General features: G+C 63.1%; 44 protein-coding genes (1 of these 44 running past the window's edge). 32 read left to right on the forward strand and 12 right to left on the reverse strand.

Going from position 1 to position 57,671, the window contains the following annotated elements; all coding sequences use genetic code 11:
• Nucleotides 1-268: 268 nt before the first annotated feature.
• Entirely contained in the window at nt 269-1,510 is a 1,242-nt protein-coding gene (serA, locus tag AC1VXC_RS05440) for a phosphoglycerate dehydrogenase (protein ID WP_481539842.1), read from the reverse strand.
• A gap of 203 nt (nt 1,511-1,713) precedes the next feature.
• On the opposite strand from serA, the gene AC1VXC_RS05445 reads away from it, so the two are divergent.
• Nucleotides 1,714-3,102: an FAD-binding oxidoreductase gene (locus AC1VXC_RS05445; protein WP_313492747.1), complete on the forward strand. Its 1,389-nt coding sequence runs from the start codon at nt 1,714-1,716 to the stop codon at nt 3,100-3,102.
• A gap of 39 nt (nt 3,103-3,141) precedes the next feature.
• On the opposite strand, the gene AC1VXC_RS05450 is transcribed toward AC1VXC_RS05445, so the two are convergent.
• A complete protein-coding gene (locus AC1VXC_RS05450; protein ID WP_313171848.1) occupies nt 3,142-4,209 on the reverse strand; it encodes an ATP-binding protein in 1,068 nt (355 codons plus the stop codon).
• Complete coding sequence (locus tag AC1VXC_RS05455; protein WP_481539839.1) at nt 4,209-4,955, reverse strand: response regulator; 747 nt, start codon at nt 4,953-4,955, stop codon at nt 4,209-4,211. Before AC1VXC_RS05455 ends, AC1VXC_RS05450 begins: the two co-directional genes overlap by 1 nt.
• A gap of 176 nt (nt 4,956-5,131) precedes the next feature.
• On the opposite strand from AC1VXC_RS05455, the gene AC1VXC_RS05460 reads away from it, so the two are divergent.
• The 5 genes from AC1VXC_RS05460 to AC1VXC_RS05480 all read left to right on the forward strand — a co-directional run bounded on the left by AC1VXC_RS05460 (nt 5,132) and on the right by AC1VXC_RS05480 (nt 12,782).
• Entirely contained in the window at nt 5,132-6,229 is a 1,098-nt protein-coding gene (locus AC1VXC_RS05460; RefSeq protein WP_481539840.1) for an efflux RND transporter periplasmic adaptor subunit, read from the forward strand.
• 9 nt (nt 6,230-6,238) lie between these two features.
• Nucleotides 6,239-9,379 (forward strand): multidrug efflux RND transporter permease subunit, encoded by a 3,141-nt coding sequence (locus tag AC1VXC_RS05465; protein WP_481539841.1) that lies wholly within the window; start codon nt 6,239-6,241, stop codon nt 9,377-9,379.
• Between the two features lie 81 nt (nt 9,380-9,460).
• The gene (locus AC1VXC_RS05470; RefSeq protein WP_313171856.1) at nt 9,461-9,760 is read left to right on the forward strand and encodes a DUF2388 domain-containing protein; all 300 of its coding nucleotides are present in this window, start codon (nt 9,461-9,463) and stop codon (nt 9,758-9,760) included.
• The gene (locus tag AC1VXC_RS05475) at nt 9,760-11,640 is read left to right on the forward strand and encodes a DUF7844 domain-containing protein (RefSeq protein WP_481539072.1); all 1,881 of its coding nucleotides are present in this window, start codon (nt 9,760-9,762) and stop codon (nt 11,638-11,640) included. The genes AC1VXC_RS05470 and AC1VXC_RS05475 overlap by 1 nt, the downstream gene beginning before the upstream one ends.
• Nucleotides 11,637-12,782, forward strand: a complete 1,146-nt coding sequence (locus tag AC1VXC_RS05480) for a two-component system sensor histidine kinase NtrB (protein ID WP_313171860.1) — start codon at nt 11,637-11,639, stop codon at nt 12,780-12,782. The genes AC1VXC_RS05475 and AC1VXC_RS05480 overlap by 4 nt, the downstream gene beginning before the upstream one ends.
• Nucleotides 12,783-12,933: 151 nt before the next feature.
• Here the strand turns inward: AC1VXC_RS05480 and yeiP are convergent, their stop codons facing one another.
• From yeiP to AC1VXC_RS05505, 5 genes are all read right to left on the reverse strand, one after another.
• Nucleotides 12,934-13,500: an elongation factor P-like protein YeiP gene (yeiP, locus tag AC1VXC_RS05485; protein ID WP_282270790.1), complete on the reverse strand. Its 567-nt coding sequence runs from the start codon at nt 13,498-13,500 to the stop codon at nt 12,934-12,936.
• A gap of 118 nt (nt 13,501-13,618) precedes the next feature.
• On the reverse strand, nt 13,619-14,389 hold the full coding sequence (locus AC1VXC_RS05490) for an SDR family NAD(P)-dependent oxidoreductase (protein ID WP_481526829.1): 771 nt from the start codon (nt 14,387-14,389) through the stop codon (nt 13,619-13,621).
• A 264-nt stretch (nt 14,390-14,653) separates the two neighbouring features.
• Nucleotides 14,654-17,239 carry a sensor domain-containing protein gene (locus tag AC1VXC_RS05495; RefSeq protein ID WP_313492756.1) on the reverse strand — a complete coding sequence of 862 codons (2,586 nt, stop codon included), beginning with the start codon at nt 17,237-17,239 and terminating at the stop codon, nt 14,654-14,656.
• Entirely contained in the window at nt 17,236-18,129 is an 894-nt protein-coding gene (locus AC1VXC_RS05500) for a hydroxymethylglutaryl-CoA lyase (RefSeq protein ID WP_481539073.1), read from the reverse strand. The genes AC1VXC_RS05495 and AC1VXC_RS05500 overlap by 4 nt, the downstream gene beginning before the upstream one ends.
• 48 nt (nt 18,130-18,177) lie before the next feature.
• Nucleotides 18,178-18,966 carry an enoyl-CoA hydratase-related protein gene (locus tag AC1VXC_RS05505; RefSeq protein ID WP_481539074.1) on the reverse strand — a complete coding sequence of 263 codons (789 nt, stop codon included), beginning with the start codon at nt 18,964-18,966 and terminating at the stop codon, nt 18,178-18,180.
• Between the two features lie 126 nt (nt 18,967-19,092).
• Here AC1VXC_RS05505 and AC1VXC_RS05510 point away from each other — a divergent pair, with 126 nt between their 5' ends.
• The 18 genes from AC1VXC_RS05510 to AC1VXC_RS05595 all read left to right on the forward strand — a co-directional run bounded on the left by AC1VXC_RS05510 (nt 19,093) and on the right by AC1VXC_RS05595 (nt 42,785).
• Nucleotides 19,093-19,341 (forward strand): FeoA family protein, encoded by a 249-nt coding sequence (locus AC1VXC_RS05510; RefSeq protein WP_313171925.1) that lies wholly within the window; start codon nt 19,093-19,095, stop codon nt 19,339-19,341.
• On the forward strand, nt 19,338-21,194 hold the full coding sequence (feoB, locus tag AC1VXC_RS05515; protein WP_481539075.1) for a ferrous iron transport protein B: 1,857 nt from the start codon (nt 19,338-19,340) through the stop codon (nt 21,192-21,194). Before AC1VXC_RS05510 ends, feoB begins: the two co-directional genes overlap by 4 nt.
• Entirely contained in the window at nt 21,194-21,448 is a 255-nt protein-coding gene (locus AC1VXC_RS05520) for a DUF6587 family protein (RefSeq protein ID WP_313171873.1), read from the forward strand. Before feoB ends, AC1VXC_RS05520 begins: the two co-directional genes overlap by 1 nt.
• 345 nt (nt 21,449-21,793) lie before the next feature.
• Nucleotides 21,794-22,300: a hypothetical protein gene (locus AC1VXC_RS05525; RefSeq protein WP_481539076.1), complete on the forward strand. Its 507-nt coding sequence runs from the start codon at nt 21,794-21,796 to the stop codon at nt 22,298-22,300.
• 51 nt (nt 22,301-22,351) lie between these two features.
• Nucleotides 22,352-23,083, forward strand: a complete 732-nt coding sequence (gene dapB / locus AC1VXC_RS05530) for a 4-hydroxy-tetrahydrodipicolinate reductase (RefSeq protein WP_313171877.1) — start codon at nt 22,352-22,354, stop codon at nt 23,081-23,083.
• Nucleotides 23,084-23,320: 237 nt separating this feature from the next.
• A complete protein-coding gene (gene carA / locus AC1VXC_RS05535; protein WP_313171879.1) occupies nt 23,321-24,451 on the forward strand; it encodes a glutamine-hydrolyzing carbamoyl-phosphate synthase small subunit in 1,131 nt (376 codons plus the stop codon).
• On the forward strand, nt 24,448-25,008 hold the full coding sequence (locus AC1VXC_RS05540) for a DUF2059 domain-containing protein (protein WP_481526822.1): 561 nt from the start codon (nt 24,448-24,450) through the stop codon (nt 25,006-25,008). Before carA ends, AC1VXC_RS05540 begins: the two co-directional genes overlap by 4 nt.
• A 54-nt stretch (nt 25,009-25,062) precedes the next feature.
• Nucleotides 25,063-28,305 (forward strand): carbamoyl-phosphate synthase large subunit, encoded by a 3,243-nt coding sequence (carB, locus tag AC1VXC_RS05545; RefSeq protein WP_481539077.1) that lies wholly within the window; start codon nt 25,063-25,065, stop codon nt 28,303-28,305.
• Between the two features lie 8 nt (nt 28,306-28,313).
• Nucleotides 28,314-28,778: a transcription elongation factor GreA gene (greA, locus tag AC1VXC_RS05550; protein ID WP_481526841.1), complete on the forward strand. Its 465-nt coding sequence runs from the start codon at nt 28,314-28,316 to the stop codon at nt 28,776-28,778.
• A gap of 2 nt (nt 28,779-28,780) precedes the next feature.
• Nucleotides 28,781-29,704, forward strand: coding sequence for a phosphoglycerate mutase (locus AC1VXC_RS05555; RefSeq protein ID WP_313171885.1), 924 nt, complete (start codon nt 28,781-28,783; stop codon nt 29,702-29,704).
• Nucleotides 29,697-31,424 carry a single-stranded-DNA-specific exonuclease RecJ gene (gene recJ / locus AC1VXC_RS05560; protein WP_481539078.1) on the forward strand — a complete coding sequence of 576 codons (1,728 nt, stop codon included), beginning with the start codon at nt 29,697-29,699 and terminating at the stop codon, nt 31,422-31,424. Before AC1VXC_RS05555 ends, recJ begins: the two co-directional genes overlap by 8 nt.
• Before the next feature lie 454 nt (nt 31,425-31,878).
• Nucleotides 31,879-34,125, forward strand: a complete 2,247-nt coding sequence (locus AC1VXC_RS05565; RefSeq protein WP_481539079.1) for a type VI secretion system Vgr family protein — start codon at nt 31,879-31,881, stop codon at nt 34,123-34,125.
• Between the two features lie 18 nt (nt 34,126-34,143).
• Complete coding sequence (locus AC1VXC_RS05570) at nt 34,144-35,763, forward strand: hypothetical protein (RefSeq protein WP_481539080.1); 1,620 nt, start codon at nt 34,144-34,146, stop codon at nt 35,761-35,763.
• Nucleotides 35,760-35,891, forward strand: coding sequence for a hypothetical protein (locus AC1VXC_RS05575; RefSeq protein WP_275452865.1), 132 nt, complete (start codon nt 35,760-35,762; stop codon nt 35,889-35,891). The genes AC1VXC_RS05570 and AC1VXC_RS05575 overlap by 4 nt, the downstream gene beginning before the upstream one ends.
• Before the next feature lie 18 nt (nt 35,892-35,909).
• Nucleotides 35,910-40,403 carry an RHS repeat-associated core domain-containing protein gene (locus tag AC1VXC_RS05580; RefSeq protein ID WP_482995014.1) on the forward strand — a complete coding sequence of 1,498 codons (4,494 nt, stop codon included), beginning with the start codon at nt 35,910-35,912 and terminating at the stop codon, nt 40,401-40,403.
• A gap of 38 nt (nt 40,404-40,441) precedes the next feature.
• On the forward strand, nt 40,442-40,786 hold the full coding sequence (locus AC1VXC_RS05585) for a hypothetical protein (RefSeq protein ID WP_313171892.1): 345 nt from the start codon (nt 40,442-40,444) through the stop codon (nt 40,784-40,786).
• 94 nt (nt 40,787-40,880) lie between these two features.
• Entirely contained in the window at nt 40,881-41,546 is a 666-nt protein-coding gene (locus AC1VXC_RS05590; RefSeq protein ID WP_481539083.1) for a hypothetical protein, read from the forward strand.
• 130 nt (nt 41,547-41,676) lie between these two features.
• Nucleotides 41,677-42,785 (forward strand): IS3 family transposase gene (locus AC1VXC_RS05595; protein ID WP_482995015.1). Its coding sequence is split into 2 segments (ribosomal slippage): nt 41,677-41,938 and nt 41,938-42,785, totalling 1,110 coding nucleotides; the frame shifts between segments, so codons are not numbered across the junction.
• Nucleotides 42,786-42,963: 178 nt separating this feature from the next.
• Here AC1VXC_RS05595 and AC1VXC_RS05600 read toward each other — a convergent pair.
• Together AC1VXC_RS05600 and AC1VXC_RS05605 are read right to left on the reverse strand one after the other, a co-directional pair.
• The gene (locus tag AC1VXC_RS05600) at nt 42,964-44,118 is read right to left on the reverse strand and encodes an NADH-dependent flavin oxidoreductase (protein ID WP_481539171.1); all 1,155 of its coding nucleotides are present in this window, start codon (nt 44,116-44,118) and stop codon (nt 42,964-42,966) included.
• A 140-nt stretch (nt 44,119-44,258) separates the two neighbouring features.
• Nucleotides 44,259-45,209, reverse strand: a complete 951-nt coding sequence (locus tag AC1VXC_RS05605) for a LysR family transcriptional regulator (protein WP_481539170.1) — start codon at nt 45,207-45,209, stop codon at nt 44,259-44,261.
• A gap of 118 nt (nt 45,210-45,327) precedes the next feature.
• Between AC1VXC_RS05605 and AC1VXC_RS05610 the strand changes: the two genes are divergently transcribed.
• The 3 genes from AC1VXC_RS05610 to AC1VXC_RS05620 all read left to right on the forward strand — a co-directional run bounded on the left by AC1VXC_RS05610 (nt 45,328) and on the right by AC1VXC_RS05620 (nt 48,203).
• On the forward strand, nt 45,328-46,284 hold the full coding sequence (locus AC1VXC_RS05610) for an alpha/beta hydrolase (RefSeq protein ID WP_481539169.1): 957 nt from the start codon (nt 45,328-45,330) through the stop codon (nt 46,282-46,284).
• A gap of 553 nt (nt 46,285-46,837) precedes the next feature.
• The gene (locus AC1VXC_RS05615; RefSeq protein ID WP_313173896.1) at nt 46,838-47,473 is read left to right on the forward strand and encodes an SDR family oxidoreductase; all 636 of its coding nucleotides are present in this window, start codon (nt 46,838-46,840) and stop codon (nt 47,471-47,473) included.
• A gap of 526 nt (nt 47,474-47,999) precedes the next feature.
• Complete coding sequence (locus AC1VXC_RS05620) at nt 48,000-48,203, forward strand: hypothetical protein (RefSeq protein WP_481539168.1); 204 nt, start codon at nt 48,000-48,002, stop codon at nt 48,201-48,203.
• 110 nt (nt 48,204-48,313) lie between these two features.
• Here AC1VXC_RS05620 and AC1VXC_RS05625 read toward each other — a convergent pair whose 3' ends face one another.
• Nucleotides 48,314-52,024: an indolepyruvate ferredoxin oxidoreductase family protein gene (locus AC1VXC_RS05625; protein ID WP_481539167.1), complete on the reverse strand. Its 3,711-nt coding sequence runs from the start codon at nt 52,022-52,024 to the stop codon at nt 48,314-48,316.
• 169 nt (nt 52,025-52,193) lie between these two features.
• Here AC1VXC_RS05625 and AC1VXC_RS05630 point away from each other — a divergent pair, with 169 nt between their 5' ends.
• From AC1VXC_RS05630 to AC1VXC_RS05650, 5 genes are all read left to right on the forward strand, one after another.
• On the forward strand, nt 52,194-52,832 hold the full coding sequence (locus AC1VXC_RS05630; RefSeq protein ID WP_313173899.1) for a tetratricopeptide repeat protein: 639 nt from the start codon (nt 52,194-52,196) through the stop codon (nt 52,830-52,832).
• Between the two features lie 105 nt (nt 52,833-52,937).
• Nucleotides 52,938-53,852 carry an AEC family transporter gene (locus AC1VXC_RS05635; protein ID WP_481539166.1) on the forward strand — a complete coding sequence of 305 codons (915 nt, stop codon included), beginning with the start codon at nt 52,938-52,940 and terminating at the stop codon, nt 53,850-53,852.
• Between the two features lie 18 nt (nt 53,853-53,870).
• Nucleotides 53,871-54,986: a hypothetical protein gene (locus tag AC1VXC_RS05640; RefSeq protein ID WP_481539165.1), complete on the forward strand. Its 1,116-nt coding sequence runs from the start codon at nt 53,871-53,873 to the stop codon at nt 54,984-54,986.
• Nucleotides 54,987-55,355: 369 nt separating this feature from the next.
• Nucleotides 55,356-56,333: a hypothetical protein gene (locus tag AC1VXC_RS05645; RefSeq protein ID WP_482995016.1), complete on the forward strand. Its 978-nt coding sequence runs from the start codon at nt 55,356-55,358 to the stop codon at nt 56,331-56,333.
• Between the two features lie 209 nt (nt 56,334-56,542).
• The gene (locus tag AC1VXC_RS05650) at nt 56,543-57,040 is read left to right on the forward strand and encodes a hypothetical protein (RefSeq protein ID WP_481539163.1); all 498 of its coding nucleotides are present in this window, start codon (nt 56,543-56,545) and stop codon (nt 57,038-57,040) included.
• A gap of 369 nt (nt 57,041-57,409) precedes the next feature.
• On the opposite strand, the gene AC1VXC_RS05655 is transcribed toward AC1VXC_RS05650, so the two are convergent.
• On the reverse strand, nt 57,410-57,671 hold the 3' portion of the coding sequence (locus AC1VXC_RS05655) for an AAA family ATPase (protein WP_313173904.1). The gene runs 1,220 nt beyond the window's last position; the window shows 262 of its 1,482 coding nt (coding positions 1,221-1,482); its start codon lies off the right edge, out of view — the gene reads right to left on this strand; the stop codon is at nt 57,410-57,412.

A 57,671-nucleotide genomic window follows, 5' to 3' on the forward strand; every position in this document is an offset into this window, starting at 1 on the left:
GATAGAACGGGCATGTGGGCGCCGCGTCAGCCGCGAAGCAGGCAGCGACCGATCGCCGGCAATTCTCCCACCACCGGGCACTCCATCAGCTTCGCGGGTGACGCCGCTCCCACAATATCCCTGACGGGACCGGTATAGCCCCTGCCGAGCTTGGCTCGGCACTACAGCCCCCTCCCATTCGCGTAGCGAAGGGGAGGGTTGGGGAGGGGTTGGTTTTGACGTTGCCAGGAGAGCCCTTGCCGAGCATGGCTCGGCGCTACCGGGGGCGTCAGTACAGGATGCGGGTGCGCAGGGTGCCTTGGATCGCTGCCAGCTCCTCGCGGATGACCGCGGCCTGTTCCTCGGTGGCGCTGATGTCGATCACCACGTAGCCGACCTTGGGGTCGGTGCGCAGGAACTGGCCGTCGATGTTCAGGTTGTGGCGCGAGAAGATCTCGTTGATCTTGGACAGCACGCCTGGCACGTTGCGGTGGATGTGCAGCAGGCGCAGGCTCTGTTCGTGTTCGGGCAGGGTCACTTCCGGGAAGTTGACCGCCGACAGGGTGGAGCCGTTGTCGCTGTAGCGCACCAGCTTGGCAGCCACTTCCACGCCGATGTTTTCCTGCGCTTCCAGGGTGGAGCCGCCCACATGCGGGGTCAGGATCACGTTGTCATGCGCGGCCAGCGGCGATTCGAACAGGTCGCCATTGCCCTTGGGTTCGACCGGGAACACGTCCACGGCGGCGCCGCCCAGATGGCCCGAACGCAGCGCCGCATCCAGTGCGTCGATATCGACGACAGTGCCGCGCGCTGCATTGATCAGGTGCGCGCCCTTCTTCATCTTGCCCAGCTGTTCGGCGCCGATCATCCACTGCGTGGAGCCGTTCTCCGGCACATGCAGGGTGACCACGTCCGAGCGCGCCAGCAGGTCGTCCATGCTGATGGCCGGGTGTGCATTGCCCAACGACAGCTTGGTTTCGATGTCGTGGAAGATCACGTGCATGCCCAGTGCCTCGGCCAGTACGCCGACCTGGGTGCCAATGTGGCCGTAGCCAATGATGCCCAGGGTCTTGCCGCGTACTTCATGGCTGCCCGCGGCCGACTTGGACCAGCCGCCGCGGTGGCATTCGGCGTTCTTCTGCGGGATGCCGCGGGTCAGCATGATCGCCTCGGCAATCACCAGTTCGGCGACCGAACGGGTGTTGGAGTAGGGCGCGTTGAAGACCGGGATGCCGGCAAGCTCGGCGGCTTCAAGGTCGACCTGGTTGGTGCCGATGCAGAAGCAGCCGACCGCGATGAGGCGCTTGGCTTCGGCCAGCACCTCGGCGCTGAGATGGGTGCGTGAGCGGATGCCGACGATGTGGGCTTCGGCGATACGCGCCTTCAACTCCTCTTCCGGCAGTGACTTGCTGTACAGCTCGATCTGCGAGTAACCGGCCGCCTTGAAGACGTCCACGGCGGTCTGGCTGACCCCCTCAAGCAACAAAACGCGGATGTCCTGCTTCGGGAACGAGGTCTTCTTGGGCGACATGTCGTGTACGGCGGCGAAGGTGGGTAGGTCGCCAACTATGCCAGATCGGCGCGCCGATTTGTGCGCTGCGCAACGCGGCAAGGCCTTGATGGTAAAAGGTTTCATATGAAATCCACGGCGCGCGTGAGGCCTCACTACGGACACTGGACGGCACGCGGCCGGGCTGTCACGCTTGGCGGCTTTCACGCCGCCGAAACACCGCCATGACCGATCCGCGCCTGGAAACCCTGTTGCAGTCCTGCCCCGAGCTGCGTCTGAAGACCGACGCTGGCGACCTGGAGCACTACGGCCGCGATTGGACCCGGCGCTGGACGCCGGCGCCGCTGGCCATCGCCCTGCCGGGCAGTGTGGAAGAGGTACAGGCGGTGATGCGCTGGGCCAACGAACACAAGGTGGCCGTGGTGCCCTCCGGTGGCCGCACCGGCCTGTCCGGTGGCGCGGTGGCTGCCAATGGCGAGCTGGTGCTCAGCCTGGAGCGCATGAACAAGGCGCTGGCGTTCGATGCGGTGGACCGCACCCTGGTGGTGCAGGCCGGCATGCCGCTGGAAGCACTGCACAACGCCGCCAAGGAACATGGGCTGATCTATCCGGTGGATTTCGCCGCGCGCGGTTCGTGTTCGATCGGCGGCAACGTCGCCACCAATGCAGGCGGCATCCGGGTGATCCGTTACGGCAACACCCGCGAATGGATCGCCGGGCTCAAGGTGGTTACTGGCAATGGTGAGCTGCTCGAGCTCAACAAGGGCTTGATCAAGAATTCCAGCGGTTACGACTTCCGCCAGCTGATGATCGGTTCGGAAGGCACGTTGGGCATCGTGGTCGAGGCCACCGTGCGCCTGACCGACCCGCCGCCGGCCACCAATGTGATGGTGTTGGCGCTGCCGTCTTTCGAAGTGCTGATGCAGGTGTTTGCCGCCTTCCGCGAGCGGCTGCAGCTGGAGGCCTTCGAGTTTTTCACCGATCTGGCGGTCAAGCACGTCACCGCGCACGGTGCGCAGTATCCGTTCGAGGACATCCACCCCTACTACGTGGTGACCGAATACGCCTCCGCCGACGAGGCTGGCGAAGCCGCCGCGCTGGCGGCGTTCGAGTACTGCATGGAGCAGGGCTGGGTGCTGGATGGTGTGATCAGCACCAGCGAGGCACAGGCACAGCAGCTGTGGCGCCTGCGCGAAGGCATCACCGAGTCGGTGGCGCGCTACAAACCGTACAAGAACGACGTGTCGGTGCGGATCTCGGCGATGCCGGCGTTCCTGGCCGAGACCCAGGCGCTGATCAATGGCGCCTACCCGCATTTCGAGGTGGTCTGGTTCGGCCATATCGGCGACGGCAACCTTCATATCAATGTGCTCAAGCCCGACGACACCAGTGATGCCGAGTTCCTCAGCCAGTGCGAGCACGTGACCAAGCTGCTGGCGCAGGTGTTGCACCGCTTTGATGGCAGCATCTCGGCCGAGCATGGCATCGGTCTGGTCAAGAAGGCCTACCTGGCCAGCACCCGCAGCGACGCGGAAGTCGCGTTGATGCGTGGGGTCAAGCATGCCTTTGATACGAACTGGCTGTTGAACCCGGGCAAGCTGTTCGATCGCTGATCGATCAGCTGCGTCGGTCGGTGCCTCTGAAACGGGCGCTTACTCGCGCGGCAGTTCCAGCACGAAACGGCTGCCGCCCCCAGCGCCGCTGCCGCAGGAAACCTGGCCGCCGTGGGCATCGGCAATTGCTTTGACCACGGCCAGTCCCAACCCACTGCCGCCGCCTTGGCGCGAGCGTGAACCATCGCCGCGCATGAAAGGGTCGAAGACGTGTGGCTGCAAGGCGGCATCGATGCCGGGGCCGTTGTCCTCGATGGCCACCTGCACGTGGTCCTTGCCGTCCAGGATTGAGATCCTCACCCGGCCCGGGCTGGCGTAACGTCGCGCATTCTCCAGCAGGGCGAGCAGTGCCTGGCGCAGACGGGTGGGGTCGCAGTAAGCCGGGTGTTCGTCGCGGTGGGTTTCCAGTTCAAGTACCGAGCCCGCAGTGCGGAACGCCGGATCGACCAGGGTCATCACCGAGTGCACTTCCTGCACCACGTCGGTACGCGCGCGCCGCACGTCGAGCCGACCATTGCCGGCCAGTCCCAGTACGCGCAGATCCTCGATCAGCCGCGACAACCCTTCAACTTGCGACAACAGGCTGCGGAACTGTGCTTCGTCCGGTTGGAACACGCCGTCGGCCAGGCCTTGCAGGCGGCCGCGCAGGATGGTCAATGGTGTCCGCAGTTCGTGTGCAATCGCCGCGTGCCAGAGGGCGCGTTCGCGGTCCATATGCTGCAGGCGCGCGGCCATGGTGTTGAAGTCTTCGACCAGCAGGGCGATCTCGTCCAGCGCGTCGTCGCTGGCGCTGGCGCGCGCATCCAGATTACCGTCGGCGAGCGCGCGGACTGATTCCATCAAGGTGTTGAGCGGAGACACGATGCGATGCGTGAGCCGGATCGATGTGGCCAGCGCCAGCGCCAGGCCGATGACAGTGACGATCGCCATCCAGGCCAGTTCCGGACCCGTCGGCAGCCATTCCTGCAATTCCAGCGCGTTGGCCGGATACGACTCGACCAGGATCGCGTACAGCAGGCAGGAGGAGAACGCCATCATCACGATGACGCTGATGACCATCAGCGACATCGACATGATGATGTGTCGATTGAGCCCGGGGCGGCGCATCAGCGATCCGCCATCAGGCGATAGCCCACACCACGCACGCTGGCCGGCATGTTGGCCACGCCCACGTCGTCGAGTTTCCGGCGCAGCTTGCTGACATGGCTGTCGACGGTGCGCTCCAGCGCCTCGCTCTCGGGCAGGCATTGGTGCATCAGTTCGCTGCGGCTGAAGATGCGGGTCGGGGCCAACGCCATGCAATGCAGCAGCTTGAATTCGGTAAGCGTCAGCAGCAGCTCGTGGCTGTAGCCCTCACCCTCGACATGCACCGAATGGGTCTGTGAGTCGATCAGCAACGGGCCTGCCCGCAGGACCGTGATGGCAGGGCGCGGTGCGGCGTGCAGCGTGCGGCGCAGTACGGCACGTACCCGGGCGGCGACTTCGGCCGGGTTGAACGGCTTGACCACGTAGTCATCGGCACCCATCCGCAGTGCGGTCAGCTTGTCCAGGTCCTGGTCCAAGGCAGTGAGCATGATGATTGGCGTGTCGCTGCCCTGGCGCAGCTGCGACAGCACGCCCCAGCCATCGATACCGGGCAGCTGGACGTCCAGCAGCACCAGGTCCGGGCGCGCACTGCGATGCAGCTCGAGTGCGGTGTGGCCATCTGCTGCACGCACCACGCGCAGTTTTTCCCGCTCCAGGTAGGCGGTGATGATGTCGGCGATCTCGGCTTCGTCCTCGACGATCAGGACAAGTGCATCAGCGGAACGATTCCATTGCGCCATCATGGCGACGGGTGGCAGTGCGGTCATTACCGGGTCGGGCCGAAAGGTTCTTGCCTCCATGCTATCTCCACATTCCCTCCATCGAAACCCCATCATCGCCCGGCACACTGCGCGCCTGCGTTCCCGCAGGCTTTCCAGTACCACCCCCAGTGATGATCATTCGATGGATTACGGCCGCCTTGTGTGCGGTGCTGCTTGTGGCCATGACGGCCTGTTCCTCACCTGAAACACCTGCGCAGGTGGTGCCCAAGGTCAGCGTGGTGACCGTGGTCGCGCAACGCGTGCAGCGCGACGACGAACTGCAGGGGCGGGTGGCAGCATTGCGCACCGCGCAGATCCGCGCGCAGGTTGGCGGCATCGTGCGCAAGCGCTTGTTCGAGCAGGGAGCCGAGGTGGCTGCAGGACAGGCGCTGTTCCAGATCGATCCTGCGGCGTTCCGCGCCGACGTCGATTCGGCGCTGGCGGCCCTGCAACGCAGCGAGGCGGCCTTGTCGCGCAGCCGACTGCAGGCACAACGCCTGCAGGCACTGGCCGCCGCGCAGGCGGTTAGCCAGCAGCATCGCGATGATGCGACGTCTGAGTATGAGCAGGCGCGTGCCGCCGTGGCCGAAGCCAGGGCGATCCTGGCCCGCCGTCAGCTGGACCTGCGCTATGCCACTGTCAGCGCACCCATCGCCGGTCGCATCGACCAGGCCATGGTGACCGAAGGCGCATTGGTGAACGTTACCGATGCCGAACCCATGGCGCTGGTGCAGCAGATCGACCAGGTCTACGTCGATGTGCGCCAGCCAGCCTCGCAGTTGCCGGCGATGCGCCGGGATGTCGTCGATGGTGGCGCGATGCCGGTGGCGATCATCGGTGCCAATGGTCAGGTGCACGAGCAGGCCGGGCAGCTGTTGTTCTCCGGTATCAACGTCGATGCGCGTACCGGTGACGTGGTGCTGCGGGTGCTGGTCGACAATCCACGCCGTGATCTGTTGCCGGGGATGTTCGTGCGCGCGCGGGTGCCGCGTGGCAGCGCCAGCGAGCAGCCGTTGTTGCCACAGCAGGCAGTGCTGCGCAGCGCCGGTGGACAGACCTATGCCTGGGTGATCGATGGCGATGGCAAGGCGGTCATCCGCACCCTTGAGCTGGATGGCAGTGTGGACCGGCAATGGATCGTGCGCAGTGGCCTGAAGCCTGGCGAGCAGGTGGTGGTGGAAGGGCAGGAGCGACTGCAGGAGGGGCGGCTGGTCGAAACCCTGCCCTGGCAGCCGGTGTCCGCGCTGGGCAAGGCCGCCGTCGCATCCCGCACCCATTGAAGGTAATCCATGGCCCGTTTCTTCATTGATCGCCCGGTATTCGCCTGGGTGCTGGCGATCTTCATCGTGTTGGCCGGTGTCCTGGCCATTCCGCAGTTGGCGGTGGAGCGCTACCCGGCGGTGGCACCCACCAGCGTCAGCATCTATGCCAGCTGCCCGGGCGCCAGCCCCCAGACACTGGACGATTCGGTGGTCGGGCTGATCGAGCGCGAGCTGTCCAGCGTCAAGCACCTGCTCTATTTCGAATCCTCGGTGGATACCTCGGGCGAGGCGTCCATCACCGCCACCTTTGCCCCGGGTACCAACCCGGAGATGGCGCAGGTGGATGTGCAGAACCGGATCAAGGCGATCGAGCCGCGCCTGCCGGCCAGCGTGCGGCAGAGCGGCCTGTTCGTGGAAGCGGCGGATTCCGGCTTCCTGATGCTGGTCGGGCTGAGGTCGCCGGACGGCAGCGTGGACGAAGCCGAACTGGGCGATTTCATGGCCCGCAACATCATCGACGAGCTGCGGCGCATCGACGGTGTTGGCCGGGTGCAGCTGTTCGGTGCCGAGCAGGCCATGCGGATCTGGCTGGACCCTTCGGCATTGGCTGGCTATGCGCTGACGGTGGGTGATGTGGTTGCCGCCATCGAACAGCAGAACCAGAACATCGCACCGGGCCGCATCGGCGATTCGCCCAGCGTAGCGGGCCAACGCATCACCGTCCCGCTGGTTGCCGATGGGCAGCTGAGCACGCCAGCGCAGTTCACGGGCATCGTTCTGCGCGCGCAGGACGATGGCTCGCGGGTGCTGCTGGGCGATGTGGCGCGGGTGGAGATGGGGGCACAGAGTTACGCCTGGGGTACCCGCGAGAACGGCCAGGTGGCCACCGCTGCCGGCGTCCAGTTGCGTCCCGGTGCGAATGCGGTGAGCACCTCGTCGGCCGTGCGTGCGCGCATCGCCGAGCTGCAATCACTGCTGCCGCCGGGTGTGGAAACCAGCATTCCCTTCGACACCGCGCCGTTCGTGAAGATATCCATCCAGAAGGTCCTGCAGACCTTGCTGGAGGCGATGTTGCTGGTGTTCGCGGTGATGTTCCTGTTCCTGCAGGATTGGCGTTACACCCTGGTGCCGGCTTTGGTAGCACCGATCGCGCTGCTGGGTACTTTCGCGGTGATGTTGGCGCTGGGGTTCTCGATCAACGTGTTGACCATGTTCGGAATGGTGTTGGCCATTGGCATCATCGTCGACGATGCCATCGTGGTGGTTGAAGGCGTTGAGCGGATCATGGCCGAGGAAGGGCTGGCGCCGCGTGAGGCGACGATCAAGGCGATGCGCGAGCTGACCAGTGCCGTGGTCGGCATCACGCTGGTGCTGACCGCCGTCTTCATTCCCATGGCCTTTGCCAGCGGTTCGGTGGGGGCAATCTATCGCCAGTTCACGGTGTCGATGGCGGTCGCGATCCTGATCTCGGCGGTGCTGGCATTGAGCCTGACCCCGGCGCTGTGCGCGACCTTGCTGCGTCCGCTCGCACATGAACGGCGTCAGTGGCGCTTCTTCGATGCATTCAATCGAGGATTCGCCCGCATGAGTGGGCGCTATCATCGGATGGTGGCTGCGGTGTTGCGCCGCGGTGGGCGGGTGATGGCGGTGTTCGCTGCGCTGGTGGTGGCGCTGTTGCTGGGCTTGCAATGGCTCCCCGGTGCCTTCTTGCCGGAAGAAGATCAGGGCTATTTCATCACCTCGATGCAACTGCCGGCCGAGGCCACGGCGGAACGCACCCTTGCCGTGGTACAGGCCTACGAGTCGCATATCGCTTCGCGGCCTGGCATTGCTGGCAACCAGGTCATCACCGGCTACAGCTTTGCCGGCTCGGGGCCGAGCGCGGCCATGGCGTACACGATACTCAAGGACTGGGATGAGCGCGGCGGCGCCACCGCAGCTGGCGAGGTCGCTGCGACCCTGGAGGCGATGGCGACCATCCGCGAGGGCGAGGTGATCAGTGTGATGCCGCCGGCCATCGACAGCCTGGGTAACTCCTCCGGCTTCAGCCTGGCGCTGCAGGCGCGCAGTGGCCAGACCCAATCGCAATTGCGTGCCGCCCAGAAGCAGCTGCTGATCCTGGCCCAGGCCAGCCCGCTGCTGGCCGAGGTACATGCCGATGGCCTGCCATCGGGCAGCAGCGTGCGGCTGCAGATAGATCGCGCCAAGGCCGAGGCGATGGGCGTTGGATTCACCGACATCAGCACGACCTTGTCGGTGGCCATGGGCTCGCAATATGTAAACGACTTCCCGAACGCGGGCCGCCTGCAGCAGGTGATCCTGCAGGCGGATGCGCGGTTCAGGATGGAGATCGAGGACGTGCTCCGCTTGCATGTCCGCAATGCGCACGGAGGCATGGTTGCACTTGCCGAGCTGGTCACGCCGCAATGGGAGGAGTCACCGTTGCAGTTGCAGCGCTACCTTGGGTTTCCCGCGCTGAATGTGTCCGGCGCGCCAGCTGAGGGCGTCTCGACCGGTCAGGCCATGGCCGAGATGGAACGCCTGGCGGGGCAGCTGCCGCCAGGTTTTGCATTGCAATGGACCAGCCAGTCGCTGCAGGAGAAGACATCGGGCGCACAGGCCCCTTGGCTGCTGCTGTTGTCGATGCTGGTGGTGTTCCTGGTGTTGGCTGCCCTGTATGAAAGCTGGTCGATCCCGATGGCGGTGATGCTGGTGGTGCCGTTGGGTCTGCTGGGTGCGGTGGCCGCAGTGCTGTTGCGGGGGATGCCCAACGACGTCTTCTTCAAGGTCGGCATGATCACGGTGATTGGCCTGTCGGCGAAGAACGCGATCCTGATTGTCGAGTTCGCGCGCCAGCTGCAGCGGCAGGGCTTTACTGCCGCGCAGGCGGCACTGCGTGCGGCGCGGATGCGTCTGCGGCCGATCCTGATGACATCCATGGCGTTTGCCCTCGGAGTGCTGCCGTTGATGCTGGCGCAGGGAGCATCGCGGGAAACCCAGCAGGCCATCGGTACCGGCGTGTTTGGCGGGATGGTGACGGCGACGGTGTTGGCGGTGTTCTTCGTGCCGGTGTTCTATGTGGTGGTGGATTCCAGCTGGCGCTGGTTGCGGCAGCGACTCCCGGGCAGGCAGGGGCAGGCCACCGCAGCGGATCATGAACGGATCTGATGGGCAGCGTAGCCGCTGGTTCCAACCAGCGGCCACGGTCGGTACTCTTGGCGTCCTTGTTCATCCGACATTGACACGCCAATGATCCGCTCGATCCTGCTCTGCGCCTTGATTGCCCTGCCGATGTCGGCATTCGCCTCCAGTTTTGCGGGCACTTCGGCCGGCTCCGCCTCGGGTGCATCGTCCAACTCTTCGGGCAGCTCTTCCGGGGACGACAAGGTGCTGCTGGATGCGCGGGAGGATGCGGCAGGTTTCGTCGCCAGCAATGGCCAGATCCGTGGCGCATGGCTGGAAGCGGCCTTGATCCAGTTGCGCGAGCGCGACGCTGCAGCGCGCGAGGCCAGCGACATGGCGCTGGCGCGGAAGATTCTGGCCCTGTGATGAATCACCGCTGGCTGCCGCCCACGCGGTGGCTGGCGATATTGTTGCCGTTATGCGCTGCCGCACCATTGCAGGCAGCGCTGCGCATCGAACTGCGGACGCAGGCGCTGGATCCGGCGCAGCTGCAGGTCAGCCAACAGCTGATTGATGACGTACTGGCGCGCCTGCCTGCCACGATCGAGACCAATACCGCGCTGACATTGCAGTTGCGATGGCGCGCAGACCTGCCCGCGCATGTGCAGGGCAGGGCGCGGGGGCGGGAACTGGGTCTGGACGAACGCCTGTTGCATGGATTGGTGCAGGCCGGTGTCGCGCCCGCCCCCCTGCATTCCGCCCCGGCCTGGCAGCAGGCACGGGCCGCGTTGATCCATGAACTGGCACATGCCTTGGACCGCTCGCAGCATGGCGGCTGGTCGACGCAGTCACGCCTGTTGGACCTGGCCGGTTGGCAGCAGCGGCCGTTATGGCCGGGCCGCGGGCGCAATCACTTCCATCTGCGCAGCCCCGATCCCTATGAGCTGGAAAGCCCGGCCGAGTTCTTCGCGGTAAACCTCGAACACTATCTGCTGGATCCGGATTACCGCTGCCGACGTCCGCTCCTGCACGCCTGGTTTGCCGAGAATCTGGGCGAGCCACGACAGCTGGACGGGGCACACTGCGCGCAGACCCTGCCGTTCATGCAGGCCGGTGAGCAGGAAGGGCAGGCCGATCTGCTCGATCTGGATCCGGCGCGGGTCTATGAGGTCGACTACCTGCTGGCCGAAGGCAACGAGAAACTGATGAGCCGCTGGGGCCACAGCATGCTGCGGCTGGTGGTGTGCGCGCCGGGACGTGTGCCGGGGCCGGCGTGCCGAATGGACCTGCAACACCATCTGGTGCTGTCGTTCAGGGCGTTCGTGGGCGATGTGCAGATATCCAGCTGGCGTGGTTTGACCGGGGTCTATCCGTCACGCCTGTTCGTGCTGCCACTCAGTCGGGTCATCGAGGAATACACCAAGGTCGAGTTGCGCGGGGTATCGTCCACACCGTTGCGCCTGCAGCGCGGTGAGATCACCACACTGCTACAGCAGGCGGCGCGTCTGCACTGGGATTATGACGGCCGCTACTACTTCATCAGCAACAACTGCGCGGTAGAGACAGGCAAGCTGCTCGGTGATGGTGTGCCGCGGTTGGGTGCGGCCGATCTGCTGTCGATCACGCCGACAGGGCTGCTGGACGGCCTGCGGTCCAAGGCGCTGGTCGATCCGCCACGCGATCGGACGATGGCAATGCGTGGCGGCTACTACTTCGAGTCGGCGGCCAATCATTACGCGACGGTGTTCGCGGTCGCGCGCAAGGCGCTGCCGCTGCCCGCCACCGATGTCGGGCAATGGTTGGCGCTGCCGCCTGCGCAGCGCCGGCTATGGATGCGACAGGCCGATGAGCAGGTGCTGGCCGCGATGCTGTTGCTGGAGCAGGCCGCCCGGCGACAGGCCGAGGTCGCGGCTGGCGATGTACTCAAGCGGCGCTTGCTGACACGTGGCAAGCCATTGCCTGAGCAAGACGATTTCAATGCGTTGATGGCACGGGCCGGTGCGTTGCTGGCGCCCGGAAGCCTGCTGGCGCATAGCCCCGGGTACGGCATACCCGGTCCGGACGAGCTGGCGCAGTTGAAGGCGGATACCGCAGCGGGCACAGGGCAGGCCCAGCAACAGTGGGCCGCGTTGCACGCGGCGGCATTGGCAGCCTTGCCCGAGGCGCAGCGCGCCGACCTGGCCCAGATCGAATCGAACCTGCTGTACCTGCGCGAACGTCTGCGTTTAGGGTACGGTACGCAAACGGGGGAGGCGGCGGCGCGCGAACAGCGGCGGCCGGGTCAGTTTTCAGGAGAACGCGGTTGAGCAGCACAGAACAGCAGCAGGCGGCCGATGCAATGATGTTGGCTGGGGATGTAGTGAAATTGAGTTCCTGCGCCATCCTCCAGCTTGACCAGGACGGCCATGTGCGCAGCTGCAACGCGGGTGCTTCAACCGTCCTGGGATATGCCTGTGAGGAAATCCGCGGACGCCCCTTTTCGGTGTTGTTCAGTGCTGCGGATTCGCAGCGCGGTGCGGCCGAGCAGGCGGTGGCACGCACGCTCGAAGAGGGCATCGATCAGCTGAGCATGGCCATGGTGCGCAAGGATGGCGGGCGGTTCCGGGCATCGGTGATGCTGGAGCGGGTCGCCGATCAGCGCGGCGCACGGGTGCTGGTGCTCATCCGTGACATCACCGAGATTTTCCAGACCCAGAAGCGGGTGCGGGAGGCGCAGGAGGTAGCGTTGCGTGCGCAGCGCCTGGATGCGGTAGGCAAGCTCACCCTGGGCCTGTCGCACGACTTCAACAACCTGTTGTCGGTGATTGGCAACAGCCTGGACATGCTGTCGCTGCGCCGCTCCGGCGACGAGAGCGTGCGGCGCATTCTGGATATCGCCCATCGGGCGGTGGAACGTGGCACCCAGTTGACCCGGCAGATGCTGGCGTTCGGCCGCGGCCAAACGCTGGTGCCCCAGCTGAGCAGGGTGGATGACCTGGTCAATGCCTCGTTGGAGTTGTATCGCCGCGTTTGTGGCGAGACCATCCAGTTGAACGTGAACCTGGCCGAGAAGCTGCCGCCAATCTCGGTGGACGTTGGGCAATTGGAGGCTGCGCTGCTGAACCTGCTCAGCAATAGCCGCGATGCCATGCACGGTGTCGGCAAGGTGATGCTGTCGGCGCGGCTTGAAAGCATCATCGTGCCTTCAGGTAACGGTGAGGCTGGCCAGTTCGTCTGCATCTGCGTCGGTGACAGCGGGCCAGGGATCCAGGCGGAGCTGCAGGAGAGCGTGTTCGAACCATTCTTCACCACCAAGAGTGTCGGTGATGGCAGTGGCCTCGGGTTGAGCCAGGTCTACGGGTTTGCAGCGCAGTCCGGAGGCACGGCGACGATTGGTACCTCAGCGCTGGGCGGGGCCGCGGTGTCGCTGTATTTCCCGGTGGCAACAGACGTTGTGCGAGCGGCGTAAGCCGCGAAACCGGCTATCTGACAGGACGCCGGATCTCCATCGATCCAGGGATCTGAAGCCTTGTCGGCTTCGCGGCTTACGCCGCTCCCGCAAGATCGTCCATGCAATGCGACGTGCAGCCCCCTGCCATCTGGCAGGAGGCTGCAGTCAATCAGTCCGCGCGGCCGCCGAACTCACCGGTGGTGGTGTTCACCAGGATGCGTTCGCCGTTGACGATGTATTCCGGGACCATGATTTCCAGGCCGGTGCTGAGCTTGGCCGGCTTCGGGCGCTTGGTGGCGGTGCCGCCCTTCAGTTCCGGCGGGGTCTCGATCACTTCCAGGGTCACGTGCTGCGGCATCTGCACGGCGACCGGCTGGTCGTCGATGACCTGCACGTAGATGCCGGTCAGGCCTTCGGTGATGTAGCCGGCGTCGTCGCCGATGACCTCGGCGTCCAGCGTGTACGGGGTGTAGTCCTCGTCATCCATGAACACGAAGGCATCGCCGTCCATGTAGGAGAAGGTGGACTGGCGGCGCAGCAGCTCGACTTCCGGCAGGTTGTCATCGGCATCGAAGCTGGCATCGAGCTTGTTGCCGCCCGGCACGCTGTACATGATGAAGCGGAAGCGGACGTTGCCGCCACGGCCCTGCGGCGAGCTGCGCTCGATGTCGCGGATCTGGTAGACGCCGTTGTTGTACTCGACGACGTTGCCTTTCTTGATGTCGTTGGCTTTCATGGATTGAGCGCTGGTATCAGGGAATCGGGATGGGAGATTCGCAAAACCAGAAGCGGGTCCTGGGGCTGATCGGGTAGCGCTTTCGCGCCGTTCCGAGTCCCCAAGCCCCGCTCCGGAGTCACTTCGGTGCCAAACGTACGGCGCCGTCGAGGCGAATAGTCTCACCGTTGAGGTAGGTATTGCCAATGATGTGGCCGACCAGGCTGGCGAAGTCGGCCGGCTGGCCCAGGCGCGACGGGAACGGGATGGAGGCAGCCAGGGATTCCTGCACATTCTGCGGCATGCCATCGACCATCGGGGTCCAGAAAACGCCGGGGGCAATGGTCAGCACGCGGATGCCGAAACGCGCCAGTTCGCGCGCCATCGGCAGGGTCATGCCGACCACGCCGCCCTTGGACGCCGAATACGCGGCCTGGCCGATCTGGCCTTCGTAGGCGGCCACCGAGGCGGTATTGATGATCACGCCGCGCTCGCCGTCGGCGTTGGCCTCGTTGTGCTGCATCAGCTCGGCGGCGGCCTTGGCCACGTTGAAGCTGCCGACCAGGTTGACCATCACCGTGGTCTGGAAGTTGGCCAGTGGCATCGCCGCTTCGCGGCCCAGCACGCGCCCGGCACCGAGGATGCCGGCGCAGTTCATCACCACGTTCAGGCCGCCCAGGAACTCACGGGCAGCGGCGAGGTTGGCGGCGACGCCGGCCTCGTCGGTGACATTGGTGGTGAAGTAGCGGGCATTGTCGGCGCCCAGTTCGGCGACCGCGGCGGCGCCCTTTTCATCATTGAGGTCGAACAGGGCGACTTTGCCGCCATTGGCAACCAGGAACTGGGCGACGCCGAGGCCGAGGCCGGAGACGCCGCCGGTGATGACGGCACGAACGGAAGACAGCTGCATTGGAACAATCCTGCTGAGTGATCCGCCGATTCTAGCTGATGCCGATCCGCGGCTAACTGATGCGGGCAGACCTGTGGCACAGGGCCTGATCCAGCGTGACCATGAGGCATTACTTCCTGTCCTCGCCGTCTAGGTAGCCCGGGTAAGCGCAGCGCACCCGGGGAACGGGATACTGGGGGGCCTGAATTTGCTGCCGGGAGCCCTGGGTGCGCTGCGCTTACCCGCGCTACAGGGTCGTTGCCTGTCCCTGTCTGGCTACGGCGGTCAGACGTGAGGTGTGGGGCCTGCCAGCTCAGCCCGGGTCAGTCGTCGGCTGAAGTCAGGCGGCGACAGGCCGGGGGCGAACAGGAAGCCCTGGCCAACCGGCACGCCGAGCCCAAGCAGGAACTGGCGCTGCGCTTCGGATTCGATGCCTTCGGCCACCAGTCCCAGGCCAAGGCTGCGGGCAATGCCGCAGACAGCCTCGCAGACAGCGACATCGGAGGGATTGTCGGGCACGCCACTGATGAACAGCTGGCTGAGCTTGAGGCCGTGGATGGGCAGGGTGCGCAGGTAGTTGAGCGCGCTATAGCCCTCGCCGAAGTCATCGATGGTCAATACCACGCCCATCGCGCGCAGCTCGGCAAAGGTGCGCAAGGTAGCCGGGGCATCCTCGATCAGTACCCGCTCGGTGAACTCCAGCTCCAGCGCGCTGCCGGGCAGGTGATAGTGGTCCAGCACCTCACGCACCTGGCGGGCCAGGCGGTCGCCACTGAACTGGCGGTAGGAGACATTGATTGCCACCCGCATCAGGCCCAGGCCTTCGCGCTGCCATTCGCGGACCTGCCGGCAGGCCTGATGCAGCACCCATTCGCCGATGCGGACGATGTCGCCGGTGTTCTCCGCATGGCTGATGAAGATGTCCGGGCGCAGCTCCCCCAGCTGGCGGTTGCGCCAGCGGATCAGCGCTTCGCAGGCGATGATCTGGCCGCTGCGCAGGTCGACCTGCGGTTGGTAGACCAGCCGGAATTCGTCACGGTCCAGGGCTTTGCGCAGGCGTCGCTCGATCTGCAGGCGGTCGCGCTGGCGACGCGCCAGCTCCGGCGAGAACAGCTGCCAGCCATTGCGATCGCGCCGCTTGCATTCGTACATGGCAAGGTCGGCGTTCTGGATCAGCTGCTGCGGGCGCACGCCGTCCCTGGGCGCGCGGGCGATGCCGATGCTGGTGGTGACCGGGAACTCGTCCTTGCCGAATTGGAAGGGGGGGATGAAGGCGCGGGTGATCGCCTCGGCCAGTTTCTCCGGGCGTCCGGGCAGGTCGCGGGCGTCGCAGGTGACAACGAATTCATCGCCGCCAAAGCGTGCCAGCAAACCTTCGGTACCAATGGCGTCGGCGATGCGGCGGGTGGCTTCGATCAGCAGCAGGTCGCCGGCGTTGTGGCCAAGCACATCGTTGACGGTCTTGAAGCGGTCCAGGTCGATGTAGAGCACTGCCACTTCGGCGTGCGAGGGATTGCCCAGCCGCGCTTCGAGGTCGGTGAGTGCCGCGTCGCGGTTCATGATGCCGGTCAGGGGGTCGGTACGCGCCTGGTTCTTGAGGGTCTGCTCGGCGTGCTTGGGCTCGGTGATGTCCTGCAAGGTACCGGCGATGCGGGTGGAGGCGAGGTCGCCGGGCTCGACCTCGCCGATCATCCGTACCCAGAAGCTGTGGCCACTGGCGCGCTGGCCTTGCAGTTCCAGTTCAAAGCCGGTGTGTTGCTCGACCACCTGTTCCATTGCCTCCTGCAGTTGCAGCCGCGACAGGCTGTTCAGGCAGGCCAGCAGTTGATCCAGATCGGTTGGCGCCGATTGCTGGCCCAGGATGCGCTGCGCTTCGCCGGTGAGGTACAGGTGCTGCTGGCCACGGTCCCACTCCCAGCCACCGATATGGGCCAGCGATTGGGCGCGGTCAAACAAGGCGTGGTCGCGCTTGAGTTCGGTGATGTCACTGAACAGGCAGAACACGTGGTCCGGCAGGTCGCAGCCCGCCGAGAACACCGGTACCGTGGTGATCGATATCCAGATCATCCGCCCGTTGGGGCGGTGGTACAGGCCGATGATGGTGCTGGGAATGATCCGGCCTTCGGCGAAGGCGCGGCTTACCGGCCATTGCTCGGGGCGGAGGCGCCGGCCATGCTCATCGACACTGATCCACTCGTCATTGTTCAGTGGCACCTTGGCCGGGGCAGCGCTGCCCAGGTTGAAGATGCGGTGTGCGGCAGGGTTGGCCGAGATGATGCCGAGGTGGCGATCAAACAACATCACCCCCTTGTCGATGGACTCCAGCAGCAGGCGATAGCGGGTTTCGGCCTGCCAGCGCCGGCTCAGGTCGCGGGCGACGGCAACGATGCAGTGTTCGCCATCGTGTTCGATGGTGGCCGAGTGCACTTCCACCGGGAAACGGCTGCCATCGCCGCGCATGTTGGTGACTTCCACCACGTAGGTTTCGCCACGATTGAGGGTTTCCCAGACCGGCTCCAGGTGGTCGGCAGGCAGGTCCGGATTGAGCAGTTCGATGGGCTGGCCGACGATCGCTTCGCGGGTGCGGCCATAGGCACGGACCCCGGCGCTGTTGACGTCCAGCACCACGCCGGTGGCGCTGAGGATGCTGACCGGGTCGGGTACCGCGTCGAACAGCGCGGCATAACGGCGTTGGGCAACGCGCCGCTCGGCCATGGCCTCGGTCAAGGCCGAGCGTGCAGCCAGCAGCGCCTGTTGCAGGGCCAGTGGCAGCGGCTGCTGCAATGCATGTTCCAGTCCAGCCAGCGCGTCGACATGCGCGGCGCGATGATCGCCGTCGTCAGATACACCCAGCTGGCTGGTTCCGGTCATGACACTGTCAAAGCCCTGCCTGTCTTGCTGCCTGTCTGCCGGCCCAGTCGTTCTGCGAGCCAGTTCCCCGTAGCGGCCAACGCCGGCAGATCCACGCCGGTACGCATCCCCATGCCGTGCAGCATGTAAATAACATCTTCGCTGGCGACATTACCACTGGCGCCGCGCGCATAGGGGCAGCCGCCGGTGCCGGCCACCGCCGAGTCCACCACTCGCACGCCTTCCTCCAGGCAGCTGGCGATATTGGCCAAGGCTTGGCCATAGGTGTCATGGAAATGCACCGCCAGGGCGGTCACCGGCACTTCGGCAGCCACCGCCTGCAGCATCGCGCGGGCCTTGTGCGGGGTACCGACACCGATGGTGTCGCCCAGTGATATTTCATAGCAGCCCATGGCGTGCAGGCGAGCAGCCACGCGGACCACGTCGGCCAACGGCACTTCGCCCTGGTAGGGGCAGCCCAGTACCGTGGAGACATAGCCGCGCACGCGCACGCCATCAGCCTTGGCACGGGCCAGGATCGGCTCGAAGCGCTGCAGCGACTCGTCGATGCCGGCATTGGTATTGGTGCGGTTGAACTGCTCCGATGCCGCAGTGAACACGGCAACCTCGCTGACGCCTACCGCCAGGGCACGTTCGTAACCCTGTTCGTTCGGCACCAGTACCGGGTAACTGACGCCGGGCTTGCGCTGGATACCGGTAAATACCTCGGCGGCGTCGGCCAGCTGCGGCACCCATTTCGGACTGACGAAGCTGGTGGCTTCGATGCTGCGCAGGCCGGTAGCCGAGAGCCGGTCGATCAATTCGATCTTGTCGGCGGTGGCGACCTGCTGTTTCTCATTCTGCAGGCCGTCACGCGGGCCTACTTCGACAATGCGGACGAAATCATTCATGGAGCGGTCTTTGGCTGGAAGAGGGCGCGGGTTGGGCTGGAGCGCAGATTACTTCGCCACCCAGCGCGGGGGGCGCTTCTCAAGGAAGGCCGACAGCCCTTCGCGGCCCTCATCGGAGGCGCGCAGGGCGGCAATCAGGCCCGCATTGGCGCGGTCCAGTCCGTCGCGGTCACCCCCGGCGGCATGGACCTCGCGGACCAATACCTTGGCTGATGCGGCGGCAATCGGACCGGCCTTGCCCAGCAGGTTGAGCTGGGTCTGCACGGCGGCGTCCAAGGCATCGGCGGCCACTACCTGGTGGACCAGGCCCATCTGCTGTGCGGTAAGGGCGTCGAAATGCTCGCCGGTGGCGAACCAGCGACGTGCCTGGCGCGGGCCGATTGCCGCAATCACGTAAGGAGAGATGACCGCGGGCAGCAGGCCGAGCCGGCTTTCGGTCAGCCCGAAGCGCGCGCTGTCAGCGGCAATGGCGATGTCGCAGCAGGCCACCAGGCCGACGCCGCCACCGAAGGCGGCGCCCTGTACACGGGCGATGGTCGGCTTGGGCAGTTCGTCGAGGGTGCGCATCAGCCCAGCCAGTGCCAGTGAGTCGATGCGATTCTCCTCCTGGCTGGCGGTGGCCATCGCCCGCATCCACTGCAGGTCGGCACCGGCGGAGAAGGACGGGCCGGTACTTGCCAGTACCACGGCTCGAACGCCCGGGTCGGCGCCCAGACTGGACAAGGTCTCGGTCAACGACTGGATCAGTGCCGCGTCGAAGGCGTTGTGCAGGTCCGGTCGGTTCATCGAAAGGGTCGCTATCGCGCCCTGCTGCTGCACGAGCAGTGCATCGCTCATTAGGTAATGCCTGTTTTAACGGAAATCCGGCGAATCATAGCGGTGCAGGGGTGGGACGCCATGACGCAGCGCGGCGATGCTAGAATTGATAACCATTCTTATCAACTCTACATAGGCGCCCATTCAGTGACGTTGTCAGATTTGCCGCTGCATGCTTCAGCGCGGGTGGAAAGCGTTCAGGACCTGCATGCGAACGATGCCATTGCGCGTCGTCTGCGCGAACTCGGCTTTGTGAACGGGGAGGAGGTCCGCTTGGTCGCACGTGGCCCGGTGGGCGGTGAACCGCTGCTGTTCCAGGTGGGCTTCACCCGTTTTGCGCTGCGTCGTAGCGAGGCCGCACGGGTCCAGGTCAGCGCACAGGGAGCACAGGCATGAGTACCGCGATCGCCCGGCTGGCGCTGGTAGGTAACCCGAACAGCGGCAAGACCGCACTGTTCAACCAGCTCACCGGCAGCCGCCAGAAGGTGGCCAATTACACCGGCGTCACCGTGGAGCGCAAGGAAGGCCGCATGCGCGGACCGTCCGGGCAGGAATACGCGGTGCTGGATCTGCCCGGCGCCTACAGCCTGCATCCGGCCAGCCTGGATGAGGCCATCACCCGCGATCTGTGCCGGGGCTTCTACCCGGGCGAAGCTGCCCCGGATGCGCTGATCTGCGTGATCGACGCCACCAACCTGCGCCTGCACCTGCGCTTCGCGCTGGAAGTGCGCGAGCTCGGCAAGCCGATGGTGGTGGCGCTGAACATGGTCGATGCAGCACGCAAGCGCGGCATCGAGATCGACGTGCCGGCGCTGGAGAAGGCGCTGGGCGTGCCGGTGGTGGAAACCGTCGCGGTGCGCCACAACGGGGCACGCGCGCTGGTCGAGCGCATCGATACGCTGATGCCGCAGCTGGACGCCATGCCGGTACATGCGGTTGAGCCCGGTACGGACTACCACGTGCAGGTGCGCGATATCCTGGCGTCGGCCGTGCGCATGCCAGCGCCCACCGCCAAGGTGGATGACGCGTTGGACCGCTGGTTGCTGCACCCGATCTACGGCCTGCTGACCCTGGCGGTGGTGATGTTCCTGATCTTCCAGGCGGTGTATGCCTGGGCGACGCCATTGATGGATGGCATCGAGGCAGCCTTTGGCTGGCTGGGGCCGGTGGTGGCGGAGAAGCTGCCGGAAGGGCCGCTGAGCAGCCTGCTGGTGGACGGCATCATTGCCGGTGTCGGCGGCGTGCTGGTGTTCCTGCCGCAGATCCTGATCCTGTTTGCCTTCATCCTGGCATTGGAGGAGTCGGGCTATCTGCCGCGCGCTGCCTTCCTGCTGGATCGGATGATGGCCTCGGCCGGTTTGTCCGGGCGCTCGTTCATCCCGCTGCTGTCGAGTTTCGCTTGCGCGGTGCCGGGCATCATGTCCACCCGCTCGATCCAGGATCCGCGGGATCGCCTGGCCACCATCCTGGTGGCGCCGCTGATGACCTGCTCGGCGCGCCTGCCGGTGTATGCGCTGCTGATTGGTGCCTTCATCCCGGCCAAGACCGTGTGGGGCGTGTTCAACCAGCAGGGGCTGGTGTTGTTCGCCCTGTATGTGGCCGGCATCCTCAGTGCACTGGTGATGTCGTGGACGATGAAGAAGTTCCGTCGCGACAAGAGCGAGCACCCCTTGATGCTGGAGCTGCCGTCCTACCGCCTGCCCAATCCGCGCGACCTGCTGGTGGGTCTGTACGAGCGCGCGATGATCTTCCTCAAGCGCGTGGGCGGCATCATCCTGTCGCTGACCATCCTGCTGTGGTTCCTGCTGTCCTACCCGGGTGCGCCGGAGAATGCGACGATGCCGGCCATCGATTACAGCTTCGCCGGCCAGATCGGTCATGCGATGGCGGTGATCTTCGCCCCACTGGGTTTCAACTGGCAGATCTGCATTGCCTTGATTCCGGGCATGGGCGCGCGCGAGGTGGCGGTGTCTTCGCTGGCTACGATCTATGCCTTGTCGGCGGCCGATGACGACGCAGCCATCCAGGCACTGACCCCGGTGATCAGCGATGGCTGGAGCCTGGCGACCGGCTTGTCGCTGATGGTGTGGTTCATCTACGCGCCGATGTGTATCTCCACCCTGGCCACGATCAAGCGTGAGACCAACTCGTGGAAGCAGATGGCGTTTGCCACCGTTTACCTGTTTGGTGCGGCGTATCTGGCGGCATTTGTGACCTACCAGGTCGCCGTGGCCTTGGGGGCGGGCTGATGGACAAGGGGCTGCTGCTTCAGTACCTGATCATCGCTGTGGCGGTGTTGGTCAGTGCCTGGGTGGTGCTGAAGAAGCAGTTCCCGGGCGTATTGCGCAAACTGCGAGGCCTGCTGGCGCTATGGCTGGTCAGGCCGCAGCGTTCGCCGCGGTTGCAGGCCTGGGGGCGCCGATTGGCGCCACCGGCGACCAATAGCGGCGGTGCCTGTGGTGGCTGCAACAGCTGCGGACCAAGCGAGCCCAAGCAGCATTGAACACGTGGACGACGCCGGGGAACCCCGGCGTTGTTGCATTCGCGGACGGGATGATCGGGCGACACGCTGTAGTGAAGGCCGAATTTGACAGTGTCGTGGTCCGGGCGAGCCAAGCGCACCCGGGGCTCTTGGCTGACAGCTGAAAGGTCAGGCGATCCTCGCCCCCCGGTGCGCTGCGCTTATCCGGCTACGATCCTGCGCTTGCCCGGGCTTGAATCCTGTCCGCGCAGTGCCGGGCAATTCCGCCTTGCTGCCTGCCTCGTTGGCAGCGGGGCAGGGCTTGGCTACACGGCGCGTGCGGGCTGTACACTGCGGCGATTGCAGGAAGCAAACAGGGGGAAAGGCATGAGGTCATTGCTTGGCGTTGTGGGGCTGGTGGTGGTGCTGGCCGTGGGCGGATCGATCTATCTGCATGGCGGCAACAAGATCACGGAATCGCAGGTGCGCGCTCTTTACCTGCGCGCCGATCAGGCGCTGGCGGCGGCTGATGACAAGCCGCTGTGCGAGATGCTGTCAAAGGATTACGTGCAGACTACGATCACCAAGACCGAAACCGAGCAGGTCGAACAGCGCTACGACAGGGCGCAGTACTGTGCTTGGCTGGTGGAGAGCATGGGCCAACTGCGCCAGTTCCGGGAAGCCTTTGGCGGTCGCATGCCGCTGCGTTACGAGCAGAAGGTAGACAGCATCAGCATAGCCAGCGATGGTCGTTCGGCTGAGGTCGAGGTTTCGGCCATTGTCGAAATGGCTGGCATTCGCATGGTCAGCCGGGGGCGTGACACCGTGGAGCGCAGTCGTTGGCGCACTTACGTCACTGGCAGTCGCGCCACCACCCACGTCGGCAGGATGTAAACGCGCGCTGTGCGCTTGTGTGTTGGGCATCCGAGGCGTTAGCGTGCGGGCATGAATACGACTCCAACCCGTTTGCTGATCCACGGTGCCTCCGGGCGCATGGGCCAAGCCCTGCTGCGTCTGGCGGCAGAAGACTCCTCGTTGCAGGTGGTGGCCGCAGTAGTGCGCAAACCGCCGGCACAACGCGTGATCGAGGGCATCCCGCATTTCGCTGCCAGCGAGCTGTCCGGGGTGCCGGCCTTTGATGTGGCGATCGATTTCAGCCTGCCCGAAGGTTTCGATCCGATCCTGGCGCTGTGCGTGGAGCGTGGTGTGGGGCTGGTCTCCGGCACAACCGGCATCAGTGATGTGCAGCAGGCGGCGCTGGTCGCAGCCGCGGGCGGCATCCCCCTGGTGTGGGCGACCAATTTCAGCCTGGGTGTCGCCGTGTTGGCCGAACTGGTGGAGCGGGCAGCGGCGGCATTGCCGGGCTGGGACTGCGACATCATCGAGTCCCATCACGTGCACAAGAAGGACGCCCCCTCCGGTACTGCGTTGACACTGGGGGAGTCGGCCCAGCACGGCGGCGCGGAACCGCGTTATGCCAGTCTGCGTGCTGGCGACATCATCGGCGAGCACTTCGTCCAGTTCACAGGGCTCGGCGAGCGGGTGGAGCTGGTCCATCGGGCCACCAATCGGGACATTTTTGCGCGTGGGGCACTGCATGCGGCCAAGCAGCTGCGCCAGCGCAGTCCGGGGCAATACCGGGTGAGGGACTTGGTCGGGACGTCCGAGCAGGCCTGAAATTGCTTAATGCGGAACACATTTCGTCTGGAACGTGGCTTTTGTAACCACTGAACAGCTGAAGGAAAGCGCACGGGGCGCTGGCGTTGGTGCCCCCTTGCCTTTACAATTCCGGCTCGCCGAAACACGTTAGCCGGACCGGTTCCCAGACCGCCGTCCGCGCTTTTTTGCAACCGGTTTTTGACCGTGAACGCAGGCGTGGCTTCGGAGTCCCCCGGTAGCCAAAGTGAGATTCCCGTGACCCAAGCCGCAATTCTCGTGCTCGAAGACGGCACCGTATTCGAGGGCGAATCCGTAGGCGCGCCCGGCCTATCCGTGGGTGAGGTGGTGTTCAACACCGCCATGACCGGTTACCAGGAAATGCTGACCGATCCGTCCTACGCCCGGCAGATGATCACCCTGACGTACCCACATATCGGCAACACCGGTATGAACGACCAGGACGACGAAGCCTCCAAGGTATGGGCATCGGGCCTGATCGTTCGCGATGTGCCGCGTCGCCCGAGCAACTGGCGCAACCAGGTGTCGCTGCAGGATTGGTTGATCCAGCGCGGCGTGGTGGCGATCTCCGGCATCGATACCCGCAAGCTGACCCGCATCCTGCGTGAGCGCGGCGCCCAGAACGGCGCGCTGATGGCTGGCCCCGACATCGATGTCGAGAAGGCGCTGGAAGCCGCCCGCAAGTTCCCCGGCCTGAAGGGCATGGATCTGGCCAAGGTGGTCAGCACCGACAAGTCCTACGGTTGGACCGACGGCCAGCTGGACCTGGACCGCAACGAATTCGTGCGCGCCGAACCGAAGTTCAAGGTTGTGGCCTACGACTTCGGCGTGAAGACCAACATCCTGCGCATGCTGGCCGAGCGCGGCTGCGAGTTGACCGTGGTGCCTGCCCAGACGCCCGCTGCCGAAGTGCTGGCGCTGAAGCCGGACGGCGTGTTCCTGTCCAATGGCCCGGGCGATCCGGAACCCTGCGATTACGCCATCAGCGCGATCAAGACCTTCGTCGAGCAGAAGATCCCGACCTTCGGTATCTGCCTGGGCCACCAGCTGTTGGGCCTGGCCGCAGGCGCCAAGACCATGAAGATGGGCCACGGCCACCACGGTGCCAACCACCCGGTGCAGGACATCGACGACGGTCGGGTGATGATCACCTCGCAGAACCACGGCTTCGCCATCGACGAAAGCGTGCTGCCGGCGAATGTGCGGGTCACCCACCGCTCGCTGTTCGACCAGACCATCCAGGGCATCGCGCTGACAGATGCGCCGGCGTTCTCCTTCCAGGGCCACCCGGAAGCTTCGCCGGGTCCGCGTGACGTGGCACCATTGTTCGACCGCTTCATCACCCTGATGGAAGGGGCCAAGGCGTGAGCAAGGCGCGCTGGCTGATGTTGCCGGCGCTGCTGGCCACCTCGGTGGCCAGCGCGGCGCCAGTGACCGCGCAGGAGATCCGCGATCTGCTGCCGCTGACCGGCTTCGAACGCATGGGCAATGATGCGGCCACGTCCATGCTGGCCAGTGTCGCGCTCTTCCAGCAGTTTCCAGCAGCACAACGCGAATGCATGGCCACGCCGATCGGCGAGGTGCTGAATGAAGCACTGGTGGATCGCCTGGTCGCCAAGCTTGGCAACGATGGGCAGCAGCACCTCAAGCGCTGGCAGACGTTCTATTCCAGCCAGGGTGGCAAGCGCATGGTCGCCAGCCAGCGCCAGATGATGTACGGCACGGCGTTGCCTGCCGAGTTCGAAGGCGAGCCCAGTGAGCTGGAGCGCAAGCAGGTAGGTGAGTTCATGGCCAGCGGCTCCTATGAAGCATTGGGCGCCGTGCTTGCGGAGCTGGGCGACATGCCCGATGGCCTGCCGCTACGCATGAGCGAGCGCATCCAGAGCCAATGCGGTGTCACGATTGATCCAGAAGAGTTTTCCTGATCGACAGCGTGCGATCACTTCCCCCAGACACGCTGTACTGACTTAGAGAAGAAAATGCCAAAGCGCACCGACCTAAAAACCATCCTGATCATCGGCGCCGGCCCGATCGTCATCGGCCAAGCCTGTGAGTTCGACTACTCCGGCGCGCAGGCGTGCAAGGCGCTGCGTGACGAGGGTTACCGCGTGGTGTTGGTGAACTCCAACCCGGCCACGATCATGACCGACCCGGAGATGGCCGACGCCGTCTACATCGAGCCGATCAACTGGCAGACGGTCGAGAAGATCATCGACAAGGAGCGCCCCGACGCGCTGCTGCCGACCATGGGCGGCCAGACCGCGCTGAACTGCGCGCTGGACCTGGCTGACCACGGCGTGCTGGAGAAGTACAACGTCGAGCTGATCGGTGCCAAGCGCGAAGCCATCCGCATGGCCGAAGACCGCGAGCTGTTCCGCGTGGCGATGGGTGAGATCGGTCTGGAATGCCCGACCGCCGCCGTCGCCCACACGCTGGAAGAGGCGCTCGAAATCCAGACCCGCGTTGGCTACCCGACCATCATCCGTCCGTCCTTCACCCTCGGCGGCAGCGGCGGCGGCATCGCCTACAACCGCGAAGAGCTGATCGAGATCGTCGGCCGTGGCCTGGAACTGTCGCCGACCACCGAAGTGCTGGTGGAAGAATCGGTGCTGGGCTGGAAGGAATTCGAGATGGAAGTGGTTCGCGACACCGCGGACAACTGCATCATCGTCTGCTCGATCGAGAACCTCGATCCGATGGGCGTGCACACCGGTGACTCGATCACCGTGGCGCCGGCACAGACCCTGACCGACAAGGAATACCAGCGCCTGCGCGATGCCTCCATCGCCGTGCTGCGCAAGATCGGCGTGGATACCGGCGGTTCGAACGTGCAGTTCGGCATCAGCCCGACCACCGGCCGCGTGGTGGTGATCGAGATGAACCCGCGCGTGTCGCGTTCCTCGGCACTTGCCTCCAAGGCCACCGGCTTCCCGATCGCCAAAGTCGCCGCCAAGCTGGCGGTCGGCTACACCCTGGACGAATTGAAGAACGAAATCACCGGCGGCCTGACCCCGGCCTCGTTCGAGCCGTCCATCGACTACGTCGTCACCAAGATTCCGCGTTTTGCCTTCGAGAAGTTCCCGGCCGCCGACGCGCGCCTGACCACCCAGATGAAGTCGGTGGGCGAGGTGATGGCGATGGGCCGCACCTTCAAGGAGTCGCTGCAGAAGGCGCTGCGTGGCCTGGAAACCGGCAAGGTCGGCCTCGACCCGACCGAGCTGGACCTGGGCAATGCCGACGACGTCGCCACCATGAAGCGCGAGCTCAAGGCCCCGGGCCCGGAGCGTCTGTTCTACGTGGGCGATGCCTTCCGCACCGGCATGAGCGTGGAAGAAATCTACGGCCTGTCGCACATCGACCCGTGGTTCCTCGACCAGATCGAAGAGATCATCGCTGACGAAAAGCAGGTCCATGCCGAAGGCATCGATTCGCTGAACGCAGCGCGCCTGCGCAAGCTCAAGCGCGCCGGTTTCTCCGACGCTCGCCTGGCACAGCTGACCGGCACCAACGAAGCGGCCATCCGTGCGCTGCGTCGCGCCCACAAGGTGCGTCCGGTCTACAAGCGTGTTGACTCCTGCGCCGGCGAGTTCGCCACCGGTACCGCCTACCTGTATTCGACCTATGAGGACGAGTGCGAGGCCGCACCGAGCAACCGTGACAAGATCATGATCCTGGGCGGTGGCCCGAACCGCATCGGCCAGGGCATCGAGTTTGACTACTGCTGCGTGCACGCCGCGCTCGCCCTGCGCGAGGATGGTTTCGAAACCATCATGGTCAACTGCAACCCGGAAACCGTTTCGACCGACTACGACACCTCCGACCGCCTGTACTTCGAGCCGCTGACGCTGGAAGACGTGCTGGAGATCGTCGAGCTGGAGCAGCCCAAGGGCGTGATCGTGCAGTACGGCGGGCAGACCCCGCTGAAGCTGGCACGTGCGCTGGAAGCCAATGGCGTGCCGGTGATCGGCACCTCGCCGGACTCCATCGACCTGGCCGAAGACCGTGAGCGTTTCCAGCAGCTGGTCGAGAAGCTCGGCCTGAAGCAGCCGCCGAACCGCATCGCCCGCAACGACCAGGAAGCCCTGCTGCTGGCCCGCGAAATCGGCTATCCGCTGGTGGTGCGCCCGAGCTACGTGCTTGGCGGCCGTGCAATGGAAATCGTCTACAGCGAAGCCGACCTGGCCCGCTACGTGCGCGACGCGGTCAAGGTGTCCAACGATTCGCCGGTGCTGCTGGACCACTTCCTCGATGCTGCAGTCGAAGCCGACGTCGACATCATCTGCGACAAGGACGGCAAGGTCCTGATCGGCGGCGTGATGGAACACATCGAAGAGGCCGGCGTGCACTCCGGTGACTCGTCCTGCTCGCTGCCGCCGTACTCGCTGTCGGCTGAAACCCAGGCCGAACTGCGTCGCCAGGTCACCGAGCTGGCCAAGGCACTGCAGGTCGTCGGCCTGATGAACACCCAGTTCGCGATCCAGGCCGATGCCGATGGCAAGGACGTGATCTACCTGCTGGAAGTCAATCCGCGTGCCTCGCGCACCGTGCCGTTCGTGTCCAAGGCGACCGGCATGGCGCTGGCCAAGATCGCCGCCCGCTGCATGGCCGGCAAGACGCTGGCCGAGCAGGGCGCGACCAAGGAAATCGTGCCGAACTACTACTCGGTGAAGGAAGCCATCTTCCCGTTCGCCAAGTTCCAGGGCGTCGATCCGATCCTCGGGCCGGAGATGCGCTCCACCGGTGAAGTGATGGGCGTTGGTCGCACCTTCAGCGCCGCGTTTGCACGTGCGCAGGAAGCCGGCAGCATCAAGACCCCGCCGGTCGGCAAGGTCTTCATCTCGGTACGCGACGCAGACAAGCAGCGCGTGATGCCGGCGGTGCAGGGCCTGGTCGAACGTGGCTACTCGCTGGTCGCCACCCGCGGCACCGCTGCCTGGTTGCAGCAGCACGGTTACACCTGCGACGTGGTCAACAAGGTGGTTGAAGGCCGTCCGCACATCGTGGACAGCATCAAGAACGGCGAGATCGTCTACATCGTCAACACGACCGAAGGTCGTGCAGCGATCAACGACTCGTTCTCGATCCGCCGCGAGGCACTGCAGAACCGCATCACGTACTCCACCACCGTTGCTGGCGCCAAGGCGCTGGTACAGTCGCTGGAGTTCCGTGGCACCGGTCCGGTGTTGTCGTTGCAGGAACTGCACAAGGAGTTGAATGCATGAGAGCCCCCATCACGATGAAGGGCGCCAAGCGCCTGCGTGACGAACTCGATCACCTGAAGTCGGAAAAGCGTCCCAAGGTCATTGCCGCCATCGCCGAAGCACGCGAGCACGGTGACCTGAAGGAAAACGCCGAGTACCACGCCGCACGCGAAGAGCAGGGCTTCATCGAAGGCCGCATCAAGCAGCTGGAAGGCGAGCTGTCGCACTCGGAAGTCATCGACATCAGCAAGCTCAATGCTGGCAGCAAGGTGGTGTTCGGCGCGACGGTGACCCTGGCCGACGTGGAAACCGATGAAGAGAAGCGTTACCAGATCGTCGGTGACCTGGAAGCGGACATCAAGCTGGGCTTGATCGCCATTTCCTCGCCGGTGGCGCGTGCCCTGATCGGCAAGAACGAGGGCGACGCCATCGCCATCGATGCGCCGGCTGGCCAGCGTGAGTACGAAATCGTCAGCGTCGAATACCTCGACTGACGATGGCCAAAGCCACACTGCTGCTGCCCGCGCGCAGCCGTTTTCCGGCAGGCGAACTGCCGGCGCAGGTGGCTACGGCCCTGGGCCGTGCCGAGCGCTCGCTCGGTACAGCCGGTGAACTGGCGCAGCTGCGCCGTCACTTCAGCGTGCAGCCGGCCGACTGGTCGGCTGCCGCCTTGACCCGCCAGGCCGATGCCGGCGACGCCGCCGATGGCTTCTGGCTGCGCGCCGATCCGGCCAACATCGTGCCGGACATGCAGGGCGCGCGGCTGATGGCAGCGGCGGAAACGTTGCGCCTGGAACAGGCCGATGTGGATGCCTTGTTGCCCGCATTGCAGCCCTTGTTCGCCGGTTTCGGCTACCAGTTGGATGCGCCGACGCCGGCGCGTTGGTATCTGCATCTGCCGGACGACACGCCATTGCCTGCGTTCGCCGAACCCGATGTCGTCCTCGGCGATGACCTGTTTGCCCATCTGCCGAGCGGCGAGAACGGGCGCCGCTGGCGAGCGCTGCTCACCGAAGCACAGGTGGTACTACACCAGCACCCCTGGAACGAACAGCGCGTCGCGCAGGGCCAGCGTGCGGTGAACTCCGTGTGGTTCTGGGGGGCGGGAAAGCTGCCACAATCCGTGCAGACCGCACATGCGCAGGTGCGTAGCCGTGATGCCTTGCTGCAAGGCCTGGCTGCAATGGCCGGCGTACGCCTGGGCGGCGAGCAGAGCGTGGATGCATTGGTCGATCTACGCCAGTTGCGTTCACTGCAGCAGCTGACGCGTGACGCCATCGCTCCTTTGCTCGAAGCGCTTGCGCGTGGTGAGCTCAGCGAATTGCAGCTGGATTTCGAGGACGGCACGGGTTATCGCCTGACCCGCAGGCAGCGTTGGCGGCTGTGGAAGAAGCCCATTTCGACGCTGGCCGATGAGTGAGAGCTTGAAGATTGTTCGTCGTGACGCGGTCGTGGCCGACGACTGGAACGATGGGACGCTGCCGTTGCTGCGCCGCATCTATGCCGCACGGGGGGCGACCACGCCCGAGCAGGCGCAGCCACGACTTGCGCAACTGCACGCGCCTGAACTGCTGGGTGGCATGCAGGCGGCGGTAAGCCTGTTGGCCGAGGCCATCGCCGGTGACAAGCGCATTCTGATCGTGGGCGACTTCGATTGCGATGGCGCTACCGCCTGCGCGGTGGGGGTGCGGGGACTGCGCATGCTTGGCGCACGTGACGTGGTGCATGCGGTGCCGAACCGGATGCTGCATGGCTACGGTTTGTCGCCCTCCCTGGTGGCAGAGCTCGCGGCATTGCAGCCTGATGTATTGGTCACGGTCGATCACGGCATTGCCTGCCATGCTGGCGTGCGTGCGGCAAAGGCGCTGGGTTGGCAGGTGTTGGTCACCGATCACCACCTTCCGGGTGAGCAATTGCCACCGGCCGATGCAATTGTCGATCCGAACGTGGACGGCGACGCATTCCCGAGCAAGGCATTGGCAGGCGTCGGCGTGATTTTCTACGTGCTGATGGCGCTGCGTCGCCATCTGCGCGATCGAGCCGCATTCGCTACGCAGCCCGAACCTGATCTGCTGACCTTGCTGGATCTGGTGGCGGTCGGCACTGTTGCCGACCTGGTGGCATTGGATGACAACAACCGCGCCCTGGTTTCCGCAGGCCTGCGCCGGCTGCGTGCTGGCAAGGCCTGCGTGGGTTTGCAGGCCTTGATCGAAGTAAGTGGTCGCGATCCGCGTCGGCTCAGTGCAAGCGACATCGGGTATGCCGTTGCGCCCCGCCTCAACGCGGCGGGGCGACTGGAAGACATGGCACTGGGCATCGAGCTGTTGCTTACCGAAGACCCGGCGCAGGCGCGGCACATCGCCACCTTGCTGGAGGAGATCAACGCCGAACGCCGCGCGGTGCAGCAGATCATGACCGACGATGCCGAGCGTGCCGTCGCCCGTGCGCTGTTGGATGACGGCATGCAACGTCCGGTCGCCGCCTGCCTGTTCGATGCCGAATGGCATCCGGGAGTGGTCGGCCTGGTCGCCTCCAAGATGAAGGATCGCCTGCATCGCCCGGTGATTGCCTTTGCCCCGGCCGAGCCGGGGGCTGATGCACTGCGTGGTTCGGCGCGCTCGATCAGCGGTTTCCACATCCGTGATGCCTTGGCCGCGATCAACGCCAGCCACCCGGGATTGATGGAGAAGTTCGGCGGTCATGCGATGGCGGCCGGGCTCAGCCTGCCGTTGGCCAATCTGCAGGCTTTCAAGCTTGCCTTCGAACAGCAGGTACAACGCAGCCTGGACCCGGCATTGCTGCAGCAGCAGCTGCTCAGTGATGGTGAGTTGTCTCCCGCAGAGCTGGATTTCCAGCACGCCGAAGCGCTGCGCTTGGCCGGCCCATTTGGACAGGGCTTTGCCGAGCCGCTGTTCGATGGCGTGTTCGAAGTACTTGAATGGCGCGTGCTCAAGGAACGCCATCTGAAGTTCGTATTGCGTCAGACCGGGAGTTCGGCTCGAATCAACGCGATCCATTTCAGCGGCTGGACTGGCACCGCACCCGCGCAGCACGTGCAGCTTGCCTACCGACTGGTGAGCGACGACTACCGCGGCGGCAAAGCCATCCAGCTGATAGTCGAGCACTGCGCAATCGTTTGATCGGGTGCAAGCGTATCTCTTGTAGTGCCGAGCCATGCTCGGCAGAGGCTTCACCGCAAATCCATCACCACGCGTAGCCCCGGTAAGCGGCGCGCCCCTGGGGCATTTGCGGCCAACTCGAATAATTCTGGTTCCTTGACCCCGGGTGCGCTCTGCTTACCCGGGCTTCGGTACTTGCATAGCTAGCTTTGTGTGATCTACATCGCTAAAGACGAGTCTCGAATGTCCAGACAACAAACGTCGTTCGGAAACCAACGACTGCAGAATCTGCGCAGTTCAACGCCAGACCACGCTTTGATTGCGTGAGGACTGCGTGACGAAGGCCATCCTCCACTAATACATTCCTACGAATTCAGCATTCGAAGACCCGATATGGGTGTCAGAAAACTGGCGCGTTTCATAAAGCAATGGCAAAGTCGGGTTCTCGATCACGCATGGGACGACGGAACGCCCGATGTTCGCCGAATCACTTTCAGCAGCAGGCGGCTTGCAGCGCCTGCACCAGGACCGCCGCCTGGTTCGTGTAGAGACCGCGCTTGCACCAGAGACATTCCTGGTCAAACGTTTCGACGGCAACGAGTCGGTCTCTGCCCCTTTTCTCTACCACGTTGAGTTGCTGTCCACCCAATCCCGGCTGGAGTTGAAGCAGCTGGTAGGACAGCCGTTGCGGTTGTTGCTCGGCGACGAGTTTGGCGGCCGCAGCGTGCATGGCTATGTGCGCGAGTTCGCCAGCACCGGCCAGCAGGCGCAATTCAACAGCTACCGCGCCGAAGTCGCGCCGTGGTTCGCGTTCCTTGATTACACCAGCAACTGCCGCATCTTCCAGGACAAGAATGTCCTGGAGATCGTTGAAGAAGTGTTTACTGGTTACGAGCAGCTGGCACGCTATCGCTACGATCTCAATGCCGGCAAGCTGCCGCCATTGTCGTACTGCGTGCAGTACAACGAATCGGATTTCGCCTTCGTCAGTCGCCTGCTGGAAGATGCCGGCCTGTACTACAGTTTCGTGCATGATGACGAGGGGCATACGCTGGTCATCAGTGATGACTCCACGCTCAGTGTCGTGCATGGCGAGCCGGGCAGCGTTGCCTATGTCTCCGATCAGGGCACGTTGGCGCGTACTGGCCTGCATCGGTGGGGCGCACGACGCAGGGTCGGGCCGAGTGCACAGACCTTGCGCAGCTTCGATTTCAAGCAGCCCAAGCAACAGCTCGATGGCAACCAGGGCAACCAGGTGCCGATGGGTCTGTTGCCACCGCTCGAGCAGTACCGTTACGACGGTGCGGCGCGTTTTGCCAACAGTCGTGTCGGCGAGGCATTGGCGGCGGTGCGCAATGAAGAAGTCAGCTGGCCAACCAAGCTGTTCGAGTGCGCAGGCAACGCGGGCGAACTCGCCGCTGGCGCGTGCTTCAGCCTTGATCGCCACCCGGATTTTATCGGGCGCGACGAGGTGGATCGTCAGTTCTTCGTGGTGTCGATGCGGCGCGAAGGGCATAACAACTTCGCCAGTGATTTCTCCAGTGCCGAGTTGCCCAGCATGGAAATGCAGGCGCAGGTGTTGCGCCGACGAATTCCCTTCCGTCCTTTGCGACAGACGCCATGGCCGCGTATGCCAGGGCCACAGACTGCTACCGTGGTCGGCCCGCCGGGTGAGGAGCTGCATGCCGATGCCTACGGTCGGGTGAAGGTGCAGTTCCACTGGGACCGCAAGCTGGACCGTCGTGAAAATGCCTCGTGCTGGATACGTAGTGCCAGTCCGTGGGCCGGTGCTGACATGGGCGGCGTTTCGCCGCCGCGCATCGGCCAGGAAGTCATCGTCGACTTCCTCGACGGTGATCCGGATCGTCCGATCATCACGGGTCGGGTCTACAACGAACAGAACATGCCCCCATTCGGTATGGAAGTCAGCGGGCTGAAGTCGAAGACAGTGAAGGGTGCGGGCTGGAACGAAGTGACCATGCACGACGGTGCCGGCGGGGAACTGCTGAACATGCGTGCGCAGCGCGACATGGTCACCACGGTGCTCAATGACCAGACTGCCAGCATCCTCAACAACAAGTCGACCAGCGTAACGGTTGATCACAGCATGACGGTGGGTGGTAACCAGACCATCGGCGTCACCGGCAACCGCGGGATCACCGTCACCGGTACCGACACCTCCACCGTGACCGGAACGCGCACCACGGACGTCACCGGTGCGGTCGGCGAGACGTATCACACCGGTCAGACCAAGACCATTCTCGCCGCCGGCTACACCGAAACCATCACCGGTCCCTTCACCACAACGCTGACCGGCAACTACATCAGCCAGCGCACCGGTACGTGGCAGCAGACCATCACCTCGACCTCGCTCGAACAGGTGCAGGGAAAGGTGACCGAGCAATACCTTGCCGGGCGCGAGACCAGCATCACCGGCTTGGACAAGCGCGGAGTCACTGGCGCCGTCGAGGATGCCAACAAGGGACCACGCACCATCGGGGTGGAAGGTACGTTCGAGCAGGGGGTCACCGAAACCCACTCGCAGTTCTCCACTGGGGAAATGACCCTGTCGTCTGCGGCCAAACTGATCGCAGCCGTCGGCGAATCCTCCGCCATCGAGATCACGGCGGGTGAGATCAAGATCAGCGCCGGTGGTTCGGAAGTGGTGATCAATGCCAGCGGAGTCTCGGTCAACGGCAGCGAGATCAAGCTCAACTGCTAAGCAGAACGGAGATTCAGCATGCAGGACACCCCCATGTTGCGCGGCCTCGCTACCTTGCGCGAGGCGTGGCTGCAGGCAAGTTCCGACCCCTCCCGACGATTGCTGATATGGCGTCTGCCGGCCAATGCCAGTCGTCTGCTGGCGGCCTTCTTCGAGATGCAGCGGCACGATGAAGGGCGCGATACGCCGGACTATTTCCTGCGCATCGATACCCGCTACGAACTGGGTTTCCGCTACAGCAGGCAGATCAAGCAGGATTTGCTGGAGCGCTATCTCGGCAGCCAGGATGAGTTGCGCGAGCAGGGCGTAACGCTGGGCTGGCGCGGCCCCAACGAAACCCATCCGGATTCTGCCGCGGGTGTCGTCGAGGTGCTGGCGAGCTTTGCCGAACATCACGGCGCGCATCTGCGCTTGATGGCAGCCGTACTGGAGCCCGAACGCTACGTGCCAGGTGATGGCTTCGAGCGCTGGGTTTCGGCTGCGCTGAACGCCAGGCCCAGCGCGCAGCTGCGTCTGGTGCTGGTGGATACCGAAGAGGATCCCCGTTGGCAGCCGCTGCTGGACAAGCACGCGGAGGTGGCCGCGCTGATCGGCGGCGACGTCGATATGTTTGGCATCGCCCGCGATACCGCGGCGCAATCCACCGGGCGCGGGCCGGAGGTGTTGTATCGACAGTTGCTGGCCGACTTGGTGCTGTTGATCGAGCGGGGTAGCCCCGCCCAGGTGGTCAGCCGGGCGGAGCGTGCGCAGGCACTGGCCACGCGCAATGGGTGGCATGACCAGCAGTCGGTGGTACAGATGATGGTGGCTGGTGCCTGGCTCAAGCACGGCGATCACGCCCAGGCGATCAATGCCTACCGCAATGCGCGCACTGCGGCTGAGAGTGCCAGGCTTGGCGGTAATGCCGCAGGTGCGGATCTGGTGACGCAGAGTTGGTTTGGCGAGGCGGGCTGCTGGTTGACGGCCAAGCAGCCTGAGCGCGCCGCGCAGACCTACCTGCAGGCCTCGACCTCGGCGGCGAGTATTCCGCACCCGATGTTCCAGCTGGAAGGGCAACGCATGGCCGGCTGGTGTCTGTTGCAGGCGGGCAACCGGGAGCTCGCGCGCACCCAGCTGCTGGAGGCTATTCGTATTGCCAAACCCTTGCCGCCAGCGGACCGCAAAACCACAACGCTGCCGCAGGCGCTGTGGGATCTGCTGCTGTTGCAGGACGCACGCCGCTGCCAGAAGTTGCAGGACGTCGCGGCCGAGTATGTGCAAGCCAGTGCGCGTGTGTTCGGCGATGCCGAAAACCACGCGATGGCCCTGGGGCCTCGGCCGGCACGGTCCGCACTCGATGCCATCGAGCGGCAATTGGACGTGGTGCTGGAGCAGGGCTTTCATCGTGCCCAGCAGGAACGTGAACGACTGATCCAGGCCGGTGATGAGTTCTTCCGCAAGATCGTCGCCGTGGGCCGGGATTTCCTCGATCCATCCTGGAACGGCATTCCGGCCATCGAACACCCCCTGGACCATGAGATCCCGGTATGGAGCGAGCCGCCGGCAATGCAGCCGTTACCGGATCCGTCGGAATTGTGGCAGGCGGCCGATACCGCGCGTAGCGCAGCACAGACAACAGCAGGAGCAGCACTGGCATGACGCCGAGCAGGAAAACAGCGGTGATGGCGGTGGCCATCGTGATTGGAATCATCGTGGTGGCCTGGATCAGTGCCGACTATCGCGATGAGGTCAAAGCCTTCCTGCGTGCGCTGTTGCGCGCCATCTAAGCGACAAGGAGTGTTGCCATGAGCATCGCTGCCAAGCATCTTGATCCGCAGTTGGGCATCGACATCCATATGTATGCGGTGCCGCCAAGCCCGCTGCCGACGCCGCATATCGGGCTGGTACTGGATCCTTTCGATTACATCCCGTTCATTGGCTCGACGATCAAGGTCAATGGTGTGCATCGCGCCACTGCGGGCACGGGTGGGCTGGACGTACATATTCCCCTGGGGGTGTGGGCACCGCCGTTGGCCGCGCCGATGGGGCCGCAGTTCGATGGCGAGGAAATCTTCATGGGCAGCCGCACGGTGTCGGCTGACGGCGAGCCGTTCTCGCGGCTGGCCATGCCGGTGCTGGATTGCAACCTGGCCGGCATGATCAACCCGTTCCGGATGAAGAAGCCCAAGAAGCCGCTGCGGGCGATGTCCTTGCCGACGGGTTTGAACGTGGCCATCCCCACCAATGTAACGGTAGGTGGTCCGCCGACGATCTCATGGACAGCGATGGCATTTCGCGCAGCCTTCGCCGGGCTTGGCAAGCTGCGCAAGACGAAGTTCTTCCAGGGCAAGATGGATGCCTTCAAGAGGTGGCGTCAAGGCAAGTGGGGCCATCTTCCGCCGGGCACGCTCAAGTGCAAGATCCTGCGCGCCGAGCCGGTGGATACCCGCGATGGCAGTGTGGTGGTCAGTCACCAGGATTTCGAGATTCCCGGTCGCCTGCCGCTGGTCTGGCAGCGCAGCTACAGCTCCGCGCAGATCGACCGTGGCGGCGCCTGTGGTATCGGTTGGCAGACGCCTGCCGACATCATGCTGGAAGTGCTGGCCGATGGTTCGGTATGGATGTGCGGGCCGGGGCAGGTCGCCTTCTTCCCCGAGCTGCCGCCGGTTGACGGTGAAGCCGCCGCGATACTGGATTTCGTCGATGGTGCACGCTTGCTGCGACAACGCGGGCAGTTGCGGGTGCGCTTCAAGGGCGGGTTGCAGTATGTGTTCGGCAGCGAGCTGCCGGCAGGGATCGCGCCGTTGCCGGTACATGGCAGCCTGGCCCTGCAGCGCATCGAAGATGCCAGCGGTAACTACTGGCGCTTCGAGCGCAACGACGGCCACCTGGTACGTATCGTCGAAAGCGGTGTCGATGGCCTGCAAGGGCGCTTCATCGATGTGGATGCGCGGCACGGCCGCATAGAGCGGATGGCCATGCACGACCCGGCCACCGGGCTTGTCCACCCCTTGGTGAGCTATCGCTACAGCAACGAAGGTGATCTTGTTGCTGCGATGGATGCGCTGGGCGCTGCGCGTACGTTTGTCTATGCGCAGCACCGCTTGGTGCAGCATACGGACCGGGTTGGCCTGTCGTTCTATTACACCTTTGATGCGCAGGGACGGGTAGTGCACTCCTGGGGTGACGGCGGCCTGTACGACTACCATTTCGAGTACGACACGCTGCTGCGGGAGACCCGCGTGACCGATTCGCTCGGCCACCTGAGCGTGATCAAGTTCGACGAGAACCAGCTGCCGCTTTGCGAGATTGATCCGCTCGACGGCGTCACTTTCTTTGAGTACGACGACTTCGGCCGCACGGTGGCGGTAACCGACCCGGAAGGCCTGCGTACCGGCTTTGCCTACGATGCACATGGCAACCTGTGCTGCCTGACGCGGGCCGATGGCAGCACGCTGCAGATGGAGTACGACGACAACGACAATATGCTTGCGCTGCGGTCGCCGGATGGCGCCGCGTGGCAGCAGGCTTATGACGCGCGTGGACTGATGGTTGCGCAGACCGATCCATTGGCGGCGACCACACGCTATGACTATGACGCCAGCGGGCAGTTGCTCGCGCAGACCAACGCGCGACAGGCCGTCACCCAGCTGCGCTACGACCGGCACGGACTGGTTGCCGCGGTTGTCGATGCGCTCGGGCATGAGAGTCGCTACGAGCAGGATGCGCTGGGCAATCTGCTGCGGCAGGTGGACCCGCTAGGCCAGGTAAGCCGCTATGAATATGACGCCAAAGGCCGGTTGCTGGCGACGATCACGCCCGACGGTGCCGGTGTGCGCTGCGAATACGATGCGGAAGATCAGCTGGTCCGTTACACCGACGAAGCCGGCGCGCAGACCCGGCTGGAGTATGTGGGCATAGGCCAGATCAGCAAGCGGCTTCAGGCCGATGGTCATATCGTGGAATACCGCTATGACAGCGAAGAACAGCTGGTCGCTGTCATCAATCAACGCGGTGAGACCTACCAACTCCTGCGCGACCCGCTCGGCCGCATCGTCGAGGAAGTCGACTATTGGGGCCAGGCACGACGCTACAACTACGACGCAGCGGGAAGGCTCACGACTACCGTCGACGCGCTCGGTCAGAAGATTGCCTTCAACACCGACAAGATGGGGCGGATCACCCGCAAGACCTTGCCGGATATCCGCCATCCCGGGCAGCAGCTGCAGGAGCACTTTGTCTACGACAAGCTCGGTCAGTTGATCGAGCTTCGTAATCCCTCGCGTACGGTCAAGCGCCGCTACGACCCGGTTGGACAGCTGTTGGAAGAGTTGCAGGATGGCTTCCGCGTCGGCTACGGCTACGACGAGGTGGGCAACCGGGTGTCACGAGAGACTTCCGCCGGCAATCACCTTGCCATCGGTTACGATCTGCGTGATCAGGCGGTGTCGATAGCGATCAACGATGAATCGCCCATCCTGATGCAGCGCGATGCCTTGGGGCGGACCACGCAGGAAACCCTGAGCTCGCATCTGCAGCGCAACTTCAGCTATGACAGCCGCAACCTGCTGACCTCGCAATCGATCCTGAAGGACGCCGCGCCGCTGTTTGAAACCCGCTACGACTATGACCGCAGCGGCAACCTGACCCGACGCAGTGACAGCGGGCAGGGCGTGGACGAATACCGCTACGACGCCATTGGTCGGCTGCTGCAGCACACCGACCCGAAGGGCAAGATAGAACGCTTCTTCAATGACCCGGCCGGCGACCGCCTACGCACCGAGATCAAGCAGGTGCAGGCACGCAAGGTGGTGGGCGGCGACAACGATGAGCTGGTCACCTGGACGCGCGAAGGTACCTATCAAGGCGTGCACTACGTCTTTGACCGGGCAGGCGACCTGATACGCAAAGGCGCACCGCACGGCGACGCTCCTGACGATCTGACCCTGATCTGGGATGCCAACCATCGCTTGGCGGAAAGCCGGCGAAATGGGCAAGCCACGCACTACGGCTACGACCCGCTAGGCCGAAGAGTGTTCAAGCGCAACCCGACGCAGACGACGTGGTTCTTCTGGGACGGCGATGCGTTGCTGGGTGAAGTGCAGCAGGCCAATGACGCGGTGGATGCAGCGCCGGTTTGGGTGGGGAATGTCGCTAGCTTGATTGAAGTCAAGGCGCGCCAACAGAGGTTGACGGCGTTGCACGAGCGGGTGCGGGAGTACGTGTATTACCCAGGAACGTTTGTGCCATTGGTCCTTGTTGGGGCGGCCAGTAAGGACATTGTTGAGACAAAAGTGTCGCCCCCGGCAACTACTACTGGCCCCGTTGATGCGAAAAAGTTGAACGACCCCGTCTTTCAGTTGAGATCAGGGGGAGGTTCGGAAAATACATCGATTAATGGTGCATTTATTCTGGGTAGAACCGCAATTCTTTCAGCGGCGAGGGAGGGTGTATCAGCAAATGACTTGAATTGTAATCAATCCGCCTCCGCGCCAAGCAGGGAAGGGGATGTGTTGGCGGGCGAAGCTGGTAGCAGTTCTTTTGGAAACATAAAGTGTTCATATGTTTTCCAGGTTGACCCAAATGGCTGCCCGCTGAGAATATGCGACAGTTTTGGGAGAGTCGTTTGGTCCGCTTCCTGGGGAGGGAGTGGAGTGCGCCATCTGGGTGAAAGCTATTTGGAAAATAACTTGGCGATGCAAGGGCAGTACGTGGATGCAGAGACTGGCCTCAATTATAACAGGTATAGATATTACGATCCGGAGCAGGCGGGCTATATTGGTCAGGATCCCCTGGGCCTGCTTGCAGGGCTAAATGTTTATTCTTACGTTCGAAATACGTTGGGATGGATTGATCCTCTTGGGCTCTCAGCCGGATCGGCGTGGGATTCCATAAGTTTTTTTCGTGACCAAAATGGCCTTCTCTCCGTGGCTGGTGAGGACGCGCTAGCGGCAGGTGGCGCGAAGAACGCCCAGAACACCGTCGCGTTGCTTCGTGTAGGCGACCGGGAATTCATCGGAATGAATAGTAGAATTCAGAACCCGAAGAATCCTTTTACCGCCGGCCCTATCAACAACATTACGAAATTTCATGCAGAAGGGAATGCGGCGCAGCAGGCATTTGACGCAGGAATGGCGGGCAAGCATAAAGTCGCTGAAATGTGGGTTGACCGCGATCTGTGTCATGCTTGTGGGCCATCTAACGGGGTAGGGTCTCTTGCCAAGGCCTTGGGTCTGGATGAGATACTTGTACATTCACCTTCAGGATCAAGGGTTTTCAAAGCACCATGCGCACAATAACTAAAATATCTTCAGAAATTCGTCAAGGTGCTCGCGCGGTGAGTGTTGAGAGTGAAGATGTGACTTTCTTCGGTTGCCTGGAGGCGGTTAGGAATATGAACGGTGATGATCGATCCCTTGTTTGCGTTGAATTGTCGGATGGGTCGATCATGATCGGAGGGGGCGGTGCTTCGTTTATAGTTACAATGGAGTTTGTCGATAAGATCGTCAACGCGGTGGACTTGTCGAAAGATTCTGATGACTTCGTTGAGATGACTGTCGGCGGGCAGGCTGTTGATTATCCTAGCACCTACGTTATTTCTTTTGAGCAGGTCTGCGCTGTCTTGAGTGAACAATTGGATGGTGGCGCAAAAATTGTTGAGTACGAAGTTGTACCGAAGTGATTTTGTCGCCTGCCCATAAACTCGACCCAGGCGTTCTTGGGGGTCTCCCGGTAAACTGGCACCAAGGAGATCGCCAAAGCATGCAGGGGTTGAAGTGATAAAGGTTAATCAAATAAGATCGGCTGCGGAATCCGCCAAGCTTGGCGAAATCGATATGGCAGGGTATGTCTTGTCGCGATGCGGTTCCGCGAATGAATTGGATGTCGAACAATACAAGAATCTAAAGGTTCTACTGAGTTGTGAGCACGCAATCTATCCTTCCGGCGGAGTGGAGGATATCGGGTTCTGTCGAGAGCTGCTTGAAGAATTGAAGCCAAGCTACCTCGAATTCACGGTTGTGGATCCAGAAAAGATAGAGTCAAGTCGCGCGCAGTTGAACGCGTTGGCTGCATTGGATGTTCGAAAAATTGCCAATGGACTTTTCCTACTAAAAGATGACATTTCTCTGCTTGACCGAACTGCGCATATGGACGCGCTAGTGCAGTCGGGCGTGGAGATGTTCCAAATTGAGATCGAATCCTTGGTTGATCCCGAGTCCAAAATATCTTCTAAAGGTCGCGGGAGAATTGCGGAGTTCTTTTTTCGATATCCGACGCTGATTGGAGATTATTTTGTGGTGAGCACGAAAATCCCTGATGTGCAGCAGCGCGGATTTTATCTGAATCTTTCTCCTGCTGGTGGACGGTCGTACGATTTCTCGCAGCAGCAATACAGCCTCTCTTCGGCAATGAGGATCATTAAAGGGCTGAGGAAGATATGAACAATTTGCCAAGCGTGTCGCTTGAAATAAGTTTACTCGCCTACACGCTTGGTGAGTTGTCGCCTGCCCGTAAACTTGATCCAGGCATTCTTAGAGGTCTCCGGGCAAACTAGCCCCAAGGAGACCGCCGATGCGCAAGAGCAAATTCACTGAGAGTCAGATCGTTACGACGTTGAAGCAGGTTGAGGCTGGAAGGCAGGTCAAGGATGTCTGCCGTGAGCTTGGCATTTCCGATGCGACTTACTACGTCTGGAAGTCCAAGTACGGCGGCATGGAAGCTTCGGACGTGCAGCGGTTGCGCGACGTTGAAGCCGAGCACGCAAAGCTCAAGCGGATGTACGCCGAACTGGCGATGGAGAATCATGCGTTGAAGGATCTGATTGCAAAAAAGCTTTAGACCCGGCGCACAAGCGCCCGCTCTTGGCCTGGCTGCAGGACCGCCATGGCTGGAGCGAACGCCGGGCCTGTGCGGCGATTGGGATGCCTCGGTCAACGGCACGCTACCGCCATCGGCCGGATCGGGACGAAGAGGTGATCGCGCTCCTGGCCGAGCTCTCTGAGCGTTTTCCGGAGCGCGGCTTCGGCAAGCTGTTTCAACTGATTCGTCGCCGCGGTTTGGTTTGGAATCACAAGCGTGTCTGGCGTGTGTACTGTCTGATGAAGCTCAATCAGCGTCGGCGAGGGAAGAAGCGTCTTCCGAACCGGCACCCGATGCCATTGGTGGCCGGCGAGCAGATCAACGGCAGCTGGTCGATCGACTTCATGTCCGACGCGCTTTGGGATGGGCGAAGGTTCCGGACATTCAACGTGATCGACGATTTCAGCCGCGAGGCCTTGGCCATCGAAGTTGATCTGAATTTACCGGCAACGCGGGTCATCCGCACTTTGGAACGAATTGCAGCGTGGCGCGGCTATCCCGCAAAGCTTCGCCTGGACAACGGCCCCGAGTTCATCGCCTTGGCGTTGGCGGAATGGGCCGAGCGCAAGAGCATCGCGCTGGATTTCATCGAGCCAGGACGGCCAATGCAGAACGGCTTTATCGAACGCTTCAATGGCAGCTTCCGACGTGGCGTGCTGGATATGCACGTCTTCCGCAATCTCGGAGAAGTACGCGAACAAGCAGAGCAGTGGTTGGCCGATTACAACACCGAGATACCTCACGACAGCCTCGGCGGGCTGACGCCCGCCGAATTCCGCCAGTACCACGAACCGGAAACCTCTAATTTAGCTTGGCATTGAAATGCGGGGAGTCGACAAAATTGCTTTGGTTCAGCCTGAGCGTGACGTTCATCAGGGTGATCAGAACGGGTACTTCGATCAGAGGGCCAATGACAGTGGCGAATGCGACAGGCGAGCGAATGCTGAACGCACTTGCCGTCACAGGAATCACAAGCCCGAAGTTGTCACCGGTATCCTCTCAGGCGCCAGCGACAGCTTCAGCTTTGCGCACCGGAATCCACCCCGGCGCCGCCTCTACGGCTCGCCACAGGCCATCGGGAATGGACAACGCCGCGCGCTTGTCCAGAACCAGTTCCTGGCTGATCTGCTCACTACAGCCCGCCTGAGCTAACCCTACCCAATCCGGGTTAATAACCAGCGCTTTGCCCACGACCGCCAGCGAGAGCCCCAGATCCAGCGCAGTCTGGGCCTGTGCCGGGGTGCGCAACATGCCCGCCGCCAGCACTGGTACGCGCTTGCCGACATGCGCAATGACCTGCTCCACGGTGAGACGGGTATCGGTTCCCAGCGGGCGCGCGCCCAGAACATCGTTCAGGGAGATGTGCAGGTAGTCGATGCCCTCGGCAATCAGCCCATCCACCAGCGGGCAGATGTCCGGTACCCGATAGCCACCTTCCTCGCGTTCCTCGGGCGAGATGCGGTAGCCCAGCAGGAACGGGCGCGTGGCATATTTGGCGATCACCCGCTTGGCTTCCTTCACCACTGCCAGCGCGAAGCGCATGCGTTTTTGCTGCGAGCCGCCCCACTCGTCACCGCGCTGGTTGTAGCGTGGCGAGAAGAAGTTCTGCAGTAGGAAGCCGTGCGCGCCATGCAACTCTACGCCATCGAATCCTGCCTCGACGGCACGGCGTGTGGCCTCGCCGAAAGCGTGCACCATCTTCAGGATCTCACTCTGCGATAAGGCACGCGGCGTCACGTCGTCCCGATTGAAAGGCCCGCCCAGCGCATTGACGGCACTGGCACTCACCAGTTCGCCTCGCGGCACTGCGTCCACTACCGCTTTGTTGCCTGCATGGAAGATTTGCAGCACTGCCGAAGCACCGCCGCTCTTGGCAGCCTCGGCCAGCCGGAGCAAGCTGGGAATGAAGCGATCGTCATAGGCGGCGAACTCATCGGTGAAGCCAATGCCGTCCTCCGCAACATGGGTACAGCCGGTGATGACCATGCCCACGCTTTGGGCACGGCGGCGGTAGTAGTCCAGTTCCGCATCCGAGATAGCTCCATCGGGATTGGCGGACCAAGTGGTCATGGGCGCCATCACCACACGGTTACGCAGTGTCAGGCCGTTGTTGAAGGCAAAGGTTTGGAACAGAGTGGCGGGTTCGGACGTCATGGAGAAGCCTTGGCACAGCGGAGGTGCGCATAGAGAAGTCAAGAGGCTCCCAATCTGAGGCCAACGCGCGTAAGTGCCAAGAATTCCAAACCGCACAAGAGTATTCAGTCCAAATTGACAATCAAGCGTAAGAGCACCGCTCAACGTATCTGCTTCTTCGTTAAAGGTGGTTGGCGCATGCCCGTCATGCCCTCGCGCTTCTCGACCAGAAAATCAATCAAGGCCCGCACCTTGGCCGGCATCTGTGCGCGGGTGGGTGCATAAATGTAGAAGCCAGCGAAGGGCTTGCACCAAGGTTGCAGCACCCGTACCAGTTCGCCGGAATCCAGGCGCTGCTGCACGGCGATGTCGATGTGCTGGATGAGGCCTACATTCTGCAAAGCGGCGCGGATCATGCTGTCATCGTCGTTGGTGATGAGGCTGCCCTGCGGCTCTACTGTGAAGGCATGCCCGCCGTCATCCGTTGCAGTGAACTCCCATGGCAGGATCGCACCGCCGGGCGCCCGGAATCGCAGACAGTTGTGCTGCGCTAGATCGGCGGGCGTGGCCGGTTGTGGGTGGCGCTCGAAGTAAGCGGGCGTGCCCACCACCGCCATTTCCAATGGTGGCGTAATCGGCACGGCCACCATGTGCTCGGCCAGGCTTTCGCCGACCCTTATGCCAGCATCGCACCCGTCGGCCACGATATTGGCCAGCGCATCGTCGGTGACCAATTCCAGTTGGAGTTTGGGATAGCGGGTGCAGAACTCTTCCAGGTGCGGCTCCAGCAAGGTCTTGGCGGCCACACGAGATGTATTCACCCGCACTAGGCCCGAAGGCTCATCACGTGCGTCATGCATGGTGCGCACTGTGCGCTCTACGGCGACCAGCGCCGGATACCACACGTCATAGAGCCGCTGGCCTTCTTCAGTGAGCGACATGTCACGCGTGGTTCGGTACAGCAGCTTGACATTCAGCCGACGCTCCAGCGCCTTTACGTTCTGCGACAGATTGGCCCGAGAGACTCCCATCTCCGCTGCCGCCTTGGTAAAGCTGCGGTGGTGGGCGACGTGAGCAAACCAAGCCAGGGAGGGGAGCAGTGACGGATCCATGTGGCGATCATTGTAAATTTGAGAATACAACTGTAATTCAGATTGATGGCTATAAGGGGCCAAATATTGGGTCTACAGTGCTTGCATCGGTGGTTGGCCGCACTTCCCTCGAGGGGCGGTGACCAAGCAAATCACTCAGCGCCCCAAGGAGCACGCCATGCAAAGCGTCAAGATCAGGACCACCTACTGGGACATCGCAGCGGACCTGCAATTTCCACCCAACTTCGACGAGAACAAGAAGTACCCGGCGATCATCAGCGCTCACCCCATCGGCAGCTGCAAGGAGCAGACTGCCGGCAACGTCTACGGGAAGGCCCTAGCGGAAGCCGGGTTTGTAGTCATCGCCTTCGACCGCAGCACGCAAGGTCAGAGCGGTGGCGAGCCCCGCTACATTGAAGACCCGGCCATGGCCGTTGAAGACTTCAGCCGCGTCTCCGACTATTTGGTCACATTGCCGTACGTGGATGCCGACCGCATCGGGGTATTAGGCATCTGCGGCGGTGGCGGTTATGCCATCAATGCGACGATGATCGAGCGTCGCATCAAGGCCCTGGTCAGTATCACGGGTGTCAACTACGGCCGTTTGTGCCGCGAAGGCTTCAGCGGCTTCAACCCGATTGGCCAGATGGAAGCCGTGGCCCAGCAACGCACCACCGAGGCCCGGGGCGAGGCACTCAAGGTTGACCTGTTCGTTCCGCCGTCCATGGATGCGGTCGCCCAAGCGGGCATCACGGACGTTGATGTCCTCGGCGCCACTGATTACTACCGCAACCGCTGCATCAACGACAACGCCGGTACGCGTGCGCTGTTCTCGCGCCGGGCTGCCTCCGCCGCTTGGGATGCCTTCCATCTGGCCGAGACGCTGCTGACGACGCCGATGATGGTGGTGGTCGGCGACAAGCCGGGCGGCTTTGGCGCCTATCGCGATGGACTGGAAATTTATGCGCGCGCCGCGTCGAAGGTCAAGGAACTGGTGGTTGTGGAAGGCAGTTCGCACTACGAGTTGTACGATCAACCGGCCCCTGTCGGGCAAGCGCTGGCTAAGCTGATTCCGTTCTTTCAGAAGAACTTGTAAGCCATGAGTACTGAGCATCTTTTGGACAAGCCCGAAAGGTGCTCAGCCGGGAGCAAGGGGAATGGCGCGACTGCGTCGGCGTGAGGAAGTAGGTGGACAGCTATCCGAAGCTCGACCGCATAGATGTCGCGCTGCTCAGCCACTGTCTGGGCGGCATCTCGCAGTACGTGGCCATGGCATGCGACTTTGATTTTTCGAGAACGTGCGTGCCATGTGCAGTCCGATGGTGCCGATGCCTGAAGGGCTGATCGAGTGAGCGCTACAACGCATGGGCATGCCGCAGTATCAGGAGCTTGTGGATCTGGAACCGCTCAAACTCGGAGCTTTCACCGCGTACTAGAGCAGCCTGTGCTGATGTGGCAGTTGCACGACGATGCCGCCGCCTCAACCCCACGATGTGCGGGCAACCTTCGATCTGCTTGGCAGGCAGAAGAAGGAACTGATCTGAATCGGAGGCACCATGCAACGCTCCAAGGATGGGTACAACTGGCTTGGTCGCCATCCACAGCAAACGCTGGATTTTTTAACAAGCATATGAACACAGGAAACTAAGATGACCAAGGTGTTGATCCTGGGCGCCAGCGGGCAGATTGCCCGCCATGTCGTGCAGATGCTGGGCGAGCGCCGAGATGTCGAGCAGACCCTGCTCGTGCGCGATCCCACGAAGCTCACCAGCACTGAGCCAGTTAACGCAAAAATTGCGGTGGGCGACGTTATGGACAAGAAGCTTCTGCCCCAGCTCATTGAGGGGAAGGAAGTGGTCTATGCCAATTTGGCAGGTGATGTGGACAAGCAGACTGTGCATATTCTTGCGGTGATGAAGTCTAAGGGCGTCAAGCGGCTGATCTTCGTCAACTCACTGGGCATCTACGACGAAGTGCCGGGCCAGTTCGGCGAGTGGAACCGCAAGGAGATAGGGCAGTACCTGCCGCCGTACCGCAAGTCTGCGGATCTAATTGAGGCTTCCGATACCGACTACACGATCCTGCGCGCCGCTTGGTTGCAGGACGAGGATGAGGTCGACTATGAAATAACTGGCCGTGATGAGCCCTTCAAGGGCACCGAGGTATCGCGCAAGAGCGTGGCTGCTCTGGTGGCCGAGTTGGTCGAGAACCCCGAGCGTTTGGTGCGAGCCAACGTGGGCGTGAACAAGCCAAATACCGACGGCGACAAGCCCGCGTTTGTTTGAGGAATAGTACCCAAAATGCGCGAAACGAAGTGCCTCTTCAGGAAATGCTACGGCCGGATCAGCAACCATCCTGACCCAGGATCTACTGCTTTTGCTAAATGATTTTACAGAGACCTGTTGGCACCAAGCTACGTCCGATTTGCTACCAGGCGAGCGGATTTCCCCTAGTACTTTCCAACGATAGGCCTGCAGTTTGGGGAGAGTCGTTTCTCTTCCGCGCTGCGTCCGTTTTGGGCCGTTGGCGGACATCGAACGGAATACGCACGTTTTCAAACTCAGCGCCTAACGAATTCAGCGGATCCCGAACCATCGGAAGGTTGGAACATATGCTCAAAATCATGGGCTTCGCAGCTACGCTGATATTTGCAAGCAGCGCTCAAGCCCGCGACCACCCGAACCGCTCATGCGAAAAAGCACCGCCTCTGGCAGAAATCCAGAAGCTGCTTCCCGATCACGTGATTGGTGAAACCGCGGATGTAGACCGCAGCCGGTAGAGAAACTGCCCCAATTCCCGCGCGGCATCTGGATGCGCTCCGGCAGCAGCCTGACCTGCATCGTGGTTGTTCTGGGCGAGACGGGCAAGCTGCAGGACGCCATCGTTTCCTATCCCCCCCGATTGGGGCTGACCGATCAGGAGAAGCAGGTGATTCTTGCCGTTCAATGGACGCCGGCACAGGCAGGCGGGCAAGCGCGGCCCTCGCTGGTGTCCATGGACTTCGAGATCCGCTGACGCGAGTTCAATCGGTAGCGACCTGCAGCTTCGACTTCGACATTGGAGTTCAGGCCGCGCCATGCAACCCATAGGCTGCATGGCGCAGAGGCAACCTATCTGTTGCCCGCTCAGACCGCCTGCACGATATGCAACGCCTTCGGATTGCGCCACGTTGCCAACAGTGTCGCCTCGCGCGCCTTGGCTTCGTGCAGGTGCGCTTCCTTGACGTGGCCGTAGCCGCGGATGTGCTCGGGGATGCTGGCGATGTCCACTGCCAGTGCGAGACGACGCGCATCCAGGCCGCTGATCAGCTCCTGCAGGGTCTTTTCGTAGTCAGCGATCAGCTGACGCTCGCCACGGCGTTCCTCGGTGTAGCCGAATACGTCGAAGCGGCCGCCGCGCAGGCCCTTGAGCTTGGCCAGCAGGCCGAAGGCCTTGAACATCCACGGGCCGTATTCCTTTTTCTGCAGCTGGCCCTGCTCGTCGCGCTTGGCGAACAGCGGCGGGGCCAGGTGGAAACGTACCTGGTAGTCGCCCTCGAACTGCTCGCTCACGCGCTTGATGAAGTCGCCGCTGGTGTACAGGCGGGCCACTTCGTATTCGTCCTTGTAGGCCATCAGCTTGAAGAAGTAGCGCGCGGTGGCTTCGCTCAACGCGGTGCTGCCCGGGATGGCCTGCTGCTCGGCGCTGCGCACTGCATCCACCAGGGTGCGGTAGCGCTTGGCGTAGGCGGCATCCTGGTAGTCGGTGAGGAAGCTGCTGCGGCGGGCGATCAGCTCGTCCAGCGAACGTGACAGGTGGGCGTCATCCAGCGAGGCGTAGGTGGCTTCGCCGCTGGTCTGGCTGGCGGCGGGCAGACCACGCACGTCCGGTTCGTTGTCCGGGTTGCGCGGTGCCGACGGTGCGCCGGCCTCGCTGCCTTCCCACTCACCCGGCGGCAGTTCGCGTAGCGCGGCCGGCTTGCGCTCGGCATCGGTGGGCGCGTTGTGGATGAGGCCGGCGGCCTGCTGCACCGCCTGCGGATCGATCGCGGCCAGGCGGCCCCAAGCGAACGCGGTCTGGTTCATGGCCACGGCAGCGCCATTGAGCTCCACCGCGCGCATCAGCGATTCCAGCGACAGCGGCACCAGGCCCTGCTGCCAGGCAAAGCCGAGGATGAACAGGTTGGAGGCAATGGCGTCGCCGAGCAGGGCGGTGGCCAGCTGGGTGGCGTCGAGCAGGATCGGGTCGCGTCCGCCCAGTGCCAGCTTCACCCCGGCAATGATGTCGGCGGCCGGGAACTGCATATCCGGGTGGGTGGTGAAGGTGCCGGGCATGGCTTCGTAGGTGTTCAACACCACCTGCGAGCGCTCGCCGCGCACCTTGGACAGCGCCCAGTAGTCGTTGACTACCACCATGTCGCAGCCCAGCACCAGGTCGGCCTCACCGGCGGCGATGCGCACGGCGTGGATGTCGGCCGGGCTGTTGGCCAGGCGGATATGGGTGGTGACCGCGCCGCCCTTCTGCGCCAGACCGGTCTGGTCGAGCACGCTGGCACCCTTGCCTTCGAGGTGGCCGGCCATGCCGAGCAGTGCGCCGATGGTGACCACGCCGGTGCCGCCGACGCCGGTGATCAGGATGTTCCAGGGTTGCGAAAAGTCAGTGCGGAAGGTGGGCGCCGGCAGGTTGTCGAGCAGGCTGGCGGCCTTGCTCTTGCTGCCCTTGCGCAGCTGGCCGCCGTGCACGGTGACGAAGCTGGGGCAGAAGCCGGTGGTGCAGGAGAAATCCTTGTTGCAGTTGGACTGGTCGATGTCGCGCTTGCGCCCGAACTCGGTTTCCTTCGGAAGCACGGAGACGCAGAAGCTCTTCTCGCCGCAGTCACCGCAGCCTTCGCAGACCAGCGAGTTGATCATGGTGCGCTTGGCCGGGTCGACGATCTTGCCGCGCTTGCGGCGGCGGCGCTTCTCGGTGGCGCAGGTCTGTTCGTAGATCAGGATGCTGGTGCCCTTCACCGTGCGCAGCTGCTGCTGCACGGCGTCGAGCTCGGCGCGGTCGTGGAACTCCACGTCGGACGGGAACTCGTGGCGGCGCGACTTCCACTTCTGGATGTCGTCGGACAGCAGCACGATGGTGTGCACGCCTTCCGAGCGCATCTGGTGAGCGATCTGCGGCACGGTCAGGGTGCCGTCCACCGGCTGGCCGCCGGTCATCGCCACCGCATCGTTGTAGAGGATCTTGTAGGTGATGTTGACGCCAGCGGCGATGGCCTGGCGGATCGCCAGCGAGCCGCTGTGGAAGTAGGTGCCGTCGCCGAGGTTCTGGAACACGTGCTCGGTGTCGGTGAACGCGGCTTGCCCAGCCCAGGTGACGCCTTCGCCGCCCATGTGGGTGAAGGTGTCGGTGGCGCGGTCCATCCACGTCACCATGTAGTGGCAGCCAATACCGGCCAGCGCACGCGAGCCTTCCGGCACCTTGGTGGAGGTGTTGTGCGGGCAGCCGGAGCAGTAATGCGGCACGCGCGGGAACTGCGCGCGCGGCAGGGCCATCTCGGCTTCCTTGACGTCCATCCAGCGCAGGCGTTCTTCAATCGATTCGGTGTTGAAGAACCGCTGGATGCGGCGGCCGATCACGCCGGCAATGGTGGCCGGGGTCAGCTCGCCGGTGGACGGCAGGATCCACTCGCCCTGCTCGTCGTACTTGCCGACGATGGACGGGCGCGCGCCCCAGTTGGCCGGCCAGTTGTAGAAGTATTCCTTCATCTGACGCTCGATGAAGGCCTTCTTTTCCTCCACCACCACGATGTCTTCCAGGCCGCGGGCGAAGGCACCGATGCCCTGCGGCTCCAGCGGCCAGGTCATGCCCACCTTGTAGACGCGGATGCCGATGTCGGCGCAGGCCTTTTCGTCCAGGCCCAGGTATTCCAGCGCCTGCTGTACGTCCAGGTAGCTCTTGCCGGTGGTGACGATGCCCAGCCGCGCCTGCGGCGAATCCATCACCACCTTGTCGATGCCGTTGGCACGGGCAAAGGCCTGCGCGGCCTTTACCGCATAGCGGTGCAGGCGCATTTCCTGCTCCAGCGGCGGGTCCGGCCAGCGGATGTTGAGGCCGGCGGCCGGCATGTCGAAATCTTCCGGCAGGATGATCCGGCGGGCGAACGGGTTGACGTCCACCGAGGCCGAGGATTCCACCGTCTCGGCAATGGTCTTGAAGCCGATCCAGCGGCCGGTATAGCGGCTCATCGCCCAGCCGACCAGGCCCATGTCGAGGATGTCCTGCACGCCGGCCGGGTTCAGCACCGGCATCATCGCGCTGACGAATTCCTCCTCGCTGCCGTGGGGCAGGGTGGAACTGCGGCAGGCGTGGTCGTCGGCGGCCAGCGCCAGCACGCCACCATGTTTCGACGCGCCAGCGGCATTGGCGTGCTTGAACACGTCACCGCAGCGGTCCACGCCCGGGCCCTTGCCGTACCACATGCCGAACACGCCATCGACCTTGGCGCCGGGGAACAGGTTGGTCTGCTGCGTACCCCAGACCATGGTCGCGCCCAGGTCCTCGTTGAGGCCGGGCACGAACTTCACCTTGGCTGCTTCCAGGTGCTTGCGCGCGCGCCACAGCTCCAGGTCGAAGCCGCCCAGTGGCGAGCCGCGGTAGCCACTGACGAAGCCACCGGTATTCAGCCCGGCCGCGGCGTCGCGCTGCTGCTGCATCAAGGGCAGGCGTACCAAGGCCTGCACGCCGCTCAGGTAGATGCGGCCATCGGTGCGCGTGTATTTGTGTTCCAGGGTGTAATCGGAATCACGCACGCCGATCAGCGGATCGTTGGCGGAAGCAGGCGAGGTAAGTTCGGCGGTACTGGTCATGGCTGGCCCATTGCGGAAACGGCTGGCAGGTGCCAGCCGGCGGGGCCGGTGGCAGCCGCGGATTGTAGCAGTGGGGCTTTCATCACCCTGTAACCCTGTCGCGCGTAGCGCCCGGAGCGGTTAGGATCGGGGCCGGGTGGGGGATAACTGTTCGATGGGGATTGCAGTCATGGGGGTTACAAGGCGCGTGGTCGCTGGCGTAGTGGTGCTGGCGGCGTTGCTGTTTTCAAATGTGCAGGCGCAGAGCCTGCCGAAGATCAACGAGTTCTATTTCGACGATGACGTGGCCGCCAAGCCGATTCAGGTCGTGCCACCTGAACAGGCAGATGCGGTGGATCAGCTGATGAAGCTGCGTGAGCGTGGCCGCAAGGGCGTGGAAGCCACCGCCCAGCTGGCCAGCATCGCCTACCGTGATGGTCGCGAGGAACTGGGTGCCAAGCTGTACCAGGAGGCCTTGGCCGCCGTCGCCGACAACTCCGTGCAGGCGCGCAGTCTGCGCTGGAACCAAGGCTGGGATCTGTACCGCAAAGGCAACCCCGAGGAAGCGCTGGCTCACTGGACCAAGGTCGCCGAGGGCACGCGCGGCAATCCGTCATGGCTGCCGCCGACGCTGGCATTGGCATTGTGGAGCTTGAACCGCAAGGACGAGGCCGTGGCCTGGTATGCGGCCGCCGTGCGTACGGAACCGGGACAATGGAGTGAAGCGGCGGCCTACCCGCAGCTGCTGCCTTCCTGGAGTGACGCCGAGCGTACACAGCTGGCCCAGGTACAGCAGGCGTGGGCGGCCAATCCGCCGGCCTGGCCGTAAGGAAGCAGCTGCGATGCAGTGCCCGTACCGTGTGCCGGCACTGCAGCAGGAGGTTTTGAGCCAGCGCTGATTCCCGTCGGGAACGGCGCGGGGCATGCTCGCATCATGGCAATCGACGCATTCGCACTGATCCTGGCCATGCTCGCACTGGGCATGTTGTTCGCCCGCCTGCGGGTGTTCCCGGACAACGCCGCCGACGTGCTCAACAAGGTGGTGCTGTACATCTGCCTGCCGGCCGCGGTGCTGACCTATGTGCCGCGCCTGCAGCTGGATGCCTCGTTGATCGGCATCATGCTGACGCCCTGGTTGCTGATGCTGCTGACGTTGGTGCTGGTAAGCCTGGCTACGCGCCTGCTCGGCTTCGACCGGCAGGTGCACGCGGTGCTGCTGCTGTGCGTGGCGCTGTGCAATTCCAGCTTCATCGGCTACCCGATGGTGCGCGCGCTGTTGGGTGACCATGCTTTGCCGTATGCGGTGGTCTACGACCAGTTCGGCACCTTCGTGATGCTGTCGACGTTCGGACTGTATGTGCTGGCCCGCTACAGCGGCGACACCCCGCCCAGCACCGGCCAGATCCTGCTGCGCATCGCCAGGTTCCCACCGCTGTGGGCGCTGATCTTTGCCCTGCTGGTGATGCCGGCGTCTCCGCCGACGTGGATTGCCGGTGCGTTGAAGAATGTTTCCGATGCGATGTTGCCGCTGGTGATGCTGGCCGTGGGCCTGACCATCCAGCTACGACTGTCGCGCGCTGAACTGGCACCGTTGGGCATAGGCCTGCTGCTGAAATTGATCGTGCTGCCGGCGGCGGCGCTGCCCTTGTCATGGGCGTTCGGTCTGCAGGGCGAGATGCTGCGGGTGAATGTGCTGGAAACGGCGATGCCGACCATGATCACCGCTGCCGCCCTGGCCATTTCGCATCGATTGGCACCGCGATTGGCCGCAGCGATGGTGGGCTATGGCATTGTGTTGTCGCTGGTCACGCTACCGGCATGGGTCTGGGTATTGGATCGGATGGGTTGAGCAGGTATGTGAGCAGGAATGCTCAAAAACGAGGAGAGCAGGATGCGTAAGCCTTGGCTGGCGATGGCGGGATTGGCGGTGCTGGTAGTCAGTGCAGGTGCAGTTGCACAAACCGCTGATGCTGAAATGACGCCCGAGCAGCAACACGAACAGCGGGAGGCTTGGGGGAAACTGAAGTTGGAGTTGGTGAGCGGAGTTCTCGCCAGAAGTGATCAGCCCCGGAAGCTCTACGCGGCGTGGTTGTTGGAGCCAATAACCCAGGCATATTTGCGAGGAAGCATTACCAATGCGCCTGAGGTGGACGAAAGGTTGCTGCGGGCATATCGGATAGGCTCGAATGAGCCGTTGATAGCCGCTGCAATGGTGGAACGATGCATTCGAACGGGAAAATGTGAGGTCGATGAGGCGGTAGCTGCGTTGCAAAACGGGGATGCCGACAATGCGGGGAGCCAGCTGTTGTTGATGCGCTTGGCCGAATATCGCAAGGATCCCGTCGAAACCCAGAAAGCATGGGAGCGTGCGGTTCAGGCGAAGAGCTACCGTGACCCAGTGACGGCGACGACGGGTTTGCTGGCTGAGGCGACGGAGGATGTCGCATGGCCTCCGTCTGACCCGGCTAAGCTTGAAGCTTGGGTGCGGGACCCGAAAAGTCAGGATACCGAACACGAACGCCTGGTTACCGTGCATTGGACTGCGTTGAATTTATTGCCGAATGACGCGCGCCAGGTTTCGGAAGCATGCATGCCTCCGGAGCTGGGCGCGGAGAAAAACCAGCAGTGCCGGCATTTGTTGACTGTCTTGGCCGATAGTAATTCGTTGACAATGGCGCGGTTGGGCGCTGCACGAATGGCTGCGCTTGAATTGGATGAAGTGGCCAAGGCGGAATGGTCAGCGCGCTATCGTGAATTGGAGTGGCTTCACTCAGTCAGTAACCATTTGTTGGGAGAATCGGGCGAGAAGCCCAATGCGAAAGTCAGCGAAGTTGAACTGGTGCGATTGTGGATAGAGCGCGGCGAGCTGTTGATGGCGCAACATGTCTTGACATCCTGCGGGGTTGCGTTGCGTCCGCCCGCTGACTGGAAAGTTCCGCCACCGACGCAGCCGGATACCTATCGCCTACCGTCATGTCGCTGATTTGGTTGTAGTGCGGTGGCTTTGGCTTCCGTGGTCCAGGTAGCCCGGGTGAGCTCAACGCAACCGGAAAACGGGAGCAGCGCTGTGCACACCTGCGTATCAATCGCTGCATTCGTGGTGTCTGCCATCCGTCAGGTGATGAGGGTATGGGGGCTGCACTTGTTCGGGCTACGGCGCGGATCACCATGTTGTCGCTGGTGATCTTGTCGGTTCCGCTTGGGTGTTGGTACGGCTGGGTTGATCCGGTACGTTTCAACACGTGATGGTTGAAAGTGAAGGGCTATGCGTAAGCAAGGAATTTTGTTGATGCTGTTGTTGGCGATGACCACTACGGCGAACGCACAATCGCCTGCAGAATATCAGGGCGGCATGGCTCCTGAAGAGCTGCTGGTCCAAGTGCAGGCACAGAATCAGGCGCGGATGGAACAGGCACGCAAGCTGGCAGCCACAGGCGAAGCGCTGAATCTGTATGCCGCTGCTGGATTGGCTCCGCTTTCGCTCGATCTGCAGGCCGGCCAGCTGAAGCCCGCGCCGGAAGCGGAGCGCTGGTTGCTGGAGGCCATCGCCAAGGGCAGTGATGAATCCCTGATAGCGGCCACCGCAGTGCGTCGCTGCCTTGACGGTGGCGATTGTGCGGTGGAGAGGGCGGTAGCGACGCTGCAGACCGAAGAGGGTGCTGACGCGCAGTTGTTGTTGATGCGTTGGGCGCAGATGCGTGGAGATCAGGATCGCGCCAACAAGGCCAAGCAACGTGCCTTGGATGCGCCACGTTATGGTGATCAGCTTCCCTCGATAATCCGGCTGCTGGATGCGGCCACCAGCGGGATGGCCTGGCCTGTGGTCCAGCCACAGCGGGCGCTGCAATGGGAACAGGCCAACAATGGCTTGTATGCAGAACATGAGCGGGTGGTGACGCTCTTCAGCATCGCGCTGGGCATGTGGCAGCCGGAGTTGAAAGCGGCATTGGCGCTCTGTCCCGCGGATGAATCCGACATCCATCAGCGTGAGCAATGCCGCAACCTGCTACAGCGAATGGCCGACAGCGACACGATGATCATCGCCAAGGCCGGTGCGCAACGGTTGGTACGTACCGAGGCGCAATCTGAAAGCGCCCGTAGCTCAGCTGAGTATCTTCGGCAGTTGGATTGGTTGTTCTTTCGTAGCGCCGAGTTCTTGAACAACAATGACCCCGCACGGAAAGCTTCGACCGTCGAGCCGCAGGTCTATATGCGCTGGTTTGGCGAAGAAGGCGAGATCCCGGCAATGCGCAGATTTCTACAGCATCAGGGAGAGCCCTTGCTGCCGCCAGCCGGATGGGTAGCACCGCCAGTGCCGCCAACCAGCTGATATCAAGCGCAAGCCGCGTGACTTCATGGTCGATGGCTAGGATTCCATTTGTGGGAGCGGCGTAAGCCGCGAAGCTGACATTGCTGAGAGGCCTCGCAGCTGTGCTATCTCATTCAGAACATGCTTCGCGGCTTACGCCGCTCCCACAAATAGCGCATCCGTGCTCCGTTGATGTAGCCCGGGCAGGCGCAGCGCACCCCGGAAGTCAGGTGTACGCGCAGATAGATATTGCGCCCGTGATGTACGCTGAGGCATGGATCCGCTTTTCATCGTGGATTGGTTCAGATATCAAGGTCCCCATGAAATTCTATGCACTGGTCGTATTGCCCATGGGTACGGATGTCAGCGATGGACATGCCATTGAAGCCGCCGTTGCCAGGCAAATGAAGCCATTCCAGATGTGGCAGGACGATCTCTCACCGGGTGCGTGGGATTATTACTGGTGTTGTACAAGAGCTTGGCTTGAAGAGAACGATGTTGACTTGGTGGATTGGCCGACCGCCTTGCGAGATTCCGAGTACCTGGTTTTTCCGGCTGATACGCTCACCGAGAGTGGCGTCACCCCTGCAATCGTTACTCCCGCGCCTGGGTGGTTTGAGAACAGGGATCACCACGAGCCCGCAGCTGGCGCGTGGAATGACCGCGCGATTGCTATATGCAGGCAGTTTCGCGGGCACCACATAGTTGTTGTTTATTGCCATGGATAGTGGGCATCACGCGCGGCGGTTTCGGCCCATCGGATGATGGGCGTGCGCCCTCCCTTTCGCATGGCGAAGGGGAGGGTTGGGAGGGGGCTTTTTGGTTTTGGCTGGGAAAGCCTCTGCCGAGCATTGCTGGGCACTACCGCTTGTGCCCTCCCTTTCGCATGGCGAAGGGGAGGGTTGGGAGGGGTGCTTTCTTGCTTTGGCTGGGAAAGCCTCTGCCGAGCATGGCTCGGCACTACCGCTTGTGCCCTCCCTTTCGCATGGCGAAGGGGAGGGTTGGGGAGGGGGGCTTTCTTGCTTTGGTTGGGAAAGCCTCTGCCGAGCATGGCTCGGCACTACTGCCTACAACAGTGACTGCGTCTTTGGCCGGCTTCAATCCGCAGGCACGGTGCGTTCGCGCGCCCAGTCGCGTAGCGACTGCACCTGCTCGGCCATCAAGACCGACAGCGGCCGTGTGTTGCGGATCTCGGTCATCAGCAGGTCGGTGTCCAGCGGCTTGTTCTCCGCATGGGCGGCATACAGGCCGGCGACCACCGCCTGCTCGATCTCGGCACCGGAGAAGCCATCGCTGGCTGCTGCCAGCGCTGGCAGCGCAAACAGATCCGGCTGCAGTTGGCGGCGGGCCAGGTGCAGG

Source organism: Stenotrophomonas sp. STEN033, assembly GCF_056856655.1.

Excerpts from the sequence above, each read along its gene's own strand:
- serA (WP_481539842.1), bottom strand. The coding sequence starts at position 1,510 with ATGTCGCCCAAGAAGACCTCGTTCCCGAAGCAGGACATCCGCGTTTTG.
- AC1VXC_RS05445 (WP_313492747.1), top strand. The coding sequence starts at position 1,714 with ATGACCGATCCGCGCCTGGAAACCCTGTTGCAGTCCTGCCCCGAGCTG.
- AC1VXC_RS05450 (WP_313171848.1), bottom strand. The coding sequence starts at position 4,209 with ATGCGCCGCCCCGGGCTCAATCGACACATCATCATGTCGATGTCGCTG.
- AC1VXC_RS05455 (WP_481539839.1), bottom strand. The coding sequence starts at position 4,955 with ATGACCGCACTGCCACCCGTCGCCATGATGGCGCAATGGAATCGTTCC.
- AC1VXC_RS05460 (WP_481539840.1), top strand. The coding sequence starts at position 5,132 with ATGACGGCCTGTTCCTCACCTGAAACACCTGCGCAGGTGGTGCCCAAG.
- AC1VXC_RS05465 (WP_481539841.1), top strand. The coding sequence starts at position 6,239 with ATGGCCCGTTTCTTCATTGATCGCCCGGTATTCGCCTGGGTGCTGGCG.
- AC1VXC_RS05470 (WP_313171856.1), top strand. The coding sequence starts at position 9,461 with ATGATCCGCTCGATCCTGCTCTGCGCCTTGATTGCCCTGCCGATGTCG.
- AC1VXC_RS05475 (WP_481539072.1), top strand. The coding sequence starts at position 9,760 with ATGAATCACCGCTGGCTGCCGCCCACGCGGTGGCTGGCGATATTGTTG.
- yeiP (WP_282270790.1), bottom strand. The coding sequence starts at position 13,500 with ATGAAAGCCAACGACATCAAGAAAGGCAACGTCGTCGAGTACAACAAC.
- AC1VXC_RS05490 (WP_481526829.1), bottom strand. The coding sequence starts at position 14,389 with ATGCAGCTGTCTTCCGTTCGTGCCGTCATCACCGGCGGCGTCTCCGGC.
- AC1VXC_RS05495 (WP_313492756.1), bottom strand. The coding sequence starts at position 17,239 with ATGACCGGAACCAGCCAGCTGGGTGTATCTGACGACGGCGATCATCGC.
- AC1VXC_RS05500 (WP_481539073.1), bottom strand. The coding sequence starts at position 18,129 with ATGAATGATTTCGTCCGCATTGTCGAAGTAGGCCCGCGTGACGGCCTG.
- AC1VXC_RS05505 (WP_481539074.1), bottom strand. The coding sequence starts at position 18,966 with ATGAGCGATGCACTGCTCGTGCAGCAGCAGGGCGCGATAGCGACCCTT.
- feoB (WP_481539075.1), top strand. The coding sequence starts at position 19,338 with ATGAGTACCGCGATCGCCCGGCTGGCGCTGGTAGGTAACCCGAACAGC.
- AC1VXC_RS05520 (WP_313171873.1), top strand. The coding sequence starts at position 21,194 with ATGGACAAGGGGCTGCTGCTTCAGTACCTGATCATCGCTGTGGCGGTG.
- AC1VXC_RS05525 (WP_481539076.1), top strand. The coding sequence starts at position 21,794 with ATGAGGTCATTGCTTGGCGTTGTGGGGCTGGTGGTGGTGCTGGCCGTG.
- dapB (WP_313171877.1), top strand. The coding sequence starts at position 22,352 with ATGAATACGACTCCAACCCGTTTGCTGATCCACGGTGCCTCCGGGCGC.
- carB (WP_481539077.1), top strand. The coding sequence starts at position 25,063 with ATGCCAAAGCGCACCGACCTAAAAACCATCCTGATCATCGGCGCCGGC.
- AC1VXC_RS05555 (WP_313171885.1), top strand. The coding sequence starts at position 28,781 with ATGGCCAAAGCCACACTGCTGCTGCCCGCGCGCAGCCGTTTTCCGGCA.
- recJ (WP_481539078.1), top strand. The coding sequence starts at position 29,697 with ATGAGTGAGAGCTTGAAGATTGTTCGTCGTGACGCGGTCGTGGCCGAC.
- AC1VXC_RS05565 (WP_481539079.1), top strand. The coding sequence starts at position 31,879 with ATGTTCGCCGAATCACTTTCAGCAGCAGGCGGCTTGCAGCGCCTGCAC.
- AC1VXC_RS05570 (WP_481539080.1), top strand. The coding sequence starts at position 34,144 with ATGCAGGACACCCCCATGTTGCGCGGCCTCGCTACCTTGCGCGAGGCG.
- AC1VXC_RS05575 (WP_275452865.1), top strand. The coding sequence starts at position 35,760 with ATGACGCCGAGCAGGAAAACAGCGGTGATGGCGGTGGCCATCGTGATT.
- AC1VXC_RS05580 (WP_482995014.1), top strand. The coding sequence starts at position 35,910 with ATGAGCATCGCTGCCAAGCATCTTGATCCGCAGTTGGGCATCGACATC.
- AC1VXC_RS05600 (WP_481539171.1), bottom strand. The coding sequence starts at position 44,118 with ATGACGTCCGAACCCGCCACTCTGTTCCAAACCTTTGCCTTCAACAAC.
- AC1VXC_RS05605 (WP_481539170.1), bottom strand. The coding sequence starts at position 45,209 with ATGGATCCGTCACTGCTCCCCTCCCTGGCTTGGTTTGCTCACGTCGCC.
- AC1VXC_RS05615 (WP_313173896.1), top strand. The coding sequence starts at position 46,838 with ATGACCAAGGTGTTGATCCTGGGCGCCAGCGGGCAGATTGCCCGCCAT.
- AC1VXC_RS05620 (WP_481539168.1), top strand. The coding sequence starts at position 48,000 with ATGCGCTCCGGCAGCAGCCTGACCTGCATCGTGGTTGTTCTGGGCGAG.
- AC1VXC_RS05625 (WP_481539167.1), bottom strand. The coding sequence starts at position 52,024 with ATGACCAGTACCGCCGAACTTACCTCGCCTGCTTCCGCCAACGATCCG.
- AC1VXC_RS05630 (WP_313173899.1), top strand. The coding sequence starts at position 52,194 with ATGGGGGTTACAAGGCGCGTGGTCGCTGGCGTAGTGGTGCTGGCGGCG.
- AC1VXC_RS05635 (WP_481539166.1), top strand. The coding sequence starts at position 52,938 with ATGGCAATCGACGCATTCGCACTGATCCTGGCCATGCTCGCACTGGGC.
- AC1VXC_RS05640 (WP_481539165.1), top strand. The coding sequence starts at position 53,871 with ATGCTCAAAAACGAGGAGAGCAGGATGCGTAAGCCTTGGCTGGCGATG.
- AC1VXC_RS05645 (WP_482995016.1), top strand. The coding sequence starts at position 55,356 with ATGGCTCCTGAAGAGCTGCTGGTCCAAGTGCAGGCACAGAATCAGGCG.